Annotated in this window: 37 protein-coding genes and 1 pseudogene (1 of these 38 running past the window's edge); 16 read left to right on the top strand and 22 right to left on the bottom strand. The window is 73.5% G+C overall.

Annotated elements, in window-relative coordinates; genetic code table 11:
• On the top strand, positions 1–53 hold the 3' portion of the coding sequence (locus ACZ6EM_RS26335) for a sensor histidine kinase (RefSeq protein WP_465773374.1). Its footprint begins 1,168 nt before the window's first position; only the last 53 of its 1,221 coding nucleotides appear in the window; its start codon lies off the left edge, out of view; the stop codon is at positions 51–53.
• Complete coding sequence (locus ACZ6EM_RS26330; RefSeq protein WP_401051204.1) at positions 50–742, top strand: response regulator transcription factor; 693 nt, start codon at positions 50–52, stop codon at positions 740–742. Before ACZ6EM_RS26335 ends, ACZ6EM_RS26330 begins: the two co-directional genes overlap by 4 nt.
• Positions 743–927: 185 nt before the next feature.
• On the opposite strand, the gene ACZ6EM_RS26325 is transcribed toward ACZ6EM_RS26330, so the two are convergent.
• Positions 928–2,358, bottom strand: coding sequence for an amidase (locus ACZ6EM_RS26325; protein WP_401051206.1), 1,431 nt, complete (start codon positions 2,356–2,358; stop codon positions 928–930).
• A 152-nt stretch (positions 2,359–2,510) separates the two neighbouring features.
• On the opposite strand from ACZ6EM_RS26325, the gene ACZ6EM_RS26320 reads away from it, so the two are divergent.
• The 7 genes from ACZ6EM_RS26320 to ACZ6EM_RS26290 all read left to right on the top strand — a co-directional run bounded on the left by ACZ6EM_RS26320 (position 2,511) and on the right by ACZ6EM_RS26290 (position 10,442).
• Complete coding sequence (locus ACZ6EM_RS26320; protein WP_465773373.1) at positions 2,511–3,140, top strand: TetR/AcrR family transcriptional regulator; 630 nt, start codon at positions 2,511–2,513, stop codon at positions 3,138–3,140.
• A gap of 150 nt (positions 3,141–3,290) precedes the next feature.
• Positions 3,291–4,538, top strand: a complete 1,248-nt coding sequence (aroA, locus tag ACZ6EM_RS26315; protein WP_465773372.1) for a 3-phosphoshikimate 1-carboxyvinyltransferase — start codon at positions 3,291–3,293, stop codon at positions 4,536–4,538.
• 91 nt (positions 4,539–4,629) lie between these two features.
• Entirely contained in the window at positions 4,630–5,676 is a 1,047-nt protein-coding gene (locus tag ACZ6EM_RS26310; RefSeq protein ID WP_452180317.1) for an RNA ligase family protein, read from the top strand.
• Positions 5,677–5,852: 176 nt separating this feature from the next.
• Positions 5,853–6,905 (top strand): alpha/beta hydrolase, encoded by a 1,053-nt coding sequence (locus ACZ6EM_RS26305; RefSeq protein WP_452180318.1) that lies wholly within the window; start codon positions 5,853–5,855, stop codon positions 6,903–6,905.
• Between the two features lie 270 nt (positions 6,906–7,175).
• Positions 7,176–8,087, top strand: a complete 912-nt coding sequence (locus tag ACZ6EM_RS26300; protein ID WP_387685504.1) for an AurF N-oxygenase family protein — start codon at positions 7,176–7,178, stop codon at positions 8,085–8,087.
• 58 nt (positions 8,088–8,145) lie between these two features.
• Positions 8,146–9,837 (top strand): FAD-dependent oxidoreductase, encoded by a 1,692-nt coding sequence (locus tag ACZ6EM_RS26295; RefSeq protein ID WP_452180320.1) that lies wholly within the window; start codon positions 8,146–8,148, stop codon positions 9,835–9,837.
• A 365-nt stretch (positions 9,838–10,202) separates the two neighbouring features.
• Positions 10,203–10,442, top strand: a complete 240-nt coding sequence (locus ACZ6EM_RS26290; RefSeq protein ID WP_465773371.1) for a hypothetical protein — start codon at positions 10,203–10,205, stop codon at positions 10,440–10,442.
• 63 nt (positions 10,443–10,505) lie between these two features.
• Here the strand turns inward: ACZ6EM_RS26290 and ACZ6EM_RS26285 are convergent, their stop codons facing one another.
• Positions 10,506–11,558 (bottom strand): alpha/beta hydrolase, encoded by a 1,053-nt coding sequence (locus ACZ6EM_RS26285; RefSeq protein WP_452180321.1) that lies wholly within the window; start codon positions 11,556–11,558, stop codon positions 10,506–10,508.
• Positions 11,559–11,671: 113 nt separating this feature from the next.
• On the opposite strand from ACZ6EM_RS26285, the gene ACZ6EM_RS26280 reads away from it, so the two are divergent.
• Complete coding sequence (locus tag ACZ6EM_RS26280; protein ID WP_359914928.1) at positions 11,672–12,292, top strand: TetR/AcrR family transcriptional regulator; 621 nt, start codon at positions 11,672–11,674, stop codon at positions 12,290–12,292.
• Between the two features lie 91 nt (positions 12,293–12,383).
• Here the strand turns inward: ACZ6EM_RS26280 and ACZ6EM_RS26275 are convergent, their stop codons facing one another.
• The 6 genes from ACZ6EM_RS26275 to ACZ6EM_RS26250 all read right to left on the bottom strand — a co-directional run bounded on the left by ACZ6EM_RS26275 (position 12,384) and on the right by ACZ6EM_RS26250 (position 22,831).
• Positions 12,384–12,797, bottom strand: coding sequence for a PPOX class F420-dependent oxidoreductase (locus tag ACZ6EM_RS26275; RefSeq protein ID WP_452180322.1), 414 nt, complete (start codon positions 12,795–12,797; stop codon positions 12,384–12,386).
• A gap of 34 nt (positions 12,798–12,831) precedes the next feature.
• Positions 12,832–17,592, bottom strand: a complete 4,761-nt coding sequence (locus ACZ6EM_RS26270) for a DNA repair ATPase (RefSeq protein WP_465773370.1) — start codon at positions 17,590–17,592, stop codon at positions 12,832–12,834.
• 103 nt (positions 17,593–17,695) lie between these two features.
• The gene (locus ACZ6EM_RS26265; RefSeq protein WP_401049413.1) at positions 17,696–19,726 is read right to left on the bottom strand and encodes a flotillin family protein; all 2,031 of its coding nucleotides are present in this window, start codon (positions 19,724–19,726) and stop codon (positions 17,696–17,698) included.
• Between the two features lie 90 nt (positions 19,727–19,816).
• On the bottom strand, positions 19,817–20,566 hold the full coding sequence (locus ACZ6EM_RS26260) for a hypothetical protein (RefSeq protein WP_359914939.1): 750 nt from the start codon (positions 20,564–20,566) through the stop codon (positions 19,817–19,819).
• A 293-nt stretch (positions 20,567–20,859) separates the two neighbouring features.
• The gene (locus ACZ6EM_RS26255) at positions 20,860–21,975 is read right to left on the bottom strand and encodes a PucR family transcriptional regulator (RefSeq protein WP_401055256.1); all 1,116 of its coding nucleotides are present in this window, start codon (positions 21,973–21,975) and stop codon (positions 20,860–20,862) included.
• Positions 21,976–22,063: 88 nt separating this feature from the next.
• Positions 22,064–22,831: a GntR family transcriptional regulator gene (locus ACZ6EM_RS26250; RefSeq protein WP_452180040.1), complete on the bottom strand. Its 768-nt coding sequence runs from the start codon at positions 22,829–22,831 to the stop codon at positions 22,064–22,066.
• 290 nt (positions 22,832–23,121) lie between these two features.
• On the opposite strand from ACZ6EM_RS26250, the gene ACZ6EM_RS26245 reads away from it, so the two are divergent.
• Both ACZ6EM_RS26245 and ACZ6EM_RS26240 read left to right on the top strand, forming a co-directional pair.
• A complete protein-coding gene (locus ACZ6EM_RS26245) occupies positions 23,122–23,877 on the top strand; it encodes a tyrosine-protein phosphatase (protein WP_401051764.1) in 756 nt (251 codons plus the stop codon).
• A 186-nt stretch (positions 23,878–24,063) separates the two neighbouring features.
• Positions 24,064–24,627 (top strand): DUF4291 domain-containing protein, encoded by a 564-nt coding sequence (locus tag ACZ6EM_RS26240; RefSeq protein ID WP_401051761.1) that lies wholly within the window; start codon positions 24,064–24,066, stop codon positions 24,625–24,627.
• A gap of 9 nt (positions 24,628–24,636) precedes the next feature.
• On the opposite strand, the gene ACZ6EM_RS26235 is transcribed toward ACZ6EM_RS26240, so the two are convergent.
• Both ACZ6EM_RS26235 and ACZ6EM_RS26230 read right to left on the bottom strand, forming a co-directional pair.
• Entirely contained in the window at positions 24,637–25,482 is an 846-nt protein-coding gene (locus tag ACZ6EM_RS26235; RefSeq protein ID WP_401051759.1) for an ABC transporter permease, read from the bottom strand.
• Positions 25,479–26,390, bottom strand: a complete 912-nt coding sequence (locus tag ACZ6EM_RS26230; protein ID WP_452180042.1) for an ABC transporter ATP-binding protein — start codon at positions 26,388–26,390, stop codon at positions 25,479–25,481. Before ACZ6EM_RS26230 ends, ACZ6EM_RS26235 begins: the two co-directional genes overlap by 4 nt.
• 133 nt (positions 26,391–26,523) lie before the next feature.
• Here ACZ6EM_RS26230 and ACZ6EM_RS26225 point away from each other — a divergent pair, with 133 nt between their 5' ends.
• Together ACZ6EM_RS26225 and ACZ6EM_RS26220 are read left to right on the top strand one after the other, a co-directional pair.
• Positions 26,524–27,798 (top strand): sensor histidine kinase, encoded by a 1,275-nt coding sequence (locus tag ACZ6EM_RS26225; RefSeq protein ID WP_465773369.1) that lies wholly within the window; start codon positions 26,524–26,526, stop codon positions 27,796–27,798.
• Positions 27,795–28,460 carry a response regulator gene (locus tag ACZ6EM_RS26220; protein WP_465773368.1) on the top strand — a complete coding sequence of 222 codons (666 nt, stop codon included), beginning with the start codon at positions 27,795–27,797 and terminating at the stop codon, positions 28,458–28,460. Before ACZ6EM_RS26225 ends, ACZ6EM_RS26220 begins: the two co-directional genes overlap by 4 nt.
• Before the next feature lie 144 nt (positions 28,461–28,604).
• On the opposite strand, the gene ACZ6EM_RS26215 is transcribed toward ACZ6EM_RS26220, so the two are convergent.
• The 9 genes from ACZ6EM_RS26215 to ACZ6EM_RS26175 all read right to left on the bottom strand — a co-directional run bounded on the left by ACZ6EM_RS26215 (position 28,605) and on the right by ACZ6EM_RS26175 (position 39,437).
• Positions 28,605–29,705: a hypothetical protein gene (locus tag ACZ6EM_RS26215; RefSeq protein WP_380356712.1), complete on the bottom strand. Its 1,101-nt coding sequence runs from the start codon at positions 29,703–29,705 to the stop codon at positions 28,605–28,607.
• Positions 29,706–30,073: 368 nt separating this feature from the next.
• Entirely contained in the window at positions 30,074–30,760 is a 687-nt protein-coding gene (locus ACZ6EM_RS26210; RefSeq protein WP_465773367.1) for a hypothetical protein, read from the bottom strand.
• A 147-nt stretch (positions 30,761–30,907) separates the two neighbouring features.
• Positions 30,908–31,927 carry an N-acetylglucosamine kinase gene (locus ACZ6EM_RS26205; protein ID WP_380551846.1) on the bottom strand — a complete coding sequence of 340 codons (1,020 nt, stop codon included), beginning with the start codon at positions 31,925–31,927 and terminating at the stop codon, positions 30,908–30,910.
• 172 nt (positions 31,928–32,099) lie between these two features.
• On the bottom strand, positions 32,100–33,380 hold the full coding sequence (locus tag ACZ6EM_RS26200) for a 6-phospho-beta-glucosidase (protein WP_401051414.1): 1,281 nt from the start codon (positions 33,378–33,380) through the stop codon (positions 32,100–32,102).
• Positions 33,381–33,388: 8 nt separating this feature from the next.
• Complete coding sequence (locus tag ACZ6EM_RS26195; RefSeq protein ID WP_401051407.1) at positions 33,389–34,306, bottom strand: carbohydrate ABC transporter permease; 918 nt, start codon at positions 34,304–34,306, stop codon at positions 33,389–33,391.
• Between the two features lie 20 nt (positions 34,307–34,326).
• Positions 34,327–35,340, bottom strand: a complete 1,014-nt coding sequence (locus ACZ6EM_RS26190; RefSeq protein WP_452180046.1) for a carbohydrate ABC transporter permease — start codon at positions 35,338–35,340, stop codon at positions 34,327–34,329.
• Between the two features lie 25 nt (positions 35,341–35,365).
• Complete coding sequence (locus ACZ6EM_RS26185) at positions 35,366–36,721, bottom strand: ABC transporter substrate-binding protein (RefSeq protein WP_401051411.1); 1,356 nt, start codon at positions 36,719–36,721, stop codon at positions 35,366–35,368.
• A gap of 104 nt (positions 36,722–36,825) precedes the next feature.
• The gene (locus ACZ6EM_RS26180) at positions 36,826–38,016 is read right to left on the bottom strand and encodes an ROK family protein (protein ID WP_452180048.1); all 1,191 of its coding nucleotides are present in this window, start codon (positions 38,014–38,016) and stop codon (positions 36,826–36,828) included.
• A 245-nt stretch (positions 38,017–38,261) separates the two neighbouring features.
• Positions 38,262–39,437, bottom strand: a complete 1,176-nt coding sequence (locus ACZ6EM_RS26175) for a mechanosensitive ion channel family protein (protein ID WP_401056001.1) — start codon at positions 39,435–39,437, stop codon at positions 38,262–38,264.
• A 493-nt stretch (positions 39,438–39,930) separates the two neighbouring features.
• Between ACZ6EM_RS26175 and ACZ6EM_RS26170 the strand changes: the two are divergent.
• A pseudogene (locus ACZ6EM_RS26170) lies at positions 39,931–40,434 on the top strand (HNH endonuclease); the annotation flags it as partial.
• A gap of 304 nt (positions 40,435–40,738) precedes the next feature.
• Here ACZ6EM_RS26170 and ACZ6EM_RS26165 read toward each other — a convergent pair.
• The gene (locus ACZ6EM_RS26165) at positions 40,739–44,704 is read right to left on the bottom strand and encodes a beta-N-acetylglucosaminidase domain-containing protein (protein ID WP_401053387.1); all 3,966 of its coding nucleotides are present in this window, start codon (positions 44,702–44,704) and stop codon (positions 40,739–40,741) included.
• A 189-nt stretch (positions 44,705–44,893) separates the two neighbouring features.
• Positions 44,894–49,210, bottom strand: coding sequence for a ricin-type beta-trefoil lectin domain protein (locus tag ACZ6EM_RS26160; protein ID WP_452179784.1), 4,317 nt, complete (start codon positions 49,208–49,210; stop codon positions 44,894–44,896).
• Positions 49,211–49,619: 409 nt separating this feature from the next.
• On the opposite strand from ACZ6EM_RS26160, the gene ACZ6EM_RS26155 reads away from it, so the two are divergent.
• Entirely contained in the window at positions 49,620–56,891 is a 7,272-nt protein-coding gene (locus tag ACZ6EM_RS26155) for an RHS repeat-associated core domain-containing protein (protein ID WP_465773366.1), read from the top strand.
• 465 nt (positions 56,892–57,356) lie between these two features.
• Here the strand turns inward: ACZ6EM_RS26155 and ACZ6EM_RS26150 are convergent.
• On the bottom strand, positions 57,357–57,671 hold a 315-nt coding region (locus ACZ6EM_RS26150; protein WP_465773365.1), incomplete at its 5' end, for a tyrosine-type recombinase/integrase.

Genomic DNA, 57,671 nt, shown 5'->3' with positions numbered 1-57,671 from the left:
GCGACGGGCAGTGGCGGCTGGCGGTCCGGCTGCCGATGCGGTGGTCGGCGTGAGCGGCGCCGGCCCCGACGCGGGCGCGCCGTCCGACGTCACCGTCCTGATCGCCGACGACGACCCCCTCACCCGCAGCGGCCTGGGCACCCTGCTCGGCGCCCAGCCCGGCATCACGGTGGTCGGGAAGGCCGCCGACGGCATCGAGGCGGTCGAGCAGGCCCGGCTGCTGCGGCCGGACGTGGTGCTGATGGACGTGCGGATGCCGCGCCGCAACGGCATCGACGCCACCCGCGAACTGCTGCGGGAGCACGCCGACCCGCCCAAGGTCGTGGTGATCACCACCTTCGAGAACGACGCCTACGTCACCGCCGCGCTGAGCGCCGGCGCCAGCGGCTTCGTGCTGAAGCGGCGGCCCGTCCCGCAGATCGCCGAGGCGGTGCGGGTGGCGGCGGCGGGGGAGGCGGTGCTGTTCCCCGCCGCGCTGAGCCGGATGGTCGCGGCCCGGCCGCTGGACTCGGCCGAGGCGCTGCCCCGGGCGGCGCTGACCGGGCGGGAGGAGGGCGTGCTGCGGCTGATGGCGACCGGACTGTCCAACCCGGAGATCGCGCAGGCGCTCGCCGTCAGCCAGGAGACCGTCAAGACGCACGTGGGGAACGTGCTGGGCAAGCTCGGCGCGCAGAACCGGACCCACGCGGTGGTGATCGCGTACGAGAGCGGGTTGGTGGTGCCGGGGCTGCCGGGGGCGTAGCCGGCGGGGCGGGCGGGGGCGCGGCCCCGGAGCCGCTCCACCCCGGAGCTGCCACGGCCCCGGAGCCGCTCCACCCCGGAGCTGCCACGGCCCCGGAGCCGCTCCACCCCGGAGCTGCCACGGCCCCGGAGCCGCTCCACCCCGGAGCCGCCACGGCCCCGGAGCCGCGACGGCCCCGAGGGCCGCTACCGCACGGGGTCGATCGGGGTGAGGGTGCCGAGGCGGTCCTCGACGGCCTGGGCGGCGGCCAGGCACAGGTCCTCCCGGAAGGCACGGCCGACGAGCTGGACGCCGGTGGGCAGGCCGTCCGCGGCGAGGCCGGTGGGGACGGCGACGGCCGGTACGCCGACGAAGCTGGTCACCGAGCACAGCCGCATGGCCGAGTCGACCCGGTCGCGGCCCGCCTGGTCCCGGGACTCCAGTCCGGGCTCGACCGGCGGCTCGGTGAACACCGGGCCCAGCAGTAGCGGGTACTCGTGCAGGAACTCCGTCCAGGAGCGCCGGATGCTCATCCAGACGCTCATCAACCGGATCAGGCCGGGGGCGTCCACGGGCCGGGCGCCGCGCATCATCAGCTCGATGTAGCGGTCGCCGCCCTCGCCGAGCAACTGCCGCACGACGGGCCAGCTCGGCGCGAACTCGGTGACGGCGAGGCGGTGGTAGGCGTCGAGCGCCTCCTCCATCCGCGGGACGTCGGGGACCTCCCGGACGTCGTACCCGGCGTCGCGCAGCGCGTCGGCGGCGGTCTCGACGGCGCGGCGGACGGTGGGGTGCACCCCGTGGCCGCCGTGGCTGCCGTGACCGCCCGGATCGGCGACGACGGCGACCTTGATCGGGGCGGCGAGCGGTTCCCCGTACAGCGGGACGGGCACGGCGCGCGGGTCGCGCGGGTCGGTGCCCGCCAGCGTCTCGTAGGCGAGCCGCAGGTCGGCGACCGTACGGGCCAACGGGCCGTCGGCGACCAGGACCTGGGAGGCCGGGCCGGGGTCGTCCGGGCCGATCAGGCGCTGGTCGGCGGGGAACCGGCCGGTGGTCGGATTGAGGGCGGCGACCCCGCAGAAGGAGGCGGGGACGCGGACGGAGCCGCCGGAGTCGTTGCCGAGCCCGAGCGGGGCCATGCCGGCGGCGACCGCCACGCCGTCCCCGCCGCTGCTGCCGCCGGGGGTGCGGCGCGCGTCCCACGGGTTGCGGGTGTCGCCGTACAGCTCGCTGCGGGTGTGCATCCCGGCGAGGATCAGGGTCGGCAGGTTGCTGTGGCCGATCGGGATCGCCCCGGCCGCGCGCAGCCGGGCCACCGGGACGGCGTCGGCGGCGGCGACGTGGTCGCGGAAGCGCGGGCTGCCGAAGGTGGTCGGCACGCCGGCGATCGGGGTGCACTCCTTCACGGTGAACGGCACGCCCGCGAGCGGACCCAGTTCCTCGCCCGCGGCCCGGCGGCGGTCGGTCTCCCGGGCGGCCGCGCGGGCCCGGTCGGCGAGCAGCTGGGTGACGGCGTTCAGGTACGGGTTGACCTCCGCGATCCGGGCCAGGTGGTCGTCCACCACGTCCAGTGCCGACACCTCGCCCGTGCGCACGGCGGCGGCGAGTTCGGTGGCGGGCTTGCTCCACAGGGGCATGGGAGTTCTCCTCGGCTCTCCTCGGCCTGGTTCCGATGCGACCGCATCGGAACGGAATCACCATAGCCCGGGAGCCGATACGCTTGCATCGAATAAAAACGAGGACCGACGAGGGCCAACGAGGACCGAAGGAACGCGGAGGGAGACCGGGGATGCCCAAACAGGTGGACCACGAGGGCCGGCGCCGGCGGATCGCCGAGGCGGTCTGCCTGCTGGTGGACGAGCACGGGCTGGAGGGCGTCACGCTGCGGGACGTCGCCACCCGGGCGGAGGTCTCGATGGGAGCCGTCCAGCGCTGCTTCCACACCAAGGAGGAGATGCTCCTGTTCGCGCTCACGCACATCGGCGCGCGGGTCTCCGAGCGGGTGCGGAGCCGGCTCGCGGCCGGCCCGGCGCAGTCGGCGGCCAGCGAACTCGGACTGGTGGCGGGCGAGGTGGCGCTGCTGCGCGAGGAGCACCGGGCCGAGGCCAGGATCTGGCTCGCCTTCGTCGCCGGGGCCGCCGTCAACCCGGCACTGGCGGCGACCCTGCGCGGCAGCTACGCGGCACTGGAGGACCTGATGGTGCGGCTGGTCACGGAAGCCGCCGGCGGGGCGGCCGTCGGCGGATCGGTGATCGGCGGGGCGGCCGCGGGCGGGGCCGTCGTCGCACGGACCGAGGCCCGCGCGCTGCTCGCCCTCGCCGACGGGCTCACCACGCACGTGCTGGTCGGGCACCGGACGGTGGGGGAGGCGGAGGAGGTCCTGCACGCGCACCTGGCCGGGCTCTGGGCGCGCTGCTGATCCGTCGCCCGCCGATCCTTCGCCCGCTGTTGTCGCCCGCGTCACCGTCCAGTCCGTGGAAGGCCGGCGAACGCGGCGGCCGGGTGCGGCAGGATCGGGCCCGACGTCACCGGAGACGCCTGTCGGACACTCGTGTTGGGAGAGCCTGCCGTGACCGCTGTGGAGATCCCGGGATCCAAGTCCATCACCGCCCGGGCCCTGTTCCTGGCCGCCGCCGCCGAGGGCGTGACCACCCTGCGCCGCCCGCTGTCCTCGGACGACACCGAGGGCTTCGTGCAGGGCCTGGACACCCTCGGGTACCGGATCGAACGGACGGCCGACACCTGGCGGGTGGAGGGCCGCCCGTCCGGGCCCGCCGTGCCGGACGCCGAGGTGTACTGCCGGGACGGCGCCACCACCGCGCGCTTCCTGCCCACCCTCGCCGCCGCCGGCCGCGGCACCTACCGCTTCGACGCCTCCGCCCAGATGCGCCGCCGCCCGGTCGCCCCGCTCACCCGGGCGCTGCGCGAGCTGGGCGTGGACCTGCGGCACGAGGAGGCCGAGGGGCACCACCCGCTGACGGTCGTCGCCGACGGCGTCCGCGGCGGTGAACTCGCCCTGGACGCCGGGCAGTCCTCGCAGTACCTGACCGCGCTGCTGCTGCTCGGCCCGCTCACCCGGGACGGCCTGCGAATCACCGTCACCCGGCTGGTCTCCGCCCCGTACATCGGCATCACCCTGGCGATGATGCGCGACTTCGGGGTCGAGGTGAAGCGGGAACGGACCCCCGCCGGCGAGGTGTTCGAGGTGCCCGCCGGCGGCTACCGGGCCGCCGACCACCCGATCGAACCGGACGCCTCCACCGCCAGCTACTTCTTCGCCGCCGCCGCCCTGGCCGGCCGCGAGGTCACCGTCCCGGGCCTCGGCCGGGACGCGCTCCAGGGCGACCTGCGGTTCGTGGACGTGCTGCGGCGGATGGGCGCCCGGGTGGACATCGACGGCGACCGCACGACCGTGGCCGGCGACGGCCGGCTCGGCGGGATCACCGTCAACATGCGGGACATCTCCGACACCATGCCCACACTCGCGGCCATCGCCCCGTTCGCCACCGGCCCGGTGCGGATCGAGGACGTCCACAACACCCGGGTCAAGGAGTGCGACCGGCTGGAGGCCTGCGCCGACAACCTGCGCGCGATGGGCATCACCGTGGCCACCGGGGACGACTGGATCGAGATCCGGCCCGGCACCCCGCGCCCGGCCGAGATCACCACCCACTCCGACCACCGGATCGTGATGTCCTTCGCCGTCACCTCGCTGCGCACGCCCGGCATCACCTTCGACGACCCGGGCTGCGTGCGGAAGACCTTCCCGGGGTTCCACGAGGCCTTCGCGGAGCTGCGGGCGGCCTGGGGGATCTGACCCCCGCCGGCCGCGCGGCGCCCCGGCGCCGCCGGTCGCCCGCCGGAATCCCGGTTGCCGGGCGGCGGGCCCGGCGGCGAGGATGCCGTTCGTGTCCGAGACGGTTTTCGAGACGGAGTCAGACGGGCCCGAGCTGCGGCCCTACCCCAAGATCCCCGCGCGCGGCCGCTCCGGCGGGCCCGGCAGCCGGGAGTGGACCGCGGCCGAGAAGGTGCACGGGGCGCACTTCGCGGTGGTCTGCGAGGGCGGCTCGGTGCGGGCCGCGAAGCGGCGTGAACTGCTGGACGACGAGGGCCTGGACGCCTTCTTCGGCGTCAGCCGGATCTGGCCCGAACTGTCCGTCGCGGCGGCCCGGTTCGCCGCCGCGGTGCGCGGGACCCGGGACGGTGCCGCGGTGCGCGGAGACGGCGCCGCCGCGGTGACGATCTACGGGGAACTGGCCGGCGGCCGCTACCCGCACCCCGGGGTGCCCGCCGCCCCCGGGGTCGACCCGGTCCAGACCGGCGTCTGGTACGCCCCCGGCCTGCGCTGGCTGCCGTTCGACGCCACCGTCGAGACGCCCGAGGGCCGTCGGTGGATCGCCGACCGCACCCTGCGCACGGCCGCGCGGGCCGCCGGGCTCACCTGCGTGCCCCTGCTCGGGCACGGCCCCCTGGCCGCCCTGCACGACCTGCCGGTGCGCTACCCCACCCGGGTGCCCGCGCTGTTCGGCCTGCCCGAACTGCCGGACAACCTCGCCGAGGGGTACGTCCTCAAACCCGCCGGCGAGTGGCACGAGTCCGGCCCGGCCCGTCCGCTGGTGAAGGTGAAGCAGCAGGCCTTCGCCGAGGACGACCGCTACGACGGCGCCCGCCCGTACCTCCCCCCGCCCCGGGGTGCGGCCGGCGTCCCGGCCTGGCTCCTCGTCCAGGCCTCCGCCCTGCTCACCCCCGCCCGGGCCGCGGCCGCCGTCGGCAAACTGGGGCCCCGTACGGCCGCGGACGCCGTGGCCGAGGAGATCGCGGCGGACGTGGCGGAGGAACTCGCCGAGGCCGTCGGCGGGTTGGAGGCGGACGTGCTGGCCGCACTGCGCCGGGCGCTCGAACCGGGCGCGCGCACGCTGGCGTCCTTCGACGCGCAGGACCGGCGCGGCGCCTGAGCGGGCGGGCCGACGGCGCGCGGCGGGGTCGAGGGCGGGTTCAGGCGGTGTCCAGGAGGCTTCCACGTCCGGTGGGAGGGGCCCATCATGGGCTCCCGGTTCCGGCAGAACCGCCCCGACACCGCCCCGACACCGCCCCGACACCGTTCCGGGGCTGCCCTCAGGAGGCAGAAGAGATGACGATCCCACCGCCCGTCCGGATCCAGGCCGCCGTCGTCCGCGCCGCGTACGCCCTGCCGGAGGGCCTGCGGCGGGCCATCGCGGGCAAGCCGGTGGTCCGCGACGGGCAGACGCTCGCGCTGGACGCGCAGCTGATGCTCAAGCTCCAACGGCTGTCCAAGGCGGCCCTGGTGATGCCGGGCGGGGTCGGGTCGTCGCGGGCCGCGATGGAGCACGCGCGGCACCTGGTGGGCGGGCCGCAGGACCGTGCGGTGGCCGTACGGAGCGTCGGCATCCCGCGGGAGCACGGCGAGCTGGCCGCCACGCTGTACACCCCGGACGGGCTGGCGACGGGCTCCGGCCTGCTGGTCTTCCTGCACGGCGGGGGCTGGGTGGTCGGCAGCCGGGCCAGCCACGACCACGTCGCCCGCTTCCTCGCCCGGCGGGCGCGGGTGCGGGTGCTGTCGGTGGAGTACCGGCTGGCGCCCGAGCACGTGTTCCCGGCGGCGGCCGAGGACGCGCTGGCCGCCCTCGACCACGCCCACGCCGAGGCGGCAGACCTGGGCGCGGACCCGGAGCGGATCGCGGTCGGCGGGGACAGCGCGGGCGGCAACCTGGCGGCCGTCGTCGCCCAGCAGGCCGTCCGGCGGGGCGGGCCCGCCCCGGTGTTCCAGCTGCTGCTCTACCCGGCGACCGACGCCTCGGTCCGGCACCCCTCGCGCGGGCTGTTCGCCGACGGGTTCTTCCTGACCGACGCGGACATGGACTGGTTCGCCGACCGCTACGCGCCCGCGCCCGCCGACCGCACCGACCCGCGGCTGTCGCCGCTGCTCGCCGAGGATCTGACCGGCCTGCCGCCCGCGTACATCGGCACCGCGGGCTTCGACCCGCTGCGCGACGAGGGCGAGGCGTACGCGCGGGCGCTGCGGGAGGCCGGGGTCGCGGTGAGGCTGAGCCGGCAGCCGGACCTCATCCACGGGTACGCCAACTACCTCGGCATCGGGGGCCGCTTCCGGGAGGCGACGGCCGAGGCGGCGGAGGCGCTGCGGCAGGCGATCGGCGAGGCGTAGCGCGTACGGCGCAGCGGCGCGGCCGGCGCAGCGGCGCGGCCGGCGCAGCGGAGGGTACGGCGAAGGGCGGGACCCCGTGGGCGGGTTCCGCCCTTCGGCGCGCGGCGGGACGCACCCGGGGCGGACACGGTCGGGCAGGGGGTGCGAACCATACGGCCGTGCGCCGGGTCGTTGCCGCACAGGGGGTTCTCGGCGACCGGCTCTTATTGTACTGTCCGTCTAATAAGCGGGTGAGCGGGAGCCCGCGGAGACAGGCACCTGGAGGCAGCCATGGCGCTCACCCGGCAGACGGGGCACGGCCACACCGAGGCCGACGACGACGTCTCGAAGCGGCTGCTGGAGTCGGCCGCCACCCTCTCCTACGACCCCTCGACCGAGATCGACTGGGACGCCCCCCTCCCGGAGGACCACTACGGCCTCAACCCGGAGTGGAGCACCCTCTACGGCACCCGGCTGTGGGACGAGATGACCGAGCGCCAGCGGGTCGTGCTCACCCGGCACGAGGTCTGCTCGATCATGAACACCGGCATCTGGTTCGAGATGATCCTCCAGCAGATGGTGCTGCGCGACCAGTACCTCAGGAACCCCGCCGACGCCGCGTTCCAGTTCGCGCTCACCGAGATCGCCGACGAGTGCCGCCACTCGATCATGTTCGCCCGGGCCTGCGCCAAGATGGGCGTCCCCGCCTACCGCCCGCACAAGCTGATCGCCCAGGCCGGCCGCGCCTTCAAGGCGCTCGCCAAGGGCGAACTCGCCTACGGCGGCATCCTGGTGGCCGAAGAGGTGCTCGACGTCATGCAGCGCGACTGGATGCGCGGCGAGAACGTCCTGGAGATCGTCCGCGGCACCTCCCGGATCCACGTGGTCGAGGAGTCCCGGCACATGAAGTTCGCCCGGCAGGAGATCCGCGAGCGGATGCGCCACGCGAGCCCCGCCCGCCGGCGCGCCTCCGCCACCGGCATCGCCGTGGGCGCGTACGTCATCGTCACCAGCATGGTGCACCCGGGCGTCTACAAGGCCGCCGGGCTCGACGTGCAGCGGGCGCTCGCCGAGGTGCGGGCCAGCGAGCACCGCAAGGCGATGATGCGCACCAGCTCCCGGCACCTGATGGCCTTCCTCGCCGAGACCGGACTGCTCACCAGCCGCTCGGCGGCCGTCTACCGCCGGGTGCACATGCTCTGACGGACCGTCGCCACCAAGCCACCCCATCCCCCACGCGCAGCGAGGACCCCACCCGGCCATGGCCTACGCGATCACCCGGACCTGCTGCAACGACGCCTCGTGCGTGTCCGTCTGCCCGGTCAACTGCATCCACCCGACCCCGGACGAGCCGGAGTTCGGCACCACCGACATGCTGTACATCGACCCGCGGGCCTGCATCGACTGCGGCGCCTGCGCGGACGCCTGCCCGGTGGACGCGGTGTACCCGGTCGACCGGCTGCGCGGGCCCGACACCGTGTTCGGCGACCTCAACCGCGACTGGTTCCGCGACCACCCCAGCGACCACGCCTGGGGCGCGCCCAGCTTCCCGCGCAGCCTGCCGGACGAGCTCGGCGCGCTGCGGATCGCGGTCGTCGGCACCGGCCCCTCCGCCGGGTACACCGCGCAGGAACTGCTGCGCGGCACCAGCGCCGAGATCACCATGATCGACCGGCTGCCGGTCACCGGCGGCCTGCTGCGGCACGGCGTCGCGCCCGACCACCAGTCCACCAAGCGGATCGCGGAGAGCTTCGCGAGCGTCTTCCGCGACCCCCGGCTGCGGATGCACCTCAACGTGGAGATCGGCACGGACCTCACCCACCAGGAGCTCGCCGCGCACCACCACGCGGTGGTGTACGCGGTCGGCGCGGCCGCCGACCGACGGCTCGGCGTCCCCGGCGAGGACCTGCCGGGCAGCCTGCCCGCGACCGCCTTCGTCCGCTGGTACAACGCCGAACCGACCGTGCCCGCCGACGCGGTGGAGCTGTCGGCCCAGCGCGTGGTGGTGATCGGCAACGGCAACGTCGCGGTGGACATCGCCCGCATCCTGCTCACCGACCCCGACCGGCTCGCCGCCACCGACATCGCCGACCACGCCCTGGCCGCGCTGCGCCGCAGCCGGGTCCGGGAGGTCGTGCTGCTCGCCCGGCGCGGGCCCGGACAGGCGGCGTGGACCAGGGCGGAGTTCCTGGCCCTGCGGCAGCTGCCGGGCGTAGAGGTGGTGGTCGAGGACCACCCGGAGGTGCGGGCGGCGATCGAGGCGGCGGTGGCGGAAGCGGGATCGGGGTCCGGCGCGGAGTCGGGCACGGCGGCGGGAGCGGGGCTGCTGGCCGGGCTGCCGCTGGTGCCGTTCGACGGGTCCGCGGAGCCCGGGCCGGGGCGGCGGATCGTGCTGCGGTTCCTGTCGGCGCCGGTCGAACTCTCCGGGGACGGGCGGGTCGAGGCCCTGACCGTCGAGCGGACCACCCCGACGGCGGACGGCCGGGTCGAGGGCACGGGGGCGACGGACGTGCTCCGGGCCGGGCTGGTGGTGCGCTCGATCGGACACCGGGGCGTACCGCTGCCCGGGCTGCCGTTCGACGAGCGGGCCGGGACGGTCGCGCACCGGAACGGGCGGGTCGTCGACCCGGCGACCGGCCGGCCGCTGCCGGGGACGTACGTGGTGGGCTGGGCCAAGCGCGGGCCGTCCGGCGGGATCGGCGCCAACCGGGCCTGCGCGCGGGAGACCGTGGACGCGCTGCTGGACGACGCGGCCGCCCGGGCGCTGCCCGTCCCGGAGGCGGGCCGCAAGGACTTCGAGCGGCTGGTGCGCCACCGGCGGCCGGACGCGGTGGGGCTGCGGGAGCTGCGGGCGGTGGAGCGCGCGGAACGCGAGCGCGGCGAGGCCGAGGGGCGGCCCCGGGTGAAGCTCGCCAGCGTGCCCGAGCTGCTGGCGGCGGGGCGGCGGCGGTAGCGGGAAGGACCCGGGGCCTGGGCGGGAAACCCGGGAGCCTCGCCGGGGAGAACTCACGGGCCGTGCCGGGACAATGGGGAGGGCACGACGTGCGCAGGAAGTCGGGTGGGCCGACTTCCTGCGCACCCGGCGGCGCTCCGCGGGGGGTTGACCTGCGGAGCGCCGGGTTGACCCGACCGTGTCCCGGTGCGGGCGGGGCGCGTTGGGTGGGTGTGAGTGGATTCGGGTGGCTGCCGGTGCCGGAACGGCAGCCGAGTGAGGAAACGATCCTGCCCGGCACTCCGGACAGGCCGCCGGAACAGCCGTCGCCACCCGCGACGACGGAGCCGCGGGTGCCGACGGAATGGCCGGTGACGGAGCCGCGGGTGACGGAACGGCCGGTGCCGGAACCCGGCCCGGAAGCGCCCATCTACGCCGAGCTGGCCCGGCGCTGGCAGGCCGAGGGGCGGGCCGTCCCCGGGCTGCCCGATCCCGTCTGGGAGTCGCTGGCCGCACCGGCGGCCCGGGACCGGCCGGCGGTGCCCGGCCCGGGCCGGAGCCCCGAGCCGGGCCCCGGGTGGAACCCGCCCATGGGCCCGGAGTGGAGTCCGGGCCCGGGACACTGATCCACTCGGCCGGATCGCCGACACGCGCGGATACCCCGACGGGGGAACCGTGCGGTCGTCGGACTATCCCAGGAGAGTGGTCCTCAGCCAGGGGACGATCAGCGCCATCGCCTCGCCGAACCTCGAAATGGCGCAGTGCCCGGTGTCCGGGATCAGCTCGACCCGGGTGTCGCGGCGGCCGGCGAACACCAGGGTGTCGTGCCGCGGGACGTGGACGTCGTCGGCGCCGTTGAGCACCAGCATCGGCGCCTGGTCGTCCCGGTCCAGCAGCGGGCGCAGACCGAAGGAGCCGAAGGCCCGGCCCAGGGCCGCCCGGTCCGGTGCCGCGTCGAAGCCCAGGGCGTTGCCCACGATGCCGTCCATGCCGAAGTCGAAGCCGCGGTCCGGGTCGAAGGAGTGCTCGACGGGGCCGCCGAGCACCACCGCCGCGTCCACGGCACCGGTCAGCCCGGTGCGCGCGGAGTAGTAGCCGCCCATCGAGATGCCGAAGTGGCCGACCCGGCCGTCGCCGAGCGTACGGGCGAAGGCGATCAGGCCCTCGATCACCTCGGTGCCGCCGTCCGGGGTCATCGGCAGGTGGGAGGTCTCGCCGGTGCCCGCGAGGTCGAACAGCAGCAGCCGGACCGGCAGGGCGAGCGCGAGCTGCTCCCACATGCCGTGCAGGTCGGTCTTCCAGGAGTCCACCCCGCCGCTGGCCAGCACCACCGGGGCGTCGGCGGGCAGGCCCGGTGCGGCCATCAGGTGGACCGGGACCGCGGCCTCGCCGCCGCGGTGGGGGACGGTGAGCGTGCGGCGCTCGACGTCGACCGGGAAGCCGGGCGAGGCGAGCAGGTACTGCTCGACCTGGCGGGCCAGGGCGGTGCGCTTCGGAGCGTCGGCGAGCGAGGGGAACTTGGCCCAGCCGTACGCCTGGGCGGCCTGGCGGTGGCGCCCGGCGCCGGCGTGCCGGGCGGCGAGGGCGGACCACTCGTACACCCAGCCGCCGGGCCGGTCGGCCCACATGTCGGTGACGGCCGCGCGGACCGCGTCCACCTCGGCGGCGGGCAGGCCGAGGGTCATCTGCGGGTAGCGCTCGACGAACAGGTCCTGCGGGTCCAGGGGCCAGGTGAAGGACATGGCGATGCCTCCTGTCGCTCTTAAAGCCGGAACTCTTGCATTAGCGACTATGCGCCGGAGGATCGCTTAATGCAAGTACTCCTGCGTTAAGGTGGTGGCGAGGTGATCGACACATGACCGAGGAAGAGCCGGACCCGATCCGCCGCCGTCCGGGCGGCCGGGCCGCCCGGGTGCGCCGGGACGTCCTGGCGGCCGCCATGGAGGCGCTGGCCGAAGGGGGCGTCGCCCGGCTCACCATCGCCGACGTCGCGGCCCGGGCCGGCGTCAACGAGACCACCGTGTACCGGCGGTGGGGCAGCCGGGAGAAGCTGGTGCTGGACGCCATGCTGACCGCCAGCGACGAGGGCATCCCGGTCCCCGACACCGGGGCCGTCCGCACCGACCTGACCGCCTTCGCCCGCGCGCTCGCCGCGTACCTGGCCACCCCGCTCGGCCGGGCCGTGGCCCGCGCGGCCGCCCTCGGCTCCGAGGACCCGGCCCTCGCCGAGGCCTGGCAGGTCTTCTGGGACTCCCGCCTCGCCCAGGCCGGCGCCGTCGTCCGGCGCGCCGTCGACCGCGGCGAACTCCCGGCCGGCACGGACGCCGACCTCGCCCTGGAACTGCTCAGCGCACCCCTCCAGGCCCGCGCCCTGCTCGGCCACCGCGAGATCGGCCCCGAGCTCCCGGAGCGCCTCGCGGACCTGATCCTGGACGGCCTGCGGGCCCGGGACCGGCGCACGGAGGACGGCGGCTAGCGCACGCAGCACGGCGGCTGGCGCACACGGCGCGGCGGCGCCCCCGGCCGGGGGGGCAGGGGGCGCCGCGGAGGGTGTGGGGCCGGCCGGGTCAGCCGACGTCCCGGGCGGTGGAGCCCGGCGACTCCAGGTTCCAGGTGACGATCCGCCGGGGGTGCACCCGGATGACGTCCCGGCTGAACCGGTCGGGAGCCACCGGCGGGACGTCCACGGCGAGCACCTCCGCCCGGCCGCGGATCTCCACGCCGCGCCCCCAGCCGCCCGCGACCGGATCGTCGGCGGGTGCCAGGTCGTCGATCAGGACGGAGACCTCGGGGCGGTCCCGGGCGTTGCGGTACTTGCGGCTGCGGGCGTTGTCCGGCCCGCCGATGTCGATGGTGCCGTCGTCGTTGAGCCGGAAGCCCACCGGCCGGACCTGCGGGGAGCCGTCCGGGCCGAGGGTGGCCAGACGGGCCAGCGGTTGGCCGGTGAGATAGCCGCGCTCGCGTTCGGTGAAGTAGCCCATGCGGCCGAGGCTAGGACCTCAAGCGCCCTTCAGGTCAAGGGCGTTCGGCGGCGCGCCCGCGCTCCTGCCAGGACCTCTTCAGCTCCGCCCAGCGGGCCGCCTGCTCGGGTGTCAGGGTGCCGCGGAGCTCGGCGAGCTTGAGGAGCTGGGCCTCGGCCTCGGCGCCCAGGGGCTGGGCCTCGGCCCGGTAGTGGTCGGTGAGCAGGGCGTCCAGTTCGGGGCGGGTGAGGGCGGGGTCGAGGCGCTGGGCGAGCTTGGCCATGTTGCGGTAGGAGCCCTGGAGCAGGAAGGGGGGCTCGGTGCGGGTCCGGTCGTCCTGGGCGGCGGAGGCCAGGTAGGCGCGGTTGACGGCCAGGACGGTGGAGCGCAGGTGGAGCAGGCCGGCCAGGACGGCGGTCATCCGCTCGACCTCGGCGGCGGGCCAGGGGCCGGCCAGGGTGCCGCCGGGCACGCCGCCGGCGCGGGCGAGCAGGGTGTCGAGGTCGGCGCGCTCGGCGGTGGCGAGCGGGGCCAGGTGGGGGCCGGCCGGCAGGGCGTTCTCGACGAAGCTGAGCGCGAAGAGGTCCTCGCGCCCGGCGACGGCGTCGCCGAGGTTCCACACGTCGGCGCGGTTGGCGAGCATGTCGGGCAGCCGGAAGAGGCGGCCGGACTCGGTGTACGGGTTGGCGGCCATGACCACGGCGAAGCGCTTGCCGCGCAGGTCCCACTCGCGGGCCTCGCCGTCCCACACGCCGTCGATCCGGCGCTGGGCGTCGCACAGCGGGATGAAGCGCTGGAGGAACTCGGGCGAGGTGTGCTGCACGTCGTCCAGGTAGAGCAGCACGTTGTCGCCCGCGTGCAGAGCGAAGTTGAGCTTCTCGACCTCGCGCCGGGAGGTGGCGTCGGGGGCCTCGGCCGGGTCCAGCGAGGTGACCCGGTGGCCGAGCGCGGGGCCGCTGACGGAGACCAGCAGCAGCCCGAGCCGCTCGGCGAGGTACTCGACCAGGGTGGTCTTGCCGTAGCCGGGCGGAGAGACCAGCAGCAGCAGGCCGCTGCGGTCGACCGGCCCGCCGGCGGCGGCCGTGCCGAGCTGCTTGGCGAGGTTGTCGCCGACCAGCGGCAGGTACACCTGGTCGATCAGCCGGTTGCGGACGAAGCCGTTGAGCGGGGCGGGCCGGTACTGGTCGAGCCGCAGCCGGGCGTGCTCGGCGGCCAACAGTTCGCCCCGCAGCCGCTGGTAGGCCCGGTGGCCGGGCACCTCGACCTGCTCGAACTCCCGCACCTTGGCGAGCAGTTCGTCCAGTCGGAGGTCGAGCGCCCCGCCCGCGAGCCGCGGGTGGTCGCCGAGCAGCCCGGTGATCCGGGCGCCCACGGCCCCCTCGGCGGGCCGGCGCGGCAGCGACGGGCAGAGCAGGACGGCGGCGGCCTCGGCGAGGTCGGCCGGGTCGGCGTCGGCTGCTCCCGACTCCAGCCAGGCGGCGGCCAGTTGGCGCCGTACGGGCAGCAGCCCGGGCTCCTCGGGCAGTGCGGCCAGCGCCTCGGTGAGGCCGGCCGACTCGGGTGCCGCGCGGAACTTGTCGACCAGCGCGGCGGCGCCCGGGGAGTGGGCGAAGCTGGGTGCGGCGGCGGCCAGTTCGGCCACCAGGTACGGGCCGGACGGCTCCGCCCCCGGAACGAACTCCGAAACGGTGGCGGAGAGTTCGGCCTCCAGTGCGGCCAGCGCCGCCAGCGCGGCCGACGCCGGGGCGCCACCGAAGGCGTCCCGGGCGAGGCCCAGCGAGCGGGCCCGCGTGTGCCAGAGCAGCCGCTGCCGCTCGTCGGCGCCGTGCGCCCAGTACAGCTGGGCGGCCGCCCGGGCGCCCGCCGGGTGGCGCAACAGCCCGGCCCCGGCGCCGAGCCGGAGCAGGGCGCGGAGCAGCAGCGCGGCGTCGTGGTCGTGCACGCCGCGCTGGTAGCCCTCGTCCGGGCGCTGCTCGGCGGCCCGCCGGACGTACTCCAGCAGCTCGCCGTCGGTGCGCGGCGCCCCCGTCTCGGCGGCCGGCAGCAGGCTCGCCGCGAGGTACTCGGCGCGGTACAGCTGCGGGGTCTCCGAGGGCAGCGGGCGGTCCCAGTACCGCTCGGTGGCGGCGAAGGCCGGGTCGGTGACGGGGGAGCGGTAGTCGGTGCCGGTGAGCGTGAAGGCGGGGCGTCCGCGCCAGGGAACCAGGGCGAGTTCGGGCCGCCGGGTGGTGACGGCGAACAGGTGGCGGCCCAGCCGCAGGGTGCCGGGGCCGTCCCCGGCGAGTTCGGCGCGGTCGCGCAGGGCCCGCTGGGCGCGGCCGCGCGCCGCGCGCAGCCGTCCGGTCAGCTCCTCGGCCCGGACCCGGTCGCCGAGCGCGGTCAACTGCCCCGCCAGGTCGCGGAGTTTGACGGCGGTCGGGTCGGCGGCGAAGGCCGCCTCGATCTCCTCGGCGGTGTCCAGCGCGGCCAGCCGGCGGTGCAGGGTGTCGAGGATGCGCCCGGCGGAGGCGACCAGCCGGTCGGCGCGCCGGGCCCGCTCCTCCAGCAGGTGCTGGCGGCGGGCGGTGAGCGCGTCGTGGATCTCGGTGCGCCGGGCGGTGAGCTGCTCGCCGAGGGCCGGGTCGGCGTCGGCGAAGCGGGTCTCCAACTGCTCGATCCGCAGCAGCAGCCGGCCGAGCTGCTCGTCGCAGTCCTCGGGGGTGTCGGCGGCGGCGAGCGCGGCGGTGGTGGCCTGGCCGAGCAGGGCGGTCTCGGCGGCGAACTCGGCGGCGGCCTCGCGGGTGCGCAGCTCCCGGCGGCGCACGGTCAGCGCGGACCGGGCCCGGTTGAGCAGCCCGAGCACGTCGGCGAGCCGGTCGAGGATGGCGGTGCGGGTGGTGGCGTCGGCCAGATCGAGGGTGCCGACCAGCTCCGAGACGGTCTGCAGGGCCTCGCTCTGGGCGGCCAGTTCGAGACCCAGCGGTTCGGCCTCGGCGGCGGTGGCGATCGCGGCGCACCGCTCGGCCAGCTCGCCCGCCCGCTGCCGGTGCGGCTCGAAGGCGGTCGGCTCGGCGAGCTGGACGACGGCGCGGTCGGCGGCCCGGGCCAGACCCTCGGCGAGGTGCGCGGCGAGCGCGTCGATCCGCCGGGCGTCGGCGCGCGGCAGGTCGCGCAGCGCCTCGACACGACCCTGGGCGCGGCGCAGCCCGGCCAGCCGGTCGACCCACTCGGCGGCGTCGGCCAGGGTCTCGCCGCGGGCGGTGCGCAGCAGGCCCTCGACGTGCTCGGCGGTCTCGTCGGCCCGCCGGGCGGCGTGCGCGGTGAGCTGGGCGACGGCCTCGTACTCGGCGACGACCTGCCGGGCGGTGTCGCGGATCTCGGCGAGCGGCGCGGCGAGGTCGCCGAGACCGCTCTGGCCGAGCCAGTGGTGCCGGTCGGCGGTGCGGGTGCAGGCGGCGAGGACGGCCCGGTGGCCGGCCGGGGTGTCGGCGCCGGCCGCGGCCAGCCGGGCCAGGGCCAGGCAGTCGGCCAGGCCGCGGACCAGGTCGGCGTTGCCGATCCGGGCCAGCGGCCCGCTGCCGGGCGGCTGTTCGGCGGCGAAGCGCTCGCTGGTGAACGGGGTCTGCCAGAGCTGGACGGGGTGCAGCCGGGTCGGCCCGTCCTCGGCCGGGCGCAGCGCGATCAGGGTGCCGTCGGCGAGCAGCGAGTAACCCTGGCAGGGCAGCGGGGCGGCGGCCTCCTGGCGCACGCTGTTGTACGGCTGGAGCAGGGCGCGGCCGTCGGCGGGGGAGCGGAACTCGTACAGCACGTCCTCGCCGTTGGGCGACAGGACAGTGCGCTCGTACACCAGGCCGTCGACCGGCTGGTCGAAGACGCGCACGGTGCCGTCCACCAGGTGGCAGCCGCCGGGGAAGGCCACGCCCTGGTCGGCGGGCAGCCGCAGGCAGGCCTGGCCGAGCGCGTCGATCCGGGTGACGGCGCCGGTGGGCAGGTGGACCACCAGGTGCCGGTCGGTCTCCTCCTGGTACGGGCGCACCCGCACCAGCAGCAGGGTGCCGAGCCGGGCGTGGGCGATCCGGGCGTCGGCGAGGGTCTGCAGGGCCTCGGCCAGCGGTTCGCGGTACAGCTCCCGGCCGTCCGGGGCGGCGATGGTCAGCCGGCCGCCGTCGACGCCGATCAGCAGCTCTCCGGCCAGGTCCGCGCGGGACGGGCGGCCGGGCCCGGCGGGCAGCTGGTCGTCCCGGGTGACGGCGGTCCAGGGCAACTGCTGACCGTCGGCGGGGACGTGGTCGCGCTCGCCGCGCCCGTCCAGGTAGGACGGCTGCGCGTCGTCGGCGGGGCCGCCGTCGAGGCGCCAGCGCAGCACCCGGACGTCGGCGGCGGCGGGGCCGGTGCGGAAGACGGCGAGCAGCCGGCCGTCCACCGCGCGCAGCCGCTCCAGCCGGGCGTCGCGGAAGTAGCGCCGCAGATCGGCGAGGTCCTGGCGCAGCCGCGGGTCGTCCAGCAGGGTGCCCTCGGCGGGCGCGGGGGAGAGGTCGGGGTGGTGCAGGCCGAAGACGTCGTCGAAGTCCCCGACGCCGTCCGCGGCCTCGACCGGTCGGGTGCCGAGCAGCAGCAGCCCGCCGACGGCGGTGAGGTCCTGCGGCAGGCAGGACCGGGCGGTGGTGAGCCGCCCGGTGCCGGCCAGCCGCAGCTCCCCGCCGCCGAACTCGTCGACCCGGCGGGCGTTCAACGCCTGGGCCCGGTCGGCGAGTTCGGCGGCGGCTCGGGCGAGCCGGTCGCGCAGGACCTCGTAGGTGCCGGCGTCGAGCCGGGCGTCGAGGGCGTCCACGGTCACGGTCACGTTCCTCGGTCGGTTCGGTCGGTTCGGTCGGATCGGGTGGTTTGGGGCGGTTCAGGCGGTTCGGGCGGCGGGTCGGAACGCCCGGTCGCTCAGCGGGTCACTTGGAGCCGTTGGCCGAGGCGAGGCCGCCGGCCAGGACCCCGAGCGGGGTCTCCGCGACGCCCAGCTGCCGCGCCGACTCCAGCAGCCGGCGCAGCTGCCCGGCCTGGTCCCCGGCGCCCGAGCCGATCAGCTTCATCAGCAGGGCGGAGACCGTCAGGTTCTGCACGTCCGCCGTGGAGACCGAGGAGAGCACCCTGGTGAGGTCCTCGGTGAAGCTGGCCCGCCCGTCCAGCCAGGGCCCGGCCAGGGTCTGCGCGGTCTGCGAGTGGCCGACGAAGGCGTCCAGGCTCTTGCCGGCCGACACCGACTGCACCAGCCGGTCGAAGAAGACCGAGTCCCCGCCGACGATGTCGATCTTCGCCTTCTCCAGCCCGGCCGCGACCAGCGCCGCCTGGGCCTCGGCGATCTGCCGCTGGGTGTCCAGCCCGGCCAGCCGGACGTCCTTCTCGGCGGCCAGCCGCAGACGGTACTCCTCGTGCCCGCGCGAGGCCTCGTCCAGCTTGGCCATCGCCGCGGCCTTCTCGGTCAGGCCCTCGGCCTCGGCCTTCAGCCTGCCGCCGACCTCCAGCGCGGCGGCCTTGGCCTTCTCGACCTGGACGACGGCCTCGGCGCGGCCGACCTTCTCCACCGCCGCGGCCTCCTGCTCACGGACCTGGACCCGGGCCAGGCCCTCGGCGGCGGCCTCCGCCCGGATGCCCTCGGCCATCCGGATCTTGGCGGCCGCGTCCAGCTCGGCGGCCCGCTGCCGGGCCTCGGCCAGCACCAGCGCCTCGCGGGCCTTGTGCGAGGCGGCCTGTTCGGCGGCCTCGGCGGCCTTGATGTCCTTGACGAGCTTCTCCTGCGCCTCGGCCTCGGCCTGGATCACGACGGCCTTGCGGACCCGCTCGGCCTCCTCGGTGGCGCGCAGCGTCTTGACGGCCTCCTCCTGCTCGGCGACGGTGCGGTCCACCGCGACCCGCTCGCGGACCACGTCGGCGACCTCGCGCTTGGCGGACTCGACCTCCTTCTCCTTGGCGATCGTGGCGAGCTGGGTCTCCCGCTCGCGGCCGACGACCTCCAGCAGGCGGTCCTTCTCGATCCGCTCGTTCTCCACCGCGATCACCCGCTCGCGGTTCTTCTGCGCCACCGCGACCTCGCGGGCCTGGTTCTCCCGCTGCACCCCGAGCAGCTCCTCGGTGCGCAGGAAGGCGGTCTGGGCGTTGAGCCGCTCCTCCTCCTGCACCCGGGCGATCACCGCGTCCTCCTTGGCCCGCAGGGTCTCGATCTCGCGGTGCTGGCGGATCTCGGCGTCGGCCTGCCGGCGCTCCAGCTCCAGGACGGCCTCCCGGGCGTCCACGTTCTGCCGGGTGATCTCCTTCTGCTCGTTGCGCTGGTACTCGTTGGTGCGCACGTGCTCGATCGCCGTCAGCTCGGTGATCTTGCGGATGCCCTGGGCGTCCAGGATGTTGTCGGAGTCCAGCTGGCTCATCGGCGTCTGTTCCAGGTGGTCGATGGCCGCGTCCTCAAGGGTGTAGCCGTTGAGGTCGGTGCCGATGACCGCGATGATCTGGTCCCGGAACTCGTGTCGGTGGGTGTACAGGTCGGTGAAGTCCAGCTGCTTGCCGACGGTCTTGAGCGCCTCGGCGAACTTGACGGCGAAGAACTCCTGGATCGCCTGCGGGTCGCTGGCCCGGGCGGTGCCGATCGACTGCGCGACCTTGATGACGTCCTCGACGGTCTTGTTGACCCGGACGAAGAACGAGATCCGGATGTCCGCGCGGATGTTGTCCCGGCAGATCAGGCCGTCCCGGCCGGCCCGGTGGATCTCCACCGTCTTCGCGGTGATGTCCATCAACTCGGCCTTGTGGAGCACCGGGAGGACGATCGCGCCGGTGAAGGTCACATCCACCTTCTTCGTCCGGGAGACGATCAGTGCCTTGCCCTGCTCGACCTTCTGGAACAGACGGCCCACGAACAGCAGCATGGCGAGCACGATGAGCAGCACGACGGCGACGAGCACGCCGAAACCCACGGCGATGGTGTCCATCACGGAGTCCTTTGACGATGGCGAGTTGGTGCGAAGGGAAGTGCGGTGGGGGTGGGTGGAAACGCGTGACGCGGCGTCAGTGGACAGGCGTCAGTGAACGGCCGGCGGGTCGAAGGGCGCCACCAGGAAGTGCTCGCCCTCGGCGTCGTAGTCGAAGATCAGGGCGGTCCGCCCGGCCGTCAGGGCCGGTTCGGGCGTCGCCGTACGGACCTGGACGGTCGCGGTGGAGCCGTCCTCCGCGGTGACCTCGGCCTGCCCGAAGTCGGCCGTCACCCGGCCGGTCCGGATCACGCAGACCCGGCCGACGAAGTCCCCCCGGGTGACCGGCCGGTCCTGCGGGAACAGCCGCGACAGCGGCCGGACGAGCACCCGGGTGCCCGCCCAGGAGGCGACCAGCGCGACGACGAACACGCCGCCGCGCGCCGGTGCCCCCGAGGTGAGGACGGTGCCGGCCAGGCTGACGAACCAGGCGATTGCGACCAGCAGCGACACCGCCACCGTCACGGGCACCCCGCCCAGCCCCAGCGCGTCCAGCACGCCCGTGTGGTGGCCGGCGCCCTGCCGGCCGGACCCGTCGTCGGCGCCGTGCCCCCCGGCACTGTGCCCCCCGCCGCCGTGCCCCCCGTGTCCGAGGTGCCCGGCGTGCCCCCCGTGCCCGGCACCCAGGTGGTGCCCCGCGTGTCCGACGTCCACCTGGTGCCCGCCGCCGTGCCCCCCGTGCACGGCGCCCGGAACCAGGCCGCCGAACAGCATCAGCAACCAGTACCCGACCACCACCACCAGCGCGAAGCTGAACAGCGCCGTCGGGAAGGCCAGCGCGGCCGCGAAGAATCCCCCCATCCCGGCCACGCTCCCCCGTCTTCCCGCCGGCGCCGCGCTTCGGCGCCGGGGAGATCATGACAGTGCCGCCGGCCCCCGCACATTGCCAGGATCCGGCAATCTTTACGCCCTCTTGACACCCTGGTACGCACGGCCCGCGTGACACTGCAACAGCTCGGCAACAGGACGGCCGCCGGACGGTTCCGGAGCCGCCCCGCGGGTTTGGGGCGGGGGGCTCCCGTGGCGCGGGACCGCGGCGGTCGTATCGCGCACTACAGCCGTGGTTCCGCGCACTACAGCCGTCGTACCGCGTACTACAGCGGTTGTTCCGGCCAGTTCAGCAGCCGCGCACCCATCGCCGCCGTCTCCAGGGTGAAGCGCTGGAGCGCGTCCGCCGGGTCGTACCCGGTCAGCGCCTTGATCCGCTCCAGCCGGTAGCCCAGCGTGCGCACGCTCAGGCCCAGCCGGCGCGCCGCCTCCGCGTTCACGTACGCGGCCTCCGCCTGCACCGCGATGGTGTCCAGCAGCGGACGGGCGCCGCCGCGCGCCTCGGTCAGCGGGCCGAGCACGCTGCGCACCAGGTCGGCCATGGCGGCCCGGTCGCGCATCAGCACCGGGAAGACCAGCAGCTCCTCGGCCCGCAGCTGCCGGGCCGGCAGGTCCAGCCGCTGCGCGTAGTCCAGCGCGTCCAGCGCCTCCTCGTAACTGCGCAGCACCCCGCTCGGCCCCGAGTGCCGGCGGCCGGTGGCCACCCGCAGCACCGGGCGGTAGCCGGGGCCGGGGCGCAGCGTCAGCTCGGCGAAGGCCTCCAGCACGGCCCGCTCGGAGTCCGGGGCGATGCACACCAGTCGGCCGTCCTTGCTGGCCAGCAGCACGTCCCGCTCGCCGAACCGCCCGGCCAGCTCCCGCTCCACCCGGTGCACCAGCGGATGGACGTCCGCGAACGGCTCTTCGCCCACCGCGACCGCCACCGTGTACGAGCCCGCCAGCCGCAGCCCGAACCGCTCCGCGCGCTCGGCCAGCAGCCCGAGGTCGCTGCGGCCGAACAGCAGGTCGTCGATGAACTCCCGGCGGGCCGCCTCCTCCTGGCGGACGGCCAGGCGCTGGGCCCGCTCGTGGCCCTCGCCCAGCGCGGCCAGCGCGGCGTCGGTGGCGGCGAGCACCGCGTCGCCCGTGCGGCGCAGCTCGGTGACGCTGCTCGCGGCGGCCGTCCCGGGCAGGGTCTGCCAGGCCCGCCGGGCCGCGGCCAGACACTGCGCCACCACCTCGCGCAGCCCGTACCCGGCCTCGGCGCAGTGCTCGCCGAGCTTGCGCAGGCGCTCCAGCTCCTCGCGGCGCGGCAGCCGACCGGTGCGGGAGACGTCGGCGAGCAGGACGAGATAGACCTCGGCCAGCTCGCCGGGTATGTCGTAGTCGATCTCCTCGATCACCGTGCTCTGCCCGCCCCCGTACGGCCTGGTGTTTCGGCGCTGAATTTATCAGGGGCGCTCCGGCCGGGGGCGGGCGCGGCGGCCTTCGCTACCGGTCGCGGAAGTGCAGGACGAAGCGCGCGCTGCTGCCGTCGATCCGCCGCCGCACGTACAGCGCCGGGGCGCCGTCCGGGGTGCAGCTGACGCCCTCGCGCACCAGCAGCGCGGTGCCCGGCGGGACGCCCAGCAGCTCGGCGTCCGCGAGGTCCGCGCCGACGGCGCCGAAGGCCCGCCAGTCGTACTCCAGTTCCACCCCGGCGGCCCGCGCCAGGTCCGGCACCAGGTTCCCGGAGCGGCCCGGCCGGACCAGCTCGGCGGGCAGCGGGCCGAACGGCACCCAGTAGCTGCACGCCGCCCGGGCCCGCCCGCCCAGCCGGATCACCGAGTCCACCCGGGACAGCTCCGCCGGGGTGCGGCCCAGCTGCCGGGCCGCCTCCGCGTCCTGCGGCGAGCCGGTGACGGGCGGAGCGGCCACCACGAACTCGCCGTCGGTGCGCTCCTCGTTCGGCAGTGCGGTGGGCACGCTGCCGAGGTCGAAGCGCTGGCTGCGCGGGTCCACGGCGATCGACACCCGGACGGCCGGCGGGCGGACGAAGGTGCCCACGCCCCGGCGGATCTCCACCACGGCCGCCCGCTCCAGCTCCGCCACCGCCTGCCGCACGGTCAGCCGGTTCACGCCGAACTCGGCGCTCAGCTCGGACTCGCTGGGCAGCCGGGTGCCGGCCGGGTAGGCGCCGGCGTCGACGCGCTCCTGGATCCGGCGGGCCAGGCGGCGGTACACCGGGGTGTTCGGGGAGCTCGGGGGGTTCGTCGCCACGGGCCCGATCCTACGGAGCCCGCCCGCGCCGCCGGGGTCGGTCCGTGCCGCCCGTGCCGCCCGGGCCGCCGGCCGGGCCCGCTGCGGCCGCCCGCGCCCGCTTCCGCCGCCCGGATCGCCGTGGCCGCCCGGGTCGCCGTGGCCCGCCGAGGGGAGTGGGATGGAGGGATGCACCGATCGAGGCTTGCCCGGCGACCCCGGAACGGGTTACACATCTAGACGTCTAGATGTCTCCGCTCCGGATCTTCCCCGTCCCGTCCCGGGTGCGGCTCCACCGAAAGGCCTCCCGCATGTCCCTGGTCAACTTCCGTGACGCCGCCGTCCTCGGCGACCCCGAGGGCCGGCGGGTCCGTCCCGGTGTGCTGTACCGCTCCGCCCAGCCGTTCCCGGCCGCCGACGAGGCCACCGTCGCCCAGCTGCGCGGCTGCGACATCCGCACCATCGTGGACCTGCGGGACCCGCGCGAGACCGACCCCGAGGACTGGGCCGCCGCCGCGGCCGCCGGGATATCCGTCGTCGCCGCCCCGGTGAACCCCGCCACCGACGCCCTCACCGCGCGGATGCGCACCATGGCCACGGCCGCCGACCTGGGCGACTTCTACGTCCTGCTGGCCGAGTCCGCGCCCGAGGCGGTGGCCGCCGCCGTCGACGCCACCGTCCGCCCCGGCGCCGTCCTGCTGCACTGCGCCGCCGGCAAGGACCGCACCGGCCTGCTGACCGCCCTCCTGCTGGACCTCCTCGACGTCCCCGCCGAGCACATCGTCGCCGACTACACCCGCACCGCCGACGCCCTCCCGCAGATCTTCGCCGGCCTCGCCGAACGCCACCGCACCGCCCTCAACGACCGCACCACCTCCCGCGTCACCGACTCCCGGGGCCACAACCTCACGATCCCCGCGCCCCTCCTGGAGGCCCCGGCCGAGGCGATGTCCGTCTTCCTCGACCGCGTCCGCACCCACCACGGCGGCGCGGCCTCCTTCCTCCCCGGCTGCGGCGTCCCGGCCACCACCCTCGGCGCCTTCCGCGCCAAGGCCGCCGCGGCCTGAGGCGGGTGCCAGGGCCTGAGCCGGGCGTCAGGGGGCCACGGTCCGAGGACGCCGCGGCCCCGCCCGGTAATCCCGTTGCGCCGGGCGGGCCCGCGCTGGCAGCGTGCCGGAGGCGAAGAGCGTGCCGGAGGCGGAGGGGACGCCGGGGGCGAAGAGCGTGCCGGGGGGCGAAGGGGGTGCCGCGAGATGACCGCACTGCGCGAGATCCGCGCCGACCACGACGCGCGGACGATCGTGCTCTACCAGGCGTACCCGCCGGCCGTCGCCGACGCGGCGCTGGCGGCGGGCCGGTTCACGGCGCCCTTCGGCTTCCACCGGATGACGTGGATCAAGCCCTCGTTCCGCTGGCTGATGCACCGCAGCAACTGGGCGCAGAAGCCCGGACAGACCAGGGTGCTGGCGGTCCGGATCACCCGGGAGGGCTGGGAGGAGGCGCTCGCCCGCGCCGTGCTGACCACCGCGCACCCGGACGAGGTGGCCCGCGCCGAGGTCCACGTGCAGTGGGACCCGGAGCGGTCGCTGCGCGGGGCGGCGCTGAACCACTACAGCATCCAGGTGGGCATCGGCCGCTCGCTGATCCGCAGCTACGCCGAGGAGTGGGTCGTCGGACTCACCGACCTCACCCCGCAGGTGCGGCGGATCGCCGCGCTGGTCCGCGACGGTCAGCCGGCGAAGGCGCAGCGGCTGCTGCCGCCCGAGCGCCCGTACCGGCTGCCCGCCGCGACCGCGCGGCGCCTCGGCCTGGGGTAGCCCGGGGCCTCACACGTCCCGGCGCCGCACCACGAGCACCGTCGCCACCAGCGCGGCCAGGCCCCACAGCCCCATGGTGATCCACGAGTCGAGCACGCTCGGCGCGTACTTCCCCATCGTGGTCGTGGAGTGCGGGGTGATGGTGAGCCGCTGCACGGTGGCCAGGGGCAGGTGGGTGCCGATCTCCTTCAGCCACCGGTAGCGGTCCCCGCCGAACATCATCGGCAGGATGAACATCAGCATCACCAGCGAGACGATCGAGGCGGTGGCGTGCCGCAGCAGCGCGCCCAGCGCCATCCCGATCAGCGCGCAGACCGGCACGATCGCCGCGTAGCCGAGCACGGCCCGCAGGCAGCCCTCGTCGGTGACGGAGAGCCCGACGTGCCGGGAGGCCAGCATCGCGTTGACGGTGAAGAAGGAGACCGCCGACACCACGAGCCCGGCGAGTGCGGTGATCCCGCCGATCAGCAGCACCTTGGCCGCGATCACGCCCCGGCGGTCCGGCACGGCGGCGAAGGTGGTGCGGATCAGTCCGGTGGTGTACTCGCCGAACACGGTGATCGCCCCGAGGCTGCCGGCCGCGACCGCCATCAGGTCGCTCGCGATGTTGCCGAGGCCGTGGAACAGCGGGTCGTAGGTGTACGGCGGCTGGCCGGGCATCCGCGGCGGCGGGTGGTCGATGTACGTCAGGTCGGTGTGGACGGCGTTCACGTTGACCGCGATCGCCACCAGCGAGGCCAGCGCCAGCACCCAGTAGGTGGAGCGCAGCGAGCGCAGTTTGATCCACTCGGCGGCGAGCAGGTCCAGGAACCGGGGTGCGGGTTCGACGGTGGAACCCAGGGTCGCGGTGGTCATCGGGCCTCTCCAGCCGGGTACTCGACACTGTCGGCGGTCAGGGACATGAACGCCGACTCCAGCGACGACGTCCGGGCGGCCAGTTCGTGCAGCACCACGCCGTGGCGCAGCGCGAGTTCACTGATCCGCGCGGCCGGCATCCCCGTGACGATCCCGAGGTGCGGCTCCGCCAGCCGCACCTCGGCCCCCTCGGCGCGCAGGGCCTCGGCCAGCGCGGAGAGTTCGGGCGTCCGGACGGCCACCGAGGAGACCGCGTCGCGGGCCGAGAACTCGGCGAGGCTCTCGTCCGCGATCAGCCGCCCGCGCCCGATCACCACCAGCCGGTCCGCGGTGTGCTCCATCTCCGCCATCATGTGGCTGGAGACGAACACCGTGCGGCCCTCGTCCGCGAGCCGCCGGAACAGCCCGCGCACCCAGAGCACGCCCTCCGGGTCCAGCCCGTTCAGCGGCTCGTCGAACAGCAGCACCGGCGGGTCGCCGAGCAGCGCCCCGGCGATGCCCAGACGCTGCTTCATGCCCAGCGAGTAGCCGCCGATCCGCCGCCCGGCCGCCTTGCCGAGGCCGACCTCCGCCAGCACCTCGTCCACCCGCCCGAGCGGGATGCGGTTGCTGCGGGCCAGCGCCGACAGGTGGGCCCGGGCGCTGCGCCCGCCGTGCACGTCGCCCGCGTCCAGCAGCGCGCCGACGTGCCGCAGTCCGCGCGGCCGGCCGGCGAAGGGCACGCCGGCCACGGTGGCGGTGCCCGCGGTGGGGGTGTTGAGGCCCAGGATCATCCGCAGTGTGGTGGACTTGCCCGCGCCGTTGGGCCCGAGGAAGCCGGTCACGGTGCCCGGCCGGACGGTGAAGGTCAGTTGGTCGACGGCCGTGGTGGCGCCGTACCGCTTGGTCAGTCGCTCGATCTCGATCACGGGGACAACGCTGCCGGTCGGCCCCCGTCCCGGGCATCGGGCCGCGGGCCACAACCGCGGGTCGCCGTACTGGCCCCGGGGATTACGCCCCCGGGCCAATGCGCCGCCGGCGGGCCGCCGATACCATCGCGCCATGATCACCGAACCTCGTCCGCCGCTGCTCAGGCGCCTGCCCGCGGGCGTGTGGGTGGCGGCGCTGTGGACGGCCCTGGTGGGGTTCCGATTCCTCACCCGCGAGGACGAGCTGCGCCACCTGTTGAACTACCACGGCAACCCCGAGGACATGCCGATGGTGGTCACCGCGGTGGTCACCACCCTGGTCGCGGCGCTGCTGGTCCGGTTGCCGCTGCTCGCCGTCGTGGTGGCGCTCGGGGGCGGGATGTTCGCGCTCGGGATGTGGGGCGTCCCGGAGGCGGCGCCGCTCCAGTTCCTGATCGCCGACGCGGTGGTCGGCTACTGCGCGGCCACCCGCTCCCGCCGGGTCTCGCTCACCGCCCTGGCGCTGCCGCTCGCCACCCTCGCCGGGCTGCTGATCTGGGGCGCCGTCAACGACTACCCCGTCAACCCGCTCGCCTACGGGGGCTTCGCCGCCACCGTGCTGATCGCCTGGCTGATCGGCAACACCGTGCACCAGGGCCGCGTCCACACCGAGGCGCTGCGCGGCCGGGCCTCCGAGCAGGCCATCACCGCCGAACGGCTGAGGATCGCCCGCGAGCTGCACGACATGGTCGCCCACAACATCGGCATCATCGCGATCCAGGCCGGCATGGGCAGCCGGGTCATGGACACCCAGCCCGCCGAGACCCGCAAGGCGCTGGAGGCGATCGAGGCCACCAGCCGGGAGACCCTGGCCGGCCTGCGCCGGATGCTCGGCGCGCTGCGGCAGGGCGAGGGGGAGTCCGCCCCGCTCGAAGTGGCGCCCGGGCTGGGCGAGTTGGACCGACTGGTGGGGAAGGCGGCGGGCGCCGGGGTGCGGGTGGCGCTCACCCGGCACGGTACGGTCCGTCCGCTGCCGCCCGAGGTCGACCTCGCCGCCTACCGGATCGTCCAGGAGGCGGTCACCAACGTGGTCAAGCACTCCGGCACCCGGGACTGCCACGTCACCGTCGCGTACGGCCCGCGGGAACTCGCCGTCACGGTGGTCGACCTGGGCGCCGGAGCGGCGGGTGGCGCCCCCGGCACCGGCTACGGGCTGGCCGGCATGCGCGAGCGGGTCGCCCTGCTGCACGGCGAGTTCAGCGCCGGCCCGCGCCCCGAGGGCGGCTTCCTGGTCGCCGCCCGACTGCCGCTCCCCGAGGAGCCCCCCGCCGGGACCCCTGCCGAGCCCGCCGTCGAGCCCGTCGTCGGGACCCCTGTCGGGACTGCCGTCAGGACCGCCGTCGAGACCCCCGTGGAGGTGGGACCGTGATCCGCGTCGTCCTGGTCGACGACCAGCCGCTCATCCGCACCGGCCTGCGAGTGCTGATCGCCGACGCCCCCGACCTGGAGGTGGTCGGCGAGGCCGGCGACGGCGCCGAGGCCGTCGAGCTGGTCGCCCGGCTGCGCCCCGACGTCGCCGTGATGGACATCCGGATGCCCGGTACGAACGGCATCGAGGCCACCCGCCGGATCACCGCCGACCCGGACCTGCCCACCCACGTCCTCGTCCTCACCACCTTCGACGACGACGACTACGTCTACGGCGCGCTGCGGGCCGGGGCCAGCGGCTTCCTGGTCAAGGACCTCGCCCTGGAGACCATCCTGGACGGCATCCGGGTGGTCGCCGCCGGGGACGCCCTGCTCGCCCCCGGCATCACCCGCCGGCTGATCGGCGAGTTCGCCGCCCGCCCGGACCCGGAGGCCGCCGCGGCCCGGCCCCGCAGGCCGGTCGCCGCGGCCGTCACCGAGCGCGAGCGCGAGGTGCTCGTCCTGGTCGGCCGGGGCCTGTCCAACGCCGAGATCGCCGCGGAGCTCACCATCAGCGTGGCCACCGCCAAGGCGCACGTCGCCCGGCTGTTCACCAAACTCGACGCCCGTGACCGGGTCCACCTGGTCATCCAGGCCTACGAGTTCGGGCTGGTAGCCCCGTAGCCCCGTAGCCCCGTAGCCCCGTAGCCCCGTGACCCCGTAGCCCCGCGACCCTGCGACCCCGTGGCCCCGGCACGCGGAAGTGCGCCGGAGCGGGCCCGCACGGCCCGCTCCGGCGCCGGGCGAGGGCCTGCCCCCGCCCGGTCGTCAGTGGACGATCGCGTGCGAGACCTGGCAGCCGTTGACCCCGTTCGACCAGGTGCCCTGCATGGCGAAGGAACCCGTCGCGAAGCTCACGTTCTGCGCGCCGCCCGTCCCGCCGACGCCGTTCCAGGAGCACTTGTCGGCGTTCTCGTACCCGGTCGAGTCGGTCCAGCCGCCCGCCGGGTTCTGGTCGGTGATGGTCTCCGAGTACTCGTGGCCGTACACGATGGTCACGCCGTCCAGGGTGCCCGCGCTGCCGCTGTTGACGTAGTTCTGGCCGCAGGAGCTGCCCATGTCGGTCACGTACGGGTCGTTGGTGAACGCCACGTCACCGTAGGGGGAGGAGGCGGCGCCACCGGTCAGGGTGGTGTCGCCGTTCCAGTCGTGCCAGGCGCAGAAGCCTCCGTTCGGGGTGTTGAAGCCGTCCGGGTGGGTGCCGGTCGGCGACAGCACCACGTACTGCACGTTGCGGTTGGAGGCGGCGGTGGTGTTGCCGAAGTGGCCGGCGGCCTTGACCGCCTCGGCGGCCAGCTGGTGGCCGGTGGCCTGGCCGGGGGCGGCGGCGGACTCGTCGACCCAGACGCCGGCCAGCGCGCCGCCGGTCGGGTAGCCGACGTGCGCGGAGCCGGACGGGCAGCTGGTCGCGCCCGCGGCGACGCCCTCGCAGTACTGCGTCATGACGCCGGACCAGGTCTCGCTGTTGGTGCCGAGGCCCTTGAACAGCTGCTGCGCCCGGACGGCCTCGCCCTTCGGGTCGCCGGTCAGGGTGGTGTAGCCGCTGGAGTTGGTGCCCTGGGTGCCCCACTGGGTGCCCCAGAAGACCAGGTAGACCTTCGGCGCGCCGGTGGTGACGCCGATGCCGTCGACACCGCCGCCGTAGCTCAGGTTGTTGCTCGCCGGCTTGGCCGCGTTTCCGGCCTCCTTGGTCGGGTGCGCGCCGTGCCGGTAGGGGTGGGGCTGTCCGGCGAACTCGCCGGCCGGCCGGTTGTCCTGGGCGGCCTGGGCCGCCGGGGCGGCGGCGAAGCCGGCGGCGGCCAGCGCCAGGGCGCTGAGCCCGGTCAGGGCCCGCAGCCGCATCCGGCGGGAGGTGGGGGAGATGCCCATCGTGAGGGTTCCTCTCTGGTGCCGGGCGCGCCCGGGTACGGCGCGGCGGCACTGTGGGGGACAAATGGGGCGGCGGCAGTGCGGAGGTGCCGACGGTTCGCCAGGAACCGTCGGTGGTGCGGGGGTCGGGAGCCGGTTACCGCCGACGGCCGGAAGCAAAGCACCGCCGCCGAAACCGGGTCAACGACGGAGAAGGTAAGACCCGCCCCAAGGAAGGCCCCCACGGACGTAGCGAACGTCAAAAGCCCCCAGCGGACGGCCGGTCGATGCGCGTAGCACAGCCGAATGCCAACAGTTGAGAGCCGTTCTTACACCGTATGCGCGCGCCGGGCAGCCGCCGGGCGGACGTCAGCGCACGTCAGCGGACGTCAGGGGCCGTCGACCTCGCCGATCCGCATGATCCGGCCGTGGGAGTCCAGCACCACGTCGTAGGCGTTGCCGTGGCAGCCGTACGGGTCGGCCGGCTCGCGCTCGGCCAGGCAGTCGTCGATGTGGGCGATCAGCTCGTCGAGGGGAACGGTCCGGGCCGGGTCGTCGTGCGGGCCGTCGATCAGGGTCGCGGCCACGCCGGCGCCCGCGAAGCCGTAGTGGACGGGGCTGCCGGCCGGCTCGTAGCGGGCGGAGCCGCAGCTGAACCGGGCGGTCCGGGCGGTGAGTTCGGCCGGGCCGGCGGTGACGACGAGGAAGATCTCGTGACCGGGGCGCGTGGTGGGGGTGGCGCACCCGGGGCCGGCCGAGGGCTCGGCGGGAGACCCGGCGAAGGGCTCCACGGAAGGCTCGACGGAGGCGGAGGCGGAAGCCGCGGCGGAGACGGAGGATTCGGCGGTGGCGGCGGGCACGGACGGGTCGTCCGTGGCGGAGTAGAACTCCTCGTCCTCCTCGTAGAAGAGGTCGTCGTCCTCCTCCAGCAGGTCGTCCGGGCCCTCGTCGGCCAGGGCGGCGGCCGAGGCGGCGGCCACCGTGGAGCCGGAGTCGGCGGGGGTGCAGCCGGTGAGGGCGGTGGCGGCGCCGCAGGCCAGCAAGGCGGCGGCGAGGAGCGTGCGGGGCGTGGCCATGGCACCAGTCTCCCCGGGAGGCGGCGGTGGTCGGTACCCGCTTGACACGAACGGGGCCCGGCCCGCGGTTCCCGTCGACGCCGTCCGCCGGTTCCCTCCCCCGCCGGACGTGCGGATCCGGCGGGGGAGGGTGCTGTTGAGCGGCGGTCAGGCCGCCACCGGCCGGCCGGTCTCGTACGCCTCGCGGACCCGGGCCTGCGCCCGCTCGCCCGCCGCCAGGTGGTCGAGGCCGAGCAGCGCCGCGCCGAGCACCGGCGGGGCGACGACGACGCGCGGCTCGGCCAGCGGCGCGGCCGCGGCGAGCCGGGCGGTCAGGTTGTCCAGCAGCAGCGGGTGGCGGGAGGCGAGCACGCCGCCGCCCAGGACCACCGGGGTCGGGGTGTCCAGCAGGTCCAGGCGTCCGAGGGCCACCACCGCGAGCCGGACGATCTCGTCGGCCTGGCGGTCGATCAGCTCCAGCGCCACCGGGTCGCCCTCGGCCCCGACGGCGAACAGCACCCGGGCGATCTCGTGCAGCCGGTCGCTCGACAGGTGCCCGAGGTGGACGGCCTCGGCGACGGCTCCGGCGCTGGGCAGGCCGAAGTGCTCGGCGATGGCCCGGGCGAGCCCGGTCGGGCCGCCGCGTCCGTCCTCCGCGCGGACGGCGTGCCACATGCTGGCGACGGCCAGCCCGGAGCCGCCGCCCCAGTCGCCGGTGAGTTCGCCGAGGGCGGGGAAGCGGGCGGTGCGGCCGTCCGGCAGCAGGCCGACGCAGTTGATCCCGGCGCCGCAGACCACCGCGACGCCGCGCGGGCCGTCGGTGCCGGCCCGCAGCAGGCCGAAGGTGTCGTTGACGACGGTGTTGCCGGCCCCCCAGGGGTGGGACTCCAGCGCCACCCGCAGGGCCTCCTCCTCGACCGGCAGGTCGGCGTTGGCCAGGCAGGCGCTGACGTGGCTGGTGAGTACGCCGTTCCAGGACGGGTGCCCGGCCTCGGCGGCGGCCTGCTCGACCAGCGGGGCGAGGCCGGCGACCGCGGCCGCGCCGCCGATCTTCTGCGGCGCGAAGCCGCCGCCGCGGGCGGTGCCGAGGATGCTGCCGTCGGTGCCGATCAGGGCGACGTCGGTCTTGGAGTTCCCCGCGTCGATGGCGAGGACGCCGGGCAGGAGTGGTTCGGGCTGGTGGGTCATCAGGTCCCCGCGGCTCGTACGTGGCCCGGGCCGTGGTCGTCGGCCGGGTGCCCGGCCGTGGTCCCGGCCGGGGTGCCCGGCCGAAAGGTCCCCGGCCGGGGGTGGGCGGTCTCCTCGCGGGGCCCGCCCGGTGACCTCCTCCGGTCGCCGGGCGGGCGCGTCGCGGGCCGGATCAGGCCCAGGCGAGGTGCTCGCGGTTGTGGGCGAGCAGCCGGTCCGTGAGCTGGTCGGCGAGCTCGATCTGGCCGACCAGCGGGTGGGCGAGCAGGGCGTCGAAGACCCGGTCGCGGCCGCCGTGCAGGGCGGCGTCGAGGGCGAGGTGCTCGTACGAGGTGACGGCGGCGATCAGACCGGCGTACAGCGGCTCGACGGGCCGCTGCGGCAGCGGGCGCACGCCCCGCGCGTCCACCTCGGCCGGCACCTCGATGACGGCGTCGTCCGGCAGGAAGGGCAGCACGCCGTCGTTGCGGGTGTTCACCACCTGCACGGACGTCCCGCCGCCGGTGCCGAGCAGGGCGGCGATCAGCTGGACGGCCGCCTCCGAGTAGAAGGCGCCGCCGCGCTTGCCGAGCAGCTCGGGCTTGGTGTCCAGGGTCGGGTCGGCGTACAGCTCCAGCAGCTGCCGCTCGATCTCGGCCACCTGGGCGGCCCGCGAGCCCTGCTCCTTCAGTTCCGCCACCACCGCGTCGTGCTGGTAGAAGTACCGCAGGTAGTAGGACGGCACCACGCCGAGGCGCTCGATGACGGCCTGCGGCAGGTGGAGGTCCTCGGCGATCTCCTTGCCGTGCGAGGACAGCAGCTCGGGGAGCACCTCGCGCCCGGTCGCGGCGCCCGGGGCGTCGAGCAGGGTCACCCCGCGCTCCCAGCTCAGGTGGTTGAGCCCGACGTGGTCGAGCCGGACCAGCTCCGGGTCCACGCCCAGGTGCCCGGCGAACTTGCGCTGGAAGCCGATCGCGACGTTGCACAGCCCGACGGCCTTGTGGCCGGCGCCCTGCAGGGCCCGGGTGACGATGCCGACCGGGTTGGTGAAGTCCACGATCCAGGCGTCCGGGTTGGTCCGGCGCACCTGTTCGGCGATGTCCAGCACCACCGGGACGGTGCGCAGCGCCTTGGCGAGGCCGCCGGCGCCGGTGGTCTCCTGCCCGACGCAGCCGCACTCCAGCGGCCACGTCTCGTCCCGGTCGCGCGCCGCCTGCCCGCCGACGCGCAGCTGGAGCAGGACGGCGTCGGCGTCCGCGACGCCCGCCACCAGGTCGGTGGTCACCGTGACGACCGCGGCGTGGCCCTGCCTGGCGAAGATCCGCCGGGCGAGGCCGCCGATCAGCTCCAGGCGCTCGGCGGCCGGGTCGATCAGCACCAGTTCGCCGATCGGCAGGGTGTCGCGCAGCCGGGCGAAGCCGTCGATCAGCTCCGGGGTGTACGTCGAACCGCCGCCGACGATTGCCAACTTCAGTGCGGACATCAGCCCTTGACCCCTGTCAGTGTCACGCCTTCGATGAAGGCCTTCTGAGCGAAGAAGAAGAGGACGATCACCGGGGCCATCACCAGCAGGGTGGCGGCCATGGTGAGGTTCCAGTTGGTGTGGTGGGCGGCCTTGAAGGACTCCAGTCCGTAACTGAGGGTCCAGGCGTCGTGGTTGTTGCTGGCGTAGATCTGCGGGCCGAAGTAGTCGTTCCAGCAGTAGAAGAACTGGAACAGCGCGACCGCGGCGATGGCCGGCCTGGCCATCGGCAGGACCACCCGCAGCAGGGTGCGCAGGTCTCCGCAGCCGTCCATCCGGGCGGCCTCGATGTACTCCTTGGGGATGGTCATCAGGAACTGGCGCAGCAGGAAGATGGAGAACGCGTCGCCGAAGGCCATCGGGATGATCAGCGGCCAGAGCGAGCCGCCCAGGCCCATCTGCTTGGACCAGAACAGGTACATCGGGATGACGGTGACCTGCGGCGGCAGCATCATCATCGCGATGACCGCCATCAGCGCCAGGTTGCGGCCGCGGAAGCGGAACTTGGCCAGCGCGTAGGCCACCGGGAGGCTGGAGACCACGGTCAGCAGGGTGCCGAGCCCGGCGTACAGCAGGGTGTTGCGCCACCAGCCGAGGAAGCCGGGGACCTCCCAGACCTTGCCGAAGTTGCCCCAGTTCCAGCTGGTCGGCCAGTAGTCGGTGGTGAGCGCCTGCTGGTCCGACATCACCGAGGTGAGGAGGACGAAGACGAAGGGCAGCAGGAAGAACAGCGCGGCGGCGATGGCCAGCGCGTGCACGGCCACCCAGTTGAGCACCGCGCGGCGCCGGGCGGCCCGGGCGGCGGGGCTGCCGGACCGGGAGGGGCGGGAGGGGCCGGTCGCGGCCGGCGCCTCGGTGAGTGTGGTGCCAGGAGTCATGATCAGGTCCTCACAGGCCGCTAGTCGTCGCTCGCCATGAAGCCGGACCGGCGGCGGAGCAGGATCGAGGTGACGGCCATCGAGATGGCGAACAGCACCAGGGCGACGACGCAGGCCGCGCCGTAGTTGAAGCGCTGGAAGCCGAGGTTGTAGACCATCTGCGGCAGGGTCCAGGTGGAGCCGCCCGGGTAGCCGGGCTCGAAGGGCTGGCCGGAGCCGCCCGCGATGCCGCTGGCGACCTTCCCGGCGACGATCGCCTGGGTGTAGTACTGCATGGTCTGGATCACCCCGGTGACCACCGCGAACATGATGATCGGCGAGATGTTCGGCAGGGTGACGTACCGGAACCGCTGGAACGGGCCGGCGCCGTCCAGCTCGGCCGCCTCGTACTGGTCCCGGGGGACGTCCAGCAGCGCGGCCATGAAGATGACCATCAGGTCGCCGACGCCCCACATGGCGAGCAGGGTGAGCGCGGGCTTGGACCAGTCCTCGGAGGCGAACCAGCCGGGCTGCGGCAGGCCGAGCTCGCCGAGCAGGTGGTTGACCGGGCCGGTGCCGGGGTTGAACAGGAAGGCGAAGGCGACCGTGGCGGCCACCGGCGGGGCCAGGTACGGCAGGTAGAAGGCGGTGCGGAAGAAGCCGGCGCCGGTCTTGACCTTGGTGATGAGCATCCCGATGCCCAGGCCGAAGGCGACCCGCAGGCTCACCATGACGACGACCAGCCACAGGGTGTTGCGCAGGCCCTGCCAGAAGGCCGGCAGCTGGTTGAAGACGTAGTCCCAGTTCTTCAGGCCGCTGAAGGCCGGGGTGCCGAAGCCGTTGTAGGAGGTGAAGGAGAAGTAGACGGTGGAGATCAGCGGGTAGGCGAAGAAGACGCCGAAGCCGATCAGCCAGGGGGAGAGGAAGGCGAGGGTGCGGGCCGCCTCCCGGCGGCGCTTGCGACGCAGCAGGTGCTGCGTGCCGGGCGCCGCCGGGCCGGTCGGTCCCGCGTCGGCCTCGTCGTTCCCCTTGCGGGTGCCGAACGCGAGTGACATGGGAGCTCCGTGGACCGTTCCCGGGCTACTTGGCCTGGGCGATGTCGGTGTCGATCTGCTTGGCCGTGGCGGCCAGGCCCGCCTGGAGGTCGGTCTGCTTGCCGGACTCGTAGTCGTAGCCGAGGTTCTGCAGGGTGGTGATGTAGCTGCCGCCGTTGACGGCCGGCGGGGTGGTGCCGGAGTGGGGGTTCTTGGCGACGTTCAGGAAGGTCCTGAAGTTGTCGTCGCTCACCAGCTTGGGCGAGTCGAGCGCCGCGATGGTGCTCGGCACGTTGTGGATCGCGTTGGCGAAGCCGACCACCGCGTCGGTGTCCGTGGTCAGGTACTTGACGAACTCCCAGGCGGCGGCCTGCTTCTTGCTGGTGCTGGCGATGCCGACGATGGTGCCGGTCTGGTAGCCGCGGCCGTAGGTGTCGGCCTGGTCGTCCGGGACGGGGAAGGCGGCGGTGGCCCACTCGAAGTCGGGCTTGTCCTTGGCGAGCGAGGCGGTGCGCCACTCGCCGTCGAGGATCATCGCGATCTGGCCGGTGTGGAAGGGGTTCTTGGCGCTGAACTCCTCGCCGAAGGTCGCGCGGTACTTCTCCAGCTTGGCGTAGCCGCCGAGCTGGTCGACCAGGCCCTTCTGCCACTTGAGCATCGCGGCGACCTTCGGGTCGGTGGCGATGTCCGACTTGCCGTCGGCGCCGAAGTAGCTGGGGCCGTACTGGCCGAGGTAGTGCTCGGTGGTGGACTCGTAGCCGTGGTACAGCGGCATGAAGCCGAGCTGCTTGTACGAGTCGCCGTCGGCGAGGGTCAGCTTGGTCACGTCCTCGGCGAACTCGCTGAAGGTCTTCGGCGGGTTGGCGATGCCGGCGTCGGCGAAGGCCTTCTTGTTGTAGTACAGGCCGTAGGCGTCGCCGAGCAGCGGCAGCGAGCACTGGTTGCCCTGGAACTGGGTGTAGTCGAGCATCGTGGCCGGGAAGGTCTTGGCCGGGTCGATGCCGCTCTTCTGGAGCATCGGCTTGAGGTCGACGAAGGCCTTGGTCGAGCAGAACATGCCGACGTTGTTGGTGGTGAAGGAGGAGACCACGTCCGGCGCGTCGGAGCCGCCGGCCCGCAGGGCCTGGTTGACCTTGTCGTCCGCGAGGCTGTCCACGGCCTTGACGTGGATGGTGGGGTGGGTCTTCTCGAAGGCGGCGATGTTGTCGTTGATCGCCTTGAGCTCGTTCTCCTGGCTCCAGCCGTGCCAGAAGGTGATGGTGACGTCCTTGCCGCCGGCCGATTCGTCGGAGCCGCCCGTGTCGCTGGAACCGGTGCAGGCGGAGGCGAGCAGCGCCAGGACGGCGCTGCCGGCGACGGCGGCGACGGTGCGGCGGCCTCTGCGGGAGGTGGTGGCGTGCACTTCGGGATCCTCCTGGGGGTGCGCGGGCAGGCCTCGTTGCCTCGGGTCCCGCGTTCGGGGGTTGGGGAGAGGTGGGTGCAGGTGGCGAGGTGACAGGGGGAGCGTCAGTGGGTGGAGAAGACCGCCTCGCGGGCGTCGGACAGGGCACGTTGCAGGGCGCCGAGCAGGACCGGTGAGCCGGACAGGGCACTGCTGCGGACCTCCGGCCGGGCGATGGAGATCCGCGCCAGTTCGTCCTCGACGAGCGCGCGCAGCCGCTCGCCGCCGGCGCTCGGCACCACGCCGGAGAGGACCACCAGTTGGGGGTCGACGACGGCGACGATCACCGCCAGTCCGACGGCGAGCCGCCCGGCCAGCTCGGTGAGGAAGGCGTCGCCGGCGCCCGGGAGCGCCAGCGCCTTGGCGATGGACTCCTGCGCGGTGGCCGCGCCGAGCCCGTGCTCACGGGCCAGGGCCCGGACGGCGGGAGTGCCGACCAGGGCCTGGAACCCGCCGAACTTGCGGCGGCGGGCGTCCCACTCGACCGGCGAGTCGGGCAGCGGCATGTAGCCGACCTCCCCGGCGCCGCCGGTGAAGCCGCGGTGCAGCCGCCCGGCGATCACGATCGCCGCGCCGACCCCCGCCCCGGCCCAGAGCAGGACGAAGTCCTCGAAACCGGCCGCGGCGCCCGAGGACCGCTCGGCGACGGCGGCCAGGTTCACGTCGTTCTCGATCGACACCGGCGCGCCGACCGCCTCGGTCAGCTCCTCGACCAGTCTCGGCGAGTGCCAGCCCGGCAGGTGGGAGGCGTAGCGCAGCTTGCCGGTGACCGGGTCGGGGGCGCCGCCGACCCCGATCGCGGCGGTGCGCAGGACGCCCTCGGGCAGGCCGGCGGCCCGGACGGCCTCGGCCACCGCGCCGGCGACGGCCGGGACGGTCCCGGCGGCCGGGACGCCCTTGGTGGGCACGGTGTGCTCGGCCAGCGTGGTGCCGGTGATGTCGGCGACGGCGACCCGGATCTCGCTGTTGGTGACGTCCAGTCCGGCGACGTACCCGGCGGCCGGATTCACCTGGTACAGCCGGGCGTTGGGGCCGGGGCCGCCCGCCGTGGTGCCGACCGGCAGGACCAGCCCGGCCGCCTCCAGCCGGGCCAGCAGCTGGGAGGCGGTGGGCTTGGACAGCCCGGTGAGGGCGCCGATCCGGGTGCGCGAGAGCGGCCCGTTCTCCAGCAGGAGTTCGAGGGCGGCACGGTCGTTGATGGCGCGCAGCAGGCTGGGGGTGCCGGCGAGGGGGGCCTTGGCGGTGCTCTTGGTCATGCCCGGAATCCTCCCCTTTCGGCTGCTCGGGACGGTCCGCGGGTGTCCCCGGAGCGGGGAGCGGGCGGGCTTCGGACGAACTGTTAGGAAACTTTCCAGTCGCTTGGGAAGGACCGTAAGGGCCGTGTCGGCGGAGTGTCAATGGTGGGTGGAGCGGAGGATGCCGAAGCGTTACCGGACAGGGCGAAGCCCCGCTCCCGGTACGCCGGGAGCGGGGCTTGCGTCGTGTCCGTACGGTCGCCGGGCTACGGCTTCGCCGGGTCCTCCGCCCCCTTCGCCGCCGGGATCGGCTCGGTCGCCCGGTAGCGCGGCGAGGCCGGGTCGGCCAGCGCGGACGGCGCGGCCTGCTCGGCGGCCGGCACCGGCGAGGGCGCGATCACCACGCCGGTCGCCCCGGCCGCGGCCGCCGGGACCTCCTCCTTGACCTTGATCCCCGCCCGGTCGAAGGCCGCCTTCAGCCGCTGGCGCAGCGCCCGGGAGACGGCGGCCGCCTTGCCCGGGGCGGTCCGGGCCTCGATCCGCAGCACCACCGAGTCCGAGGCGACCGACTCCACGCCCAGGATCGACACCGGCGCCCAGACCAGCTCGTCGTACGGGGCCTCCTTGGCCATCTCCTCGGCCGTCGCCAGGATCAGGTCCTCGACCCGGATCAGGTCCTCCTTGTACCCGACCTGCACGTCCACCGAGGCGGTCGCCCAGCCCTGGCTCATGTTGGCGATCCGCTTCACCTCGCCGTTGCGGATGTACCAGATCTCGCCGTTCGCCCCGCGCAGCTTGGTGACCCGCAGGCCGACCTCCAGCACGGTGCCGGTGGCCACCCCGGTGTCGATCTCGTCGCCGACGCCGTACTGGTCCTCCATGATCATGAAGACCCCGGAGAGGAAGTCCGTGACCAGGTTGCGGGCGCCGAAACCGATGGCCACACCGGCCACACCGGCGCTCGCCAGCAGCGGCGCCAGGTTGACCCCCAGCGCGGACAGCACCATCAGCGCCGCCGTGCCCAGGATGGTGAAGGAGGCGACGCTGCGCAGCACCGAGCCGATCGCCTCCGAACGCTGCTGGCGCCGCTCCGTGTTCACCACCCCGGTGTTGGCCAGCAGCCCGCCCAGCCGGCTCTCCTCCTGGTGCTCGGAGGTGCGCGCCATCCGCCCTATCAGCTGGGTGATGAGCTTGCGCACCACGGCCCGCAGCACCAGGGACAGCACGATGATGAAGACGATCCGCAGTCCCGAGGCCAGCCAGCCCTGCCAGTGGGTGTCGAACCAGCTGGCGGCCTGCCGGGTGGTCTCGGAGACCTCCTGCGCGCTGGTCGGGATCCGCAGGTCGAGCTCGGGCAGCTGCGCGGTGGGGCTTGGGGCCGGCGTCGGAGTGGTGAGCGTCGAGGACGCGTCGGACGGACCGGTGGCACCGGAGCTGAACACGTGCAGGCCTTCCTTGCCGGGTGAGTGGCGGGCCCGCACCGCCGAGGAGCGGCCCGCGGACCGTGAGCGTCAGCCTATCCGCCGCCGCATGCCCGCCCGGACCGGCCGGGAACCTCCCGCGAGCGTGCCCGAGGGCGTACGGAGCGTCCCGAACGCCCCGTCAACGCCCCCGTACGCTCCCCCGCACCCGGGCGCCGAGGCCCTCCAGGGCAGTCGGGACACTGCTCCGGACGGCCGAACCCTGCCCCCGGAGGGCCACCCGGCAGGGTCACCGGGGCGCGCCGCACCGCCACCCGGGTGCAACCCGACCTTCCCCCGGGCATACCGGCTATGACAGAGACCACACCCGGAGTTCACGTCAGGTCCGTTACACAGGAGTGGTGGCGCCGTACAAAGGCGTAAGGCGACACTGGGGGAGATCGCGCACGCGTGGCGCGATCCAACCGCTCGTCCCGGCGCGAGCCACGCGCCGCAGGCGTCCAAGGAGGCATCCGTGCCGCATGTCCTGGTCCTCAACGCGTCCTACGAGCCACTCGGCGTCGTATCGATGCGCCGCGCACTCATCCTGGTCCTCAACCACAAGGCGGTCAGCCTGGAGGACTCGGGAGTCACTCTGCACAGCGCCACCAGCGCCCTTCCGGCGCCGTCCGTCGTCCGCCTGACCCGCTTCGTACGGGTCCCGTTCTGCGGGCCCGTCCCGCTCACCCGCCGGGCGCTGTTCGCCCGCGACCACGGCCGCTGCGTCTACTGCGGGGCCGCCGCCACCAGCGTCGACCACGTCATCCCGCGCAGCCGCGGTGGCCAGCACCGGTGGGACAACGTCGTGGCGGCCTGCCGCCGCTGCAACCACACCAAGGCCGACCGCCACCTCACCGAACTCGGCTGGCGGATGAAACGACCACCCGCGCCGCCCAGCGGCCTGGCCTGGCGCATCATCGGCACCGGGATCAAGGACCCGCGGTGGCGGCCCTACCTGGAGCCCTACGGCGGCGGCGACCAGCTGCGCGCCCCGCAGTGGGGCGAGCACGAACACCGCGACCATACCGAGCAGCCGGTCCACCCCGTCCCGCTCGGCCGGGCGCACCCCGGCCACCCCGCCCCCGTCCGCCGCGGCGAGCAGCCCGAACCGCTCTCCGCCTGACCCCAGCTCCACAAGGGCCCGCCCGTCACACCGTCGGTACGCGCCTCATGGGCCGCCGAGCCCCCCGCACCGGGGGGCCGGCGGCCCGCCGCGTTCCGGGGGCCGCCTCCGTCCGAGGCCGCTCCTTCCGAGGCCCCTACCGCCGGGCCCGGCCCGGCCGCTACGGCTTGGTGGCCGCCGGCGGCGCCGCGGGGACGCCCGGCACGCCGCCGGGCTGGACGGGCTGGGCGGGCTGACCGGCCGGGGGCTGCGGTGCGGCCGGCGGGGTCACGGCGTACAGCTCGACACCCCACAGCGAGTAGCCGTACTTGGTCGCCCGCGCCACGCCCTGCACCCGGACGTACCGGACCCCGGGCGCGTCGAAGCGCACCGTCTCGTCTCCGCCCTTGCCGTTGTCCACCGTCGCGGCGTCCGTCCAGGAGTTCCCGTCCGCCGAGACCTGGATCCGGTACGAGGCGGCGTACGCGGCCTGCCAGTGCAGCACCGCCGCGCCCAGCCGGGTCGCCTGCGGCAGCTCCAGCCGCACCCAGGCGTCGTCCTTGGGCGGCGAGGACCAGCGGGTCTTCGGATCGCCGTCGGTGACCGCCGAGGCCGGGAAGTTCGCCGTCTCGTCGCCCGAGGAGGTGGCCTTCGCGCCGGCCGCCAGGTCCGGACCGCCGGTGGGCGGCACCACGTGCACCTGGAGCACCTGCCGGACGGTGGTGGTGCCGGCCACGAACTGCACCGGCACCCGGTACGTCCCGGACGGCGTCTCCGCGGTGGCGCCCACCAGCAGCGGCACACCCACCCGGCCGCCGCGCGGCACGGTCACCGGCCCGGCCGGGGTCACGGTCAGGCCCTTCGCGGCGGCCGGCACCTCGGTGCGCAGCTCGCCCGTGGTGCCCTCGGGCCGGCCGGCCTCCACGGTGGCCCGGGTCGTCACCGGCGCGGAGGCGCCGGTGACCACGTCCAGGGCCGGGTCGGAGAGGCTCAGCCGGGCCGCCGGGGCGTCCGCGTACCACGGGATCACCTGGTTGACCACCGGCGGGTCGCCGCCGGGCTTCCAGGTCAGCCGGAACGCGTCGGCCGCCTGCCCGCCGGCCGGCAGCTCGTTGTAGCCGGGCTGCACGGTGCCGATGTCGGCCCAGGTGCCGTCGGCCCGGCGCACCGCGACGGTGGCGGTGGCGCGCACCGCCGGGTCGGTCAGCACGGTGAGCCGGTCCAGCGGGCGGGCCGCGCCGAGCTCGACGACCAGCGGCTCGTCCAGCGCGGTCGGCGCCTTGGCGGCCCGGTACGCGGTGTCCGGATTGCCGTCCAGCACGGCGGCGGCGGAGGAGCCGGGCGCCGCGTCGGGACCGCCGCTGACGCTGGCCGGGGACTCGTCCGGAGCGGTGACGGTGAACTCGCGCACCGCGACGGCGGTCTTCTGCGCGGCGGTGGCCCGCAGCCGTACCGCCCGCACCACGGTGCCCGGCGGCAGTTGGGCGCTGACCGTCCTCTGGTTCCTGACGGTGGCGAGCTGCTTCCAGCCGCCCTCGCCGGTGGAGTACTCCAGCACGCCGTCGCGGATGTAGTCGTCCGCGGCGGACCGGGCGTCCGGGCCGTCGCCCCAGCCGCCCATCAGCACGGTCACACCGCTGACCGGGCGGCCCGCGCCGAGGTCCAGGCCGACCGCGTCGCCGGGCTGCGGGGGAGCGGAGCTCCAGTAGAACGTGTCGGCCACGCCGTCGGTCATCAGCGCGGGCAGGTGGTCCTGCGCGGTGCCCAGGGTGGTGGTCGGGGTGAGCCCGCCGCCGCCCACGCCCGCCCAGTTGTCGGCGGCGCGCACGGCGCGGTCCAGGAACGGGCCGAGCACCCCGGCGCCGACGGTGGCCGGGGCCCGGTCCAGCTGCTCGCGCAGCCGGTTGAGCTCGACCCGGGCCTTCCAGGCCGCGGCGCCGTCGCCGCCGTGCTGCGCCAGCACCATGTCGAGGGCGGCCTGCCCGGCCAGCCCGTAGTCGCGCAGCGGGCCCAGCCAGGGTGCGGCCTCGCCCGCCAGCTGGGCGGTGGCCGGGGTGCCGGCCAGGGTCTGCTGGGCGGTGGCCATGGCGGCGAGGGCCTCCCGCAGCGGGGCGGCGGCCTCGATCAGCCGGGCGAGGTCGGGAGTGGCGCCGGAGGTGGGCTCGGCCGCCGCCCAGAACCGGTCCAGCAGCGGCGTCAGATAGCCGGACTCCTGCTTGGACAGCGGCGAGGAAGTGCTGTTGCCGGCCAACGCGAGGACCGCGGACAGCGCCGTCCCGGCGGGCGTCGGGGCGGCGCCGGTCGGCCCGGCCAGCGAGCGCACGGCGGCCTGCCAGGACTCCTCCGGCCTGTACCCGGCCGGGTTCCAGGCGAAGTCGCCGGCCGTCGAGACGGCGATCCGGGAGGCCACCGGCTGTTGCATCGCGCCGGTCAGCAGCACCGCCGAGCGGGTGGCCACCTCCGGGTCGCGCCCGGTGTAGGCGCCGAGGAAGAGCCGGTCCGGGGTGGCGTCGTTGACCGGGTAGTTGTCCATGGTGAGCAGCGGGCGCCCGTACAGCCCGGCGGTGTCCGAGGCCTGGGCACCGGTGATCTTCTCCGGGATCACCCCGACCCCGCTCCAGGCCACCTGCACGCCCTCCGGCAGCGCCGCCGCCAGCGCCTTGCGGTACGGGGTGGAGCCCTGCTGGTGGTACTCGGTGGGGACGACGGACAGCGGCGCCAGGCCCGGGTTCCGCGCGATCAGCCGGTCCTGCACCTTCCGCACCAGCGCGGCCTGCGCCTTGGCGGCCGCGGCGGGCCCGGTGCCGTACTCGTCCCGGTCGTCGTCGCAGTGCCACTCGTCGTAGCTGACGTCCAGGAACTGCAGCTGGAAGGCGGTGAAACCGAGCCCCCGCAGCCCGTCCAGCTTCTTCACCAGCGCGTCCACGTCCTTGCCGGAGCTGAAGCAGAAGGACTGCCCCGGGTCGATCGCGTAGCCGAGCACCACGTGGTTCTGCCGCGCCCGGAAGCCCAGTTCGCGCAGCTCCTCGGCCTGGGCCGCGGGGTAGGCGTTGCGCCAGCGGGAGAGCCGGTACGGGTCGTCACCAGGGGCGTAGAGGTAGAAGTTCTGCTTGGAGCGGCCCAGGAAGTCGACCTGCTCCAGGCGCTGCTGGGCGGTCCACGGGGTGCCGTAGAAGGCCTCCGCGGTGCCGCGCACCGGCGCGCCGGTCGGCCAGTCCCGCAACGTGATCCCGGGCAGGCCGAGCCCGGCCGCACCGGGCGCCTGCCCCTGCCCGGCCGGTACGGCGGCGAGCAGCTGACGCAGGCTCTGCGCGGCGTAGAAGGTGCCGGTGGCGTCCACGCCGGCCAGCACCACGGCGCCGTACGTGCCGCCGCCCTGGGCGGGCAGCTGACCGGCCGACAGCACGTACCCGCCGGCCGGCATCCCCGCGGTCGTCGGCCCGGTGCCGTCCTTGCCGCCGGCCGCCGCGGACAGCTGCCGCAGCACCCGGTCCACCTCGCCGCCGGCGCCCTCGGCGGGCCCGCCGACGTACACCACCAGCGAACCGGCGGCCGGCGTCCCGCCGTCCGGCTGCGGCGTCACGTCGCGCGCGCCGGCGACCTCCAGCACCTCGTGCACGGCCCGCACCGCGCCCTGGTCCACCTTGGGCGCGGTCACCAGCGTCACGGCCGACGGCACCGTGACGGGCTTGCCCGCCACCGTCTGCTGCTGCGGCTTCGGGAACACCCTCGGGTCGGTCACGCTGCCCAGCGGCGTCTGCGGCGCGGCGCTCACCACGTCCGGCGCCGAGACCGCCGAAGCCGCCGCGTACGCCGTCGACGGCAACGAACCGGCCAGCAGCCCGCCGACCACCGCCGCGGCCGCGACCCCGGCCGCGATCTGCATCGTCCGCCGCCCCGGCCGGCCCGCGGCCCGCCCGGCCCGCTCCGCCCGCTCCTCGCGCACCGAGGCCAGCAGCGGCTCCGTGCCCTTGAGGTCGGCGATCAGCCGGTCCGCCGTCCGCGGCGCCAGCTGACGGCACGTCCGCGCCGTCGCCCGCCGCGCCACCACCGCCGCGGGGTGCTGCAGCACCTCCCGCAACGCCGGACTCTGCTCCAACTGCGACCGCAGCCGCCGCCCGGCCGCAACGGACACTCGGGCTTGCACAGGAGCCTCCTCGCCAGGCCGGAACCACATCCCGGCAACCCCACCAGCTGGCCAATCCGGTGTCAATGTCACCGACAGCTACGCCTGGATTGCCCTGCTTCATCCCCCGACGCGAGCGTCCCGGGAACGCGTCGGGCCCGCGTCGCCGATCGGCGACGCGGGCCCTGTCACCCGCTCAGAACCCGGAGGTCAGAAGCGCGGCGGAGCGGGAAGCACGGCCGACTGCAGCATCGGCATGCTCCACTGCTGGTTCGCCCCGTAGCCGCAGCCCGCGATCTGGAGCCGCGTGCCGCTCGCCGCCGGCCCGCCGGGGAGCTCGAAGCACTTGCCGGAGGCCGGGTGGAACAGCGCGCCGTTCGCGAGCGGGATCCACTTCTGGGCCGTCGTGCCGTCGCAGGTGTGGTACTCCAGCTGCGTGCCGTCGGACGTACCGGCGTTCACCGTGGCGATGCACCCGCCCTTGACCCGGACGGTGCCGTCGTTCCCGAACGCGAGCTGCTGCGCCTCGCTCCCGTTGCAGTTCACCAGCATGATCGGGTTGCCGTTGGCGGTGCCCGCGTTGACGTCGTCGACGCACATGCCCGCGTCGACGCCCGAGCGGACGACGCTGGTCGCGCTCGGCGCGGTCGGAGCCACCGCGAACGGGTAGACGGCGGTGCTGCTGATGGCTCCGTCGAAACTCGTGGACGGCTTGGACTGGTACCTGTACCGGCCCAGTGTGAACGGCCCCGAGGACGGCGGGCTGGTGCTGGCCCGGTGGACCTTGGTGCCGGCCAGGACACCGTCGACGTAGAGCGCCATCGCCCCGGTCTCGGCGTTGTAGGAGGCGGTCAGCCGGGTCCAGACACCGGGTCGGGTCTGGGCGGCGGCGTTCTCCGTGTCGGTGTAGTCGTAGGACCAGGTGTCGTCGTCCGTGTACGCCAGGCCGAAGTGCCAGTTCTTGCCCGCGCCGTCGCTGTAGAGCAGGAAGTTGCTGGCATGCGCGGTCTCCTGGCTGGCGACCACGCCGCCGGCCGCTCCGGACAGGACCCAGGTCGAGACGGTGAAGCTCTTGCGGGTGTCGACCACCGGCCCCGTCATGGTGACGTTCGAGCCCGCGCCGGGGTTGAAGTAGCCCACGGTGGCCGGCCGGCCGTCCACGGTCTCCGGGCCCCAGCCGACGTTCGTGGCCGACCCGTTGGTGCGCGCCTGACCGTCGCGGACGGTGTTGGTGCCGTCGTGCGCGGCCAGCCAGTTGCCGGCAGGGCGGTTGAGGTTGCCGAGCGCGACCGGAGTCTTCTCCAGTCCGGTCACCGTCGGGCCGCTGTTGACGTCGGCCGCCTTGGCGCCGAGGCCGGCCCAGGCGACCAGCTGGTTGTTGGTGTCCACGGCCCAGAGGTCCGGGATGCCGTCACCGGTCACGTCGCCGTTGGAGCCCACCTTCGGGTACAGCTTGGCGTCGGCGCCGTTGGCCAGCCAGCCCTTGGTGGGGCTGGAGAAGGCGGAAGCGTCGAAGGTGTTCCCGGGCGCCGGGGCCAACTGGTAGGCGTGGATGGTGCCGTCGAATTTCGAACGGGCCCACAGGGTGGGGATGTTCGTCCCCCTGGACGGGCCGGGGGTGATCAGGTCGTAGTAGTCCCAGTCCTGCTTGTCCTTGGCCAGGTCAGGCTCGGAGAGCAGGACGATGGGTCCGTCGAGGTGCTTGTTGCTGTCCTGCTGGCCGAGCCACAGCCGACCGTGTTCGATGAAGAGCAACGAGGAGTTCGGCAGGCCGGCCATGTTGGTCCCGGGGTTCCTGGGCGTGTCGCCGGTGGGGGAGCCGAACGCCGCGATCTGAGTCACCGCGGACCAGTCGGTGCCGTTGCCGTACGTTGCACAGTCGATCGGTGTGTAGTTGGGCAGGATGCATGAGTGGCTCTTGGACAGCTCGTATGCCGCTTGGCCGTCGAGATGCCCGACCGTGTCGTCATTCGTGTACAGGTAGAGCTTGCCGGCCCCCGGGGCATGGGCGACCAGATCGTCGACGTTCCGATCGCTGAACGAGCCCCGGTGGGTGATCTGGACGGTGCTCCAGTCCTGGTTGCCGACTGCACCCGGCGCCGAGGCCGGCTTGGTGTTCGGCGCCGCGTACGGGTCGGCGTTCGCGCCGACCAGGCGCAGTGAGCCGGTGCCGTCCGGCAGTAGGACGTCGGCCTTCCGGTCACCGTCGATGTCGCCCATGACCGGGTCGCCCGCGGCGGGGTTGCTCGGCACGAAGAAGGTGTACGCGACCGGCTGGGACATGTTGCCGGCGTTGTCCTGGGTCTGCAGGTAGAGGAAGTTGGTACCCCAGTGGTTGGCGGTGTACTTCAGCTGGAAGCTGCCGTCGCCGTTCATCTTGACGACGTTGCCGCCGTCGTTGCAGTTCCAGCCGGTGGCCGCGGCCTGGACCGGGTCGTTGGTCCAGCGGGCGCAGGCCAGGCCGGAGGAGCGGCCGCCGGTGGCCGGGGCCGGGTCGGTGCCGGTCAGGGTGAAGGCGCCCTCCTCGCCGACGCGCTTGGGGTGCCCGCCCAGGGTGCCCGACTCCGGGAAGTCGGTTGAGGTGACGCGGGCGGTCGGCGGAGTGCGGTCGATGCGCAGGAAGCACATCCGGCTGTTGTCGCTGGTGAGCGTGCCGTCGGTGGTGGCGGCGAACCAGCCGTACTGGTGGCCGTCGATCAGCGACCCGACGCTCGCGTACTTGGGGCCCGAACTTGCCGCCCAGCCGGTCTCGTAGAGCTTCGAGGATCCGTTGTCGTCGTCGTCCCAGATCTTGAACGAGGTCCAGAGCTGCTCGCCGGTCGGTGACCAGGTGTCCACGCTCAGACCGATGTCGGTGTTGATCCCGACCCAGCCCGGGTTGTCCCACGGATTGGCGGTGCCGGGGGTCTGGCACTTGTCGGACACCGCGTCACGGGCGAAGCCCGGCGACGGGTTGGTCCCGGGGTCGCCGATGTGGGGCGCGATGTCGTACTTCACGACGATGTGAGGGTTGTTGGCGAACCGCTGACGGTAGTATTTGTTGTCCTCGTCGTCGGGCGCGAACATGAAGGTCCAGCCGTCCCAGTGCTCGCGGGCGGCCTGGACCATCTGGCTCTGGACGTCGAACTCCTTGCCGCCGCCACCGGAGATCCAGTTCGTGCCGACCTTGGAGCAGTTCCATGGCTCGGGACAGGGCTGGGCATTCCAGCGCGTCCATGTATTGATCGGGTTGCTGTTGGCCGATCCGGTCGAGTAGAGGCCCATCGGAGTGGGGGTTGAGGGGCTGGACGACTGTGCGACGGTGGCGTAGAGCTTGGCGGTGAGGACGGTCGAGTCCCAGAACGCCGAGTTCAGACCCACCTGGAAGTAGGCGCGTTCCTTGCCTTCCTTCTCGCAACGGTTGTTCGCGTTGATGTAGCCGCAGTAACCGGCTGCGGGCGTGTCCTGGCCGAACTTCGTGCCGTTGTACTCCGGCGTCTCCGGGTAGGCGGACTGTACCTGGGCCCAGGCCTGGGTGCCGTTGTCGACGCTGGGGTTCCAGCCCGGGTCGATGAACCAGGGGCCGGTGCCCTGCCCGAGGAGCGAGGCGTCCGGAACCAGGTCGATGCCGCCGCCACTGACGGTGGTGGCGATCGTTGCGGTCCGGGCACCGGGCCCGGGGGCCTTGCTGTCGGACCCGGCCGTTTCCGAGGCACCGTCCGCCGCAGGTGCGGCGGCGGACTTGACCGCGGCATCGGGCTGCGCGGCCGGGGCCGTGGACGAGTCCCACATGACGGGCGCCGGGGCGGTGAAGCGGGGCTTGCCGGAGGCGTCCTCGGCCGACAGGTTTCCGTTGGTGTCCGCCTTGACGGTCAGTCCGTCGACGGTCGTGTCGAGGTGCACCTTCTTGATCTTCGGATCGGCCGCCGCCTGTGCGGTGCGCACGATCAGGACCTGGCGCCAGCCACCGGCGGGGGTGGCGCTCAGTTCCAGGTCGACGTCGGGCAGCACAGAGCGGTAGAGCGCGCTGCTGCCGGAGAGTTCGGGCTTCGGAAGGGTGAACGGCGCCTTGATCGACAGCTTCTTGCCGTCCGCCGTCGCCATGGTGGCCAGCGGACCGCTGCCGCCTCCGGAGAAGGTGAGCCCGGAAGGCACGGCGGCGGGCGTGAGCGTGCCGTCAGTGTTGGTCCGCAGGGTCGCGTCCACGGCGCGCCAGGTGCCGTCGGCGTTCTTGACCCGCTCCACCACGGGGGAGGAGTCGGTGGTCAGCGTGCCGTCCGGATTGGCCGTGGTCTGGCTGCCGCCCGTGGTCATGGAGTCGACCACGACGGGCTTCCCGGTGCTCTTCGCCTTCGCCTGGGCGGCGAGTATCGCCGCTGTCTGCGCCGAGCGGGAGTCGGGTTGCCCCTTGGCGGGGGGCGTCGGCCACGATGCGTCGGCGGGGCCGTGGTTGCGGTCGGCGGGGGCCGCCGCCGCGATACCGGGGGCCACCAACAGCCCCGCACCGAGCGAGAGGACGGCCGTGCAGGCGAGTGGCAGGAGGGCCACGCGGAATGTCCGGATTCCCATAGGCCGCCTGGAAATGGAAGGAGATGGAGGATGTGACCTTGACATGAAGACCCCCTCGTCATTGGTGATGTGAGCAGAGATCGGTCGCACGCTGCCTTCACATTCGCTGCACTGTCAAAGCGTTTTGTCGACAAGGTGTCCGAGTTGTCGGGGTGGTAACGCAATGCTCTCAGTGTGATGCTGATCACACATTGTGCTTTTACTTCTTTCCTACCTTTGATCGGTCGTGTGCGCCTAAGGTGCCGGGGGTCCGGGCCGGTCCGATCGGCCCGATTCAGGGCTCAGCGATCTGTGGGGGGATCAGTTGTCTCGTTCTGCCCGCCTGTTCACCCGCCCGCGAAGTTTGCGGGTGGCCGTGGTGGCGGCTCTGGCCGTCACCATGTCCGTGGTGACACTCCCTTCGGTGGAGGCGGTGGCCCAAGCGGCCGCCCCGCCCGAGGTGTGGGTGCCGCCGAATACGCCGGTCCCGGAGACCCAGCCGGTGAAGGGTGCCGATGGCAAGCCCGCCGGCCATACTCCGGACCCGGGCAAGAAGTGGTCGCCGCCGGCTGACTCCAGCCCGCCGGCCGGCCGAGCCACCGCCGTCCTCGGCGGTGCCGGTGCCGGTGCCAGCGCCGCCATGGCGCCGATGGCGGCTGACGCGACGCCGACCTCGGTGCCCGTCCAGGCCGGTTCGCTGCCGGTCTGGGTCGCCCCGGCGCCCGGCCCGAAGCCGGCCGCCCTCGAAGCGCCCGCGGCCAAGGAGGTCTCGTCAGCTCTCCAATCCCCGGCGCTCCAGATCGAACTGGCCGACCAGGCCCGGACCAATGCCGCGGGTGTGAACGGCGCCCTGTTGGGCGTCACCGACACCGGTGAGGGCGCTCAGGCCGGCCGGGTCCAGGTGGGGATCGACGTCCAGGCCTGGGCGAAGAACGCCGGGGCCAACTGGGCCTCGCGGGCCCGGATCGTCCAGCTGCCCGGCTGCGCGCTGACGACTCCGGGGGCCGCCGGCTGTGACACGCGCGTCCCGGTGCCGTCGCACCGGGACGGTTCGACCGGCCGCCTGGTGGCCGAGGTCGACGTTCCGCAGTCGACCACCCCCGCCGCCGCCAAGTCCTTCGCCTCCGGGGCCTTCGGGGGCCCGGCCACCGCCTCTCCCACGGTGGCGCTCGCCGTCGAGGCGGATGCCAAGGGCAGCGGCGGTGACTTCACCGCCTCGCCGATCACCCCGTCCGCCTCCTGGCAGGCCGGGGCCAACGCCGGCAACTTCACCTACGGGTACACCGCCGAGCTGCCCTCTGCGCTGGCCGGCCCGGCCCCCGACGTCTCGTTCGGCTACGACTCCTCTGCGGTGGACGGCAAGACCGCCTCCACCAACGCCCAGCCGTCCTGGATCGGCGAGGGCTGGGACTGGCAGTCGGGCTCCATCGTCCGCGCCTACAAGGGCTGCAAGGACGCCGGGATCGACAAGTCGGGCGACCAGTGTTGGGGCGGCGACCTGCTCCAGCTCTCGCTCGCCGGCCACGCGGGCCAGCTGGTCAAGGACGACAAGTCCTGCGAGTGGCACCTCCAGGGCGAGGACGGCACCAAGGTCGAGCGGCTGACCGGCCAGAACAACGGCGCCTGGAACGGTGAGGCCTGGCGGATCACCACCACCGAGGGCACCCAGTACTACTTCGGCATCAACCACCTGCCCGGTGGCGATGGCACCGACCAGGCCAGCAACTCGGTCTCCACCGTGCCGATCTACTGGCCCGGCGGCCAGGACCCGTGCCTGAAGACCGGTTCGCCGGCCACCAACTCCTGGAACCAGATGGGCTGGCAGTGGTCGCTGGACTACGTCGTCGACCCGCACCAGAACCTGATCACCTACCGGTACGACCAGGAGCAGAACTCCTACGCCCGGGGCGGCGGCCAGAACAACGGCAACGGCACCCGGACGCAGTACCAGCGGGCGAGCTACCCGACCTGGGTCGGCTACGGCCAGCGCCTGCCCGACCAGATCGCCGCCAAGGGCAAGGCCAACCCGGCCGCCCAGGTGTGGTTCCGCACCGCCGAACGCTGTCTGCCGGACAAGGACTTCAGCTGCGACCCGTCCCTGCGGACCAAAGCCAACGCCAAGCGCTGGCCGGACACCCCGATCGACCAGAACTGCGACGCGACCGGTGACTGCGCCGTCTACTCGCCGACCTTCTGGACCACCAAGCGCCTGACCAAGGTCGACACCGAGGTCTGGGACGGCGCCACGTACCGGTCGGTCGACTCCTTCGCCCTCAACCAGTCCTTCCAAGACCCGGGTGACGGCACCTCTCCGTCGCTCTGGCTGGACTCGATCCAGCGCACCGGCACCAACAACCGCACGCCCATCACCCTGCCGGCCGTGTACTTCCAGCCGCTGCAGATCGCCAACCGCGTCGCCGGACAGATCGTCCAGCCGGACGGCACCTCGGCCTCCGTCGAGCCGTACAAGCGTCCGCGCATCCAGAAGATCACCACCGAGACCGGTGGCCTGATCAACGTCGTCTACCGCCCCGCCGAATGCTCGCGCGAGGCCAGCGGGAAGATGCCGGTGTCGGAGGACGGCAACACGATGGCCTGCATGCCGGTCAAGTGGTACCTGCCGGGACAGACGGCACCGGACCCGGTCAACGACTGGTTCAACAAGATCATCGTGCAGTCGGTCACCCAGCAGGACTCGGTCGCCGGCGGCCAACCCGCGGTCGTCACCGACTACGAGTACGGCGGCGGCGCGGCCTGGCACCGCAACGACTCCGAGATGGCCGACGCCAAGACCCGTACCTGGGACCAGTTCCGCGGGTACGCGACGGTCACCACCCGCAGCGGTAGCGGCAGCGACGTCGAGGCTCCCCGCACCAAGGCAGTCGCGACCTTCCTGCGCGGCATGGATGGTGACGTCCTCGCCAACGGGACGACCCGCCAGGTGTCCGTGACGGACGCCCACGGCGGCACCATCAAGGATGAGAACGTCCTGGCAGGATTCATCCGGGACTCCGCCAACTACACCGGCGACAACGGCGAGCTGCTCTCCACCGTGGTCACCGATCCCTGGCTCGGTCCGATCAAGGCGACCCGCAACCAGTCCGGCGGCATGCCCGCGATTACCGCCCGGGCCGTCAACGCCCTGAAGGTGACCACCCGAGAGAAGCTGGCAAGCGGCACCTGGCGCACCAGCGAGCGCTCCACCACGTACGACTCGACGTCGCTCGCCCGTCCGCTGACGGTCTACGACAACGGGGACGTCGCCCACCCCGAGCAGCTGCTCTGCACCTCCTTCGAGTACGCCACCGGCCCTGGCGACGTACCGACGCAGCTTGCCTCGCACACCCTGGTCCTGAAGGGCGCCTGCGGCCAGACCCCGACCAAGGACAACACGGTCGCCGACACCAGGGCCTACTTCGACGGCATGGGGCTCGGTCAGGCCGGTGCCAAGGCCGAGCAGACCTCGACCGAGGTCTTGGAGCGCTACGACGCGGCCGGCAAACCGGTCTACCGGGCCACCGCCCGAGCGAGCTTCGACGACTACGGCCGGGTCATCAGCACCGTCGACCCGACTCGCACCGACGCCGCCCACCCGGCCGGCGCCGAGACCAGGACCGCCTACTCGCCGGCCACCGGCCAGCTGCCCACTCAGGTGACCCACACCAACCCGCTGGGTTGGCAGACCGTCAGCACGCTCGACGTGGGCCGCAGCTCGGCGCTCAAGATCAAGGACGAGAACGGCCGGATCAGCGAGCAGGAGTTCGACTCCCTCGGCCGTGCTGTCGCGGGCTGGAGCCCCGGCAACGAGCGCGCGACATACCCCAACCGTCCCGACCGCAAGTTCTCGTACTCGGTCAACGGTTCCAACGCACCGTCGCAGGTGCTCACCCAGGCCCTGATGGGCAACCGGGAGGGCCTGGAGGAGACCTACACCTCCAGCTTCACCATCTACGACGGCCTCGGCCGAATCCGCCAGACTCAGGCCAGTCCCCCCTCGGGGGCCACGGGCCGCATGATCACCGACGCGCTGTTCGACTCGCACGGTTGGCAGATCAAGACCAGCGCCGCCTACTACAACGACCAGGCGCAGCCCAGTGGTCAGCTCTTCCTGCCCAACGGCGGTGTGGAACCGGACGGCAAGATCCCGTCCCAGACCGTCAAGAAGTACGACGGCATGGGGCGGGTCGTCGACTCGATCTTCCAGTCCTACGGCGTCGAGCAGTGGCGTACCCACGCGGACTACCTCGGAGCCGATGAGGTCCGCAGCACCCCACCGGCCGGCGGCTACGCCACCGCGACCGTCGCGGATGCCCGCGGTAACACGGTCGCCCTGCGCCAGTACAAGGCCAACACCCCGACTGGTGCGTACGACGAGACCACCTACGGCTACACGCCGGAAGGCAAGGAGAGCTGGCGCAAGGACGCGGCCGGCAACCAGTGGAGGTACGAGTACGACCTGCTGGGCCGCCCGGTGAAGTCCACCGACCCGGACTCGGGCACCGGCACGACGACGTACGACGACAGCAAGAACCTCGTCACCGTCACGGACTCCCGCGGCAAGAGCGCCACCAGCGTCACCGACCTGCTCGGTCGCAACGTCGCGGCCTACGAGGGCACGGCGATCGACTCGACCAAGCAGGTTGCCGTCTGGACCTACGACAGCCTCGCCAAGGGCAAGCCGACCTCCTCGACGCGGTATGTCGGAGGAGCGACCGGAGACGCGTACAGGTCGGAGATCACCGGCTACGACATCGGGTACCGCGAACTCGGGGCCAAGACCACCATCCCGGCAGTGGAGAAGGAACTCGCCGGCGTCTACCAGACCGACAACACCTACGACAACGCAGGCCGCCTGGCAACCACGACGATGCCGGCCGTGGCCGGCATCGGCAGGGAAAAGCTGACCTTCGCCACCGACGTCGTCGGTCAGTTCGGAGGACTCACCAGTAGCTTCGGTTCCGCCAAGTCGACGTTCGTGGCCGACGTTCGATACGACCCCTACGGTCGGCCCTATCGCACCACTGTCGGTGGCGCAGGTGCCCAGGTGGTGGCCACCATGCTGATCGACGACGCCACCGGCCGGGTGACGCGTTCGATCGTGGACAAGCAGACTGCCGAGACGGCGCACGTCGACTCGGTCGACTACACCTACAACCCGCTGGGCCAGGTCACGTCGGCCCGCAACGCGCAGGACGGTCAGGTCGCCGACCTGCAGTGCTTCACCCACGACTACCTCGGGCGGCTCACCCAGGCCTGGACCGACGCCGGCACCCAGACCACCAAGCCGCAGCCGAGCGTCCCCGGTGTCGGTACCTGCACCAACCCCGACGGTCCGTCGGTGAGCGGCGGCAAGCCGAGCGTCGGCGGCCCGGCCCCGTACTGGCAGCAGTACGTGTACGACCTCATCGGCAACCGCACCAAGCTGGTCCAGAAGGACGTCACCGGCGACGCGAACAAGGACGTCACCACCACCCAGACCTTCGGCACCGGGCCCAACACCCCGTCCTCCGACCCGAAGACGGGCGGAGGCACGGGCGGTCCGCACGCGCTGATGAAGTCCACCCAGACCGGCCCGGCCGGCAGCGCGGTGACCTCGTACACCTACGACGCGGCGGGCAACACCACCTCGATCACGGACACCCCGGGCACCAGGGCGCTGGCCTGGAACGCCCAGGGCAAGCTCGACCAGATCACCGGCACCGGCCAGAGCGGCGGGACCAATTACCTCTACGACGTGTCGGGCAACCAGCTGATCCGTCGCGAGGCGGGCAAGACCACGCTCAACCTGGGCGCGGACCAGATCACTCTGGACACCACCACCAAGGTCGTCAGCAACGTCCGCAGCTACGCGGCGCCCAACGGCCTGTCCATCACGCGCACCACGACCAACGGGACGTCGAAGCTGGCGTACCAGGGGGCGGACCCGCACGGCACCAACGGCGTCCAGTTCGACTCGGCGACTCTCGCCCACGTCCGCCGCCCCACGGACCCGTTCGGCAACGAGCGCGGCACCCAGCCCGCGGCCGGTGTCTGGGCCGGGGACAAGGGCTTCGTCGGCGGTACCAAGGAGAAGTCGACCGGCTTCACCCTCCTCGGTGCCCGAGAGTACGACCCCAGGACGGGCCGCTTCATCAGCCCCGACCCGATCATGGACGCCGGCGATCCCCAGCAGTGGAACGCCTACGCGTACGCCAACAACAGTCCGATCAACAAGTCGGACGCCAATGGTCTGAGGCCCACCTGCGACACACCGGCCGAGTGTGACGGCCTCGCGGCCGTCATGGACAACGGCCACGGCGAGTCCTTCGTCACCCCTGCGGGGGCGCTTCCCGGCCCGCCTGCGCAGCAGCCCACGAAGGATGAGCGGGCCGCAGGCCAGGCGCTCGACGCCGCGCACAAGAACCTCAACGAGTCCAAGCGCAAGCGCGACGAGCTCGTGCACAAGGTGGTCGACATCGTCGGCGACCTGATCGGCTTCAACGACGCCCGCGACTGCTTCACCAAGGGCGACGTGATGGGCTGCATCAACACTGCCCTCAATGTGATGCCCTGGGGCAAGATCGCCCAGGCGGTCAAGGCCGGGATCAAGGCTTTCAAGATCTACAAGGAGATCGAGAGGGTCTACACCGCCATCCGTTCCGGCGAACGCGCTGCCAAGGAAGCCGAAGCCGCGTACGTCACTGCCACAACGGCTGCTGCGGAAGCCAGAGCAGCGGAGAAGGCGGCAGCCAGGGCAGCAGAAGAAAAAGCAGCAAAGCAAACAGCAGCCGACGCGGCGGGAACAGAGTCCAAGGCAGCCAAGGCCGAGGCGGACTCGCCCAGCCTTGAGAAGTGCAATAGCTTCCCGGCCACAACCCTGGTCCTGATGGCGGACGGCAGCACCAAGCCCATCGGTGATGTCCGCGACGGCGACGTCGTCATGGCGACCGACCCACAGACCGGCGAAGCCCGACCTGAGACCGTCACCACCACCATCACCACCCCCGACGACAAGGACTTCACCGACCTCACCTTCACCGACGACGCCAGCCCCCGGGGCCCGCCGGCCGCCGACCAAGCGAAGATCACCTCCACCTATCACCACCCTTACTGGAGCGAGACCCGCCAGCAGTGGGTTGACGCCGGCGAACTCACCCCCGGCGAACAGCTCCGCCAGCCTGACGGCACCACCCTCACCATCCAGTCCGTCCGCAACTACCCGTATGCCGTCACCACCCACAACCTCACCGTCAACCTGCTCCACACGTACTATGTGCTCGCAGGCGCCACGCCGGTCCTCGTTCACAATTGTGGGGAAACGGCCAGTGGTGCGGCAGGAGGAGCTGATGAGGCGGCGCAAGAAGCTCAGGAAACTGTGCTTCATGGGCCATTCCACCGTCTCTCGGGTGGGAGTACGCAGACCACGGAAACCCTCTCGCTTGTTGAAGCGTCTGGCGAGTTGTGGGGGAATCCGTCGAGGATCTTCTGGCCAGAGGAAGGAATTGTTCAGGCGTGGCGCGGACCGCTTCCCGAGAACGCTCCTCCAGGGAGCTTCGAGTTCTACACAACGGTTCATCCTTATCCCGCGCGAAATACTCTCCCGAGGCAGGCGTGGTGGCCATCTAGCTTGCTCGGAGTGAGTTCGGCAAACGGTGGCGATCTGGCAAAGATACCAGTTGTGGTATCCCGATCCGTGAGGTAGTAATGATTCCATTGGGGTTGGAAAGATGGATTCCATCCAGGCCTCAGATGTGCGCTCAACTAAACATTGATAGGGAGGAAATCGAGGCTCTTGGCGGCTCTGTCGAGTCTCCTTCTGGAGATATTGGGGAGACGGAGATTTCCGTCTTTGGTCTGAATTCCGGGAGGATTGTTGCGCTTGTGAGGATCGCCGGAAATCCTGTTTCTGGATTTACGCTCATGCTTAGTGAGGGCGGCGATTCTGGCGAGGTGCTTCGGGAGTTCTTGGAGGAATCCGAGATTGACTCAAGTGTGGTGACATGGGTGCCTGATCTCCAATGACTGAGTCGTTGTATGGGTTGGCTCTCCGGAACTCAGGTGCCTGATATGTGGCGCAGACACTGAAATCGAACGCGCATGAAGCCCTCCCTGGAGCGATTCCAGGGAGGGCTTCATGGCGTCTTGACGGCAGTAGTTGACGGCAACGTCAGCGGACAGGTGCAGCACAGGCCGGCGGGTCGCCACCGTCGTCGCTCCAGGTGGCTTCTTCGACGGCTCTGCCGAGCGTGCGGCTGAGGATGTCGATGGCGTCACGCTGGAGACGGAGCCGGACATGTGCATACACCGTCGCGGTGACGCCGATGTGGGCGTGACCCAGCAGCTCCTTGATGACGACGAGTTCGACGCCCTGTTCCAGGAGGAGGGTCGCGGTCGAGTGCCTCAGGTCGTGGGTGCGCCGTGAGGCGCTGTGGTTCGAGTGGAGGTGAGAGGCCTTCGCCGCTGATCCTGTCGCAGCAGGACG

Source organism: Kitasatospora sp. NPDC041917 (genome assembly GCF_055589745.1).
This window is presented reverse-complemented; position numbering and strand designations above follow the sequence as displayed.

Coding starts and splice junctions, on each gene's coding strand:
- ACZ6EM_RS26325 (WP_401051206.1), bottom strand. CDS start 2,358: ATGCCCCTGTGGAGCAAGCCCGCCACCGAACTCGCCGCCGCCGTGCGC.
- ACZ6EM_RS26320 (WP_465773373.1), top strand. CDS start 2,511: ATGCCCAAACAGGTGGACCACGAGGGCCGGCGCCGGCGGATCGCCGAG.
- ACZ6EM_RS26305 (WP_452180318.1), top strand. CDS start 5,853: ATGACGATCCCACCGCCCGTCCGGATCCAGGCCGCCGTCGTCCGCGCC.
- ACZ6EM_RS26300 (WP_387685504.1), top strand. CDS start 7,176: ATGGCGCTCACCCGGCAGACGGGGCACGGCCACACCGAGGCCGACGAC.
- ACZ6EM_RS26295 (WP_452180320.1), top strand. CDS start 8,146: ATGGCCTACGCGATCACCCGGACCTGCTGCAACGACGCCTCGTGCGTG.
- ACZ6EM_RS26285 (WP_452180321.1), bottom strand. CDS start 11,558: ATGTCCTTCACCTGGCCCCTGGACCCGCAGGACCTGTTCGTCGAGCGC.
- ACZ6EM_RS26280 (WP_359914928.1), top strand. CDS start 11,672: ATGACCGAGGAAGAGCCGGACCCGATCCGCCGCCGTCCGGGCGGCCGG.
- ACZ6EM_RS26275 (WP_452180322.1), bottom strand. CDS start 12,797: ATGGGCTACTTCACCGAACGCGAGCGCGGCTATCTCACCGGCCAACCG.
- ACZ6EM_RS26265 (WP_401049413.1), bottom strand. CDS start 19,726: ATGGACACCATCGCCGTGGGTTTCGGCGTGCTCGTCGCCGTCGTGCTG.
- ACZ6EM_RS26260 (WP_359914939.1), bottom strand. CDS start 20,566: ATGGGGGGATTCTTCGCGGCCGCGCTGGCCTTCCCGACGGCGCTGTTC.
- ACZ6EM_RS26245 (WP_401051764.1), top strand. CDS start 23,122: ATGTCCCTGGTCAACTTCCGTGACGCCGCCGTCCTCGGCGACCCCGAG.
- ACZ6EM_RS26240 (WP_401051761.1), top strand. CDS start 24,064: ATGACCGCACTGCGCGAGATCCGCGCCGACCACGACGCGCGGACGATC.
- ACZ6EM_RS26235 (WP_401051759.1), bottom strand. CDS start 25,482: ATGACCACCGCGACCCTGGGTTCCACCGTCGAACCCGCACCCCGGTTC.
- ACZ6EM_RS26225 (WP_465773369.1), top strand. CDS start 26,524: ATGATCACCGAACCTCGTCCGCCGCTGCTCAGGCGCCTGCCCGCGGGC.
- ACZ6EM_RS26215 (WP_380356712.1), bottom strand. CDS start 29,705: ATGGGCATCTCCCCCACCTCCCGCCGGATGCGGCTGCGGGCCCTGACC.
- ACZ6EM_RS26210 (WP_465773367.1), bottom strand. CDS start 30,760: ATGGCCACGCCCCGCACGCTCCTCGCCGCCGCCTTGCTGGCCTGCGGC.
- ACZ6EM_RS26205 (WP_380551846.1), bottom strand. CDS start 31,927: ATGACCCACCAGCCCGAACCACTCCTGCCCGGCGTCCTCGCCATCGAC.
- ACZ6EM_RS26195 (WP_401051407.1), bottom strand. CDS start 34,306: ATGACTCCTGGCACCACACTCACCGAGGCGCCGGCCGCGACCGGCCCC.
- ACZ6EM_RS26190 (WP_452180046.1), bottom strand. CDS start 35,340: ATGTCACTCGCGTTCGGCACCCGCAAGGGGAACGACGAGGCCGACGCG.
- ACZ6EM_RS26180 (WP_452180048.1), bottom strand. CDS start 38,016: ATGACCAAGAGCACCGCCAAGGCCCCCCTCGCCGGCACCCCCAGCCTG.